The organism is Nitratireductor arenosus (assembly GCF_009742725.1).
Taxonomy (GTDB): Bacteria; Pseudomonadota; Alphaproteobacteria; order Rhizobiales; family Rhizobiaceae; genus Mangrovimarina; species Mangrovimarina arenosa.
In genome coordinates, this window is sequence record NZ_WPHG01000003.1 from 223,966 (window position 1) to 279,997 (window position 56,032).

The following is a 56,032-nucleotide window of genomic DNA, read 5'->3' on the forward strand; positions in this document are numbered from 1 at the left end:
GTCTGCCAAGGCGGTGTTGCGGTTTTACGCCGCCGCGTCCTCGCCGTCGAAAATCCGCAACGGCCGCGTCGCCGGCAATTCCGAACAGCGCATAGCGACGCTGTTCTACCCGGTCAATGTCGTTTGCCAGGCGCACTGAGTGCGGTCGGCACCGCCGCCCGCCTTTCGGCTTGCTGTTTGCGTCAGCGCAACGAGCCTTGCCGCGCGCCATGGTCTGCTGCCTCCTGGGAAACCGTTCGCCGCGCGGCGACGGCTTTGGCAATCAACGGACGTGCACAATGGCAAGGACCCCGCATATCGATCCCGACATGAGCGTCGACGAGATCATGCGCCGCTGGCCGCCAACGATCGCCGTGATGATCCGCCACGGCATGTTGTGCGTGGGCTGCCCGATCGGCGGCTTTCACACCGTCACCGACGCCTGCCGCGAACACGACGTCGAGGAAGACCGTTTCGTGCGCGAGCTGGAGGCCGTCATGGGCGCCTGAGGCGCGGCACTGACCACGGGTGCGCGCCTTCGATCTCAGTCCCGGCGCCGGTGCTCGGCCACCAGCATCAGCCCGTGCGCGTCGGTCACCACCACTTTCTGGCGCCCGCTGCGCACCAGGCCGCGCTGCTCCCATGCGCTCAGGAGACGGCTCACCGTATGCAGCGTGGTGCCGGTCATCTCGGCGATGTCCTGGCGGGTGATCGGAAAGTCGATCTCGATCCCGTCCGCCGCCTTGCGCCCGGCCTGTTTGACCAGCCGCAACAGCGCGTGGGCGATGCGCTGCTCGACCTGTTCGGTCGACATCTCCATCACCTGCGCCTGGGTTTCCTGCAGCCGCGCGCCGATCGTTTGGTAGGCGCTGGCGCCGAAGGCGGGAAACAGCGTCTGCAGCTCCGCCCATTCGCGGTTCGGCCACGCCAGCGCCACGCAGTCGACCGCGGCAACCGCGCTGGCGGGAAAGGTGGTGCGCCCCATGGCGACGGCGATGCCGAACAGTTCGCCCTCGTTGATGTAGCGCGCGATCACCTGGTGGCCTTCCGGCGAGGTGCGCACCACGCGGATATGGCCCGACAGGAGAAGATAGAAGTTCTCCGCCTCGGCCCCTTGCGAAAAGATCTCGCTGCCCTTGGCGTGGCGGGCCGAGCGGGCATATGCAAGGACGCGGTCGAGCGCCTGGTCCGAAAGCCCGCGAAAGGTCTCAAGCCCCGCAATCAGTGTCCTGTCGAGTCCCGTCATGCCGACCTCATCTGTCCCGCGGCTTTTCTAGCGCGTGTTTGTCAAAGCGCAAACTCGCCTTGCGTCGGTTGTCGTATCTGCTTGGCAACGGTCGCGACAGACCGTCCACCTCCCAGGAAGAAAGGAAAGACGATGAAAAAGCGGATTGTGATCATGGCCCTGGGCGCCGTCATCGCCATCGCCGGCGCGGCCGGCGCGGCCGAATACGAGGTCAAGATGCTCAACAAGGGCGAAAAGGGCGCCATGGTGTTCGAGCCCGATTTCATACGCGCCGCGCCCGGCGATACGGTACGCTTCGTGCCGGCCGACAAGGGCCACAACGTCGAAACGGTCAAGGGCATGCTGCCTGAGGGGGCCGAGGCGTTCAAGGGCAAGTTCAACGAGGAAGTCGTGGTCACGCTCGACAAGCAAGGTGTCTACGGCGTCAAATGCGCGCCGCACTACGCCATGGGCATGGTCGCGCTGATTGAGGTCGGCGAGCCGGCCAATCTCGACAAGGCCGGGGCGGTCAAGCATCCCGGCAAGGCCAAGAGCGTGTTCGCCGAGCTGTTCGGCCTCGCCGTCGCGGCGAATTAAGACATGATCCCGAAAAGTGGCTGCCGGTTTTCGGCGGGCGCCATCGTTCGAACAAGTGCCCGCGATGCCGTCGTGGGGCCGCTTGAAAGCGTCGCGCCATAGCGGTGGCGGAGGGGTGGCTTCCCGCGATCCGCCGGAAGTCGGGGGTGGGCAAGCGTCGCGGCGGGGCGCATGCCCGCCTTTTGCGTGCCGCGCGGCGGGCGGTGCGAGCCGCGATCGTCTACTCCATGTGGGCCGATCCCGGCAGTGGCGGATGCCAGGCGTGGGCAATGCGGTCAAGCGCGCCGAACGCGTCATCGTCCGCGCGGCCCTGCAGTTCCGGCGGCACCTTCCAGCCCGGATCGACGCCCCTCATGTCCGGCAACTCGTGGGCGATGCCCTTGTGGCAGTCGATGCAGGTCGCATCGCCCGATAAGAGGTAGCGCGTATGGATCCCGGCCGCCCGTTCTGTCTGGCGCGACAGATCCATCGCGACCTCGGAATGGCAATTGCGGCATTCCAGGCTGTCATTGGCCTTTAGGCGGGCCCATTCGCGCTGGGCGAGATCCAATCGCTTGTCGAGAAATTTGCGCCGCGTGTTGATGGTGCCGAAAATCTTGCCCCACACTTCCTTCGAGGCCTGCATCTTGCGGGCGATCTTGTCGGTCCACTCGTGCGGCACGTGACAATCGGGACAGGATGCACGTACGCCGGAGCGGTTGGAGAAATGGACGGTCCGCGACAGCTCCTCGTAGACGTTGTTTTCCATTTCGTGACAGGAGATGCAGAATTCTTCCGTGTTGGTCAGTTCCAGCGCAGTGTTGAACGCACCCCAGAACATTACTCCGCCGACGAAGCCGCCAAGGGTGAGAAAGCCGAGACTGAGCGATCCGGCGGGTGAGGAAATGATATGCCAGGCATGCAGCACCAGCGCCTTAAACCGGCCCACCACCTTATTCGTCTCCCGCGTGTTCGACGCCGAGATCGATCATGTCGACGAAGTCACTGTCGACGAGCGGGGCGACATCGGCCTGGGGCACATGGCAGGCGGTGCAGAAATAGCGCCGCGGCGACACGTCGGCCAGCATCTGGCCCTCGCGCGTCATATAGTGCGTGACGCTGATCATCGGCGCGCCGGAGCCCTGCGTGAACTCGCGCTTGTGGCAGGACAGGCACCGATTGGCGTTGACCGAGAGCTGGTAGCCTTCGATCGAGTGCGGGATGATCGGCGGCTGTTCGGGATAGGCGCGCATCTTGCGTACATCGTCGACGATCCACTTCGGCAGCGGCTCGGCCGGCACCACCGCCATCGGCGGCTGCGGACCGGTCAATGCCGGCACCATCTGGGCGATCGCCGTCGTTGCTGTTGCGAGCACGACCAACGCGGCCGCGATGGAAAGCCCGTGCCGGCGCGTCAGGCGACGGATACGATCTTGACGGCGCATTTCTTGAAATCCGTTTGCTTGGAGATGGGATCGGTGGCGTCGAGGGTGACCTTATTGATAAGCTGGCTGGCGTCGAACCACGGCACGAAGATCACGCCCGCCGGCATGCGGTTGCGGCCGCGTGTCTCTACCCGCGAGCGGATTTCTCCGCGCCGCGAGATGATGCGGACCTCCGCGCCCTGGTTCAGGCCCCGCTCGCGTGCGTCGGCGGCGTTCATGAAGCAGCGCGCGCCCGGAAACGCCTTGTAGAGTTCGGGCACCCGCATCGTCATGGAGCCGGAATGCCAGTGTTCGAGCACCCGGCCGGTGACCAGCCAGATGTCGAATTCCTCGTCCGGCGCCTCGGCCGGCGGTTCATAAGGCACGGCCAGAACCACCGCCCGGCCGTCGGGACGACCATAGAATTTCACGCCCTCGCCGGGCCCGACATAGGGGTCGTAACCCTCGCGGTAGCGCCATAGCGTTTCCTTGCCGTCGACCACCGGCCAGCGCAGGCCACGTTCCTGATGGTAGCGGTCGTAATCGGCCAGGTCGTGTCCGTGGCCACGACCGAAGGCGGCATATTCCTCGAACAGCCCCTTCTGGATGTAGAACCCGAAATCGCGCGCTTCGTGGTTTTCGTAGGCCGGATCGAGCGCGTCGAGCGCAAAACGGTCGACATTGCCGTTTTGAAACAGCACCTCGAACAGCGTCTTGCCGCGATAGGCCGGATTGTCGGCCAGGATGTCGGCGGGCCAGACCTCGTCGGTGGTGAAGCGCTTGGCGAACTCGGCCAGTTGCCACAAATCCGAGCGGGCCTCTCCGGGCGCCTGCACGAGTTCGTGCCACACATGGGTACGGCGCTCCGCATTGCCGTAGGCGCCTTCCTTCTCCACCCACATCGCGGCCGGCAGGATCAGGTCGGCGGCCAATGCCGTGACGGTCGGATAGGCGTCCGACACCACGATGAAATTGTCCGGATTGCGATAGCCTGGATAGGTTTCCTGGCTGTTGTTCGGTGCGGCCTGCAGGTTGTTGTTCACCTGGATCCAGTAGAAATTGAGCTTGCCGTCCTTGAGCATGCGGTCCTGGAGCACGGCATGATAGCCGGGCTTGGCGGGAAGCAGACCGGACGGCAGCCTCCATATCTCCTCAGCCCGCGCGCGATGCTCGTCATTGGTCACTACCAGGTCCGCCGGCAGGCGGTGCGCGAAGGTGCCGACCTCGCGGGCGGTTCCGCAGGCCGAGGGCTGGCCGGTGAGCGAGAACGGGCTGTTGCCGGGTTCGGCGATTTTTCCGGTCAAGAGATGGATGTTGTAGACCATGTGATTGGCCCACACGCCGCGTACGTGCTGGTTGAAGCCCATCGTCCACAGCGACATCACCTTCCTGTCGGGATCGGCATAGAGCTCGGCCAGTTCCTGCAGGAAATCCGGCTCCGCGCCGGAGAGTTCCGATACCATGTCGAGCGTGTATTCCGATACCAGTGCCTTGAAGGCGTCGAAATCGACCGGCTCCATCCTTCCCGGATCGTCCGCGCCGGTCGCAGCCTGCTCCAGGGGATGCTCGGGCCGCAATCCGTAGCCGATATCGGTCGCTCCGCGCATGAAGGTGACATGATCGCGGACAAAGGCCTCGTTGACGCGTCCGCTCTGGATGATGTGGTTGGCGATGTAGTTGAGGATCGCCAGGTCGGTGCCGGGCTTGAACACGATCGGGATGTCGGCCAGATCCATCGTCCGGTGCGTGAATGTCGACAAGACCGCGCAGCGCACATGCGGGTGGCCCAGGCGGCGGTCGGCGAGCCGCGTCCACAGGATCGGGTGCATCTCCGCCATGTTCGAGCCCCACACCACGAAGGCGTCGGCATGCTCGAAATCGTCGTAGCAGCCCATCGGCTCGTCCATGCCGAAGGCGCGCATGAAGGCCACCGCCGCCGACGCCATGCAATGGCGGGCGTTCGGGTCGAGATTGTTGGACAGGAAACCGGCCCGCATCAGCTTGGAGGCGGCATAACCCTCGAAGATCGTCCACTGGCCCGAGCCGAACATGCCGACCGCCGTCGGGCCCTTCTCGCGCAGCACGGTCTTGAGCCGCTCGGCCATGACGTCGAAGGCTTCGTCCCAGGAAACCGGCTCGAATTCGCCCTCCTTGTCATAGACGCCGTCGCGCTTGCGCAGGAGCGGCGTCGTCAGCCGGTCGGCGCCGTACATGATCTTGGACAGGAAGTAGCCCTTGACGCAGTTGAGGCCGCGATTGACCTCGGCCTGCATGTCGCCATGGGTGGCGACGACCTTGTTGTCCTTCACGCCCACCATCACGCCGCAGCCGGTACCGCAGAAGCGACAGGGCGCCTTGGACCAAGTGATCTGGAGCGCATCGACGCCGCCGGGCACCGGCTGCGCCGCGGCCGGCAGGGCGATGCCTGCGGTCGACGCCGCGATGGCCGCCGCCTGGGCCTTGAGAAGGTCGCGCCGGTTCAATGTGCTGGTCATGTTTCGACGACTTCCTCTTTCTCGATATGCTCGAAGACAAGATTGGCGCTGACCACGCCGTCGAGCGCGGCGATGTTCGTCAGCCGGTCGCCCAGTTCGCGCGCACCGGCTCCTTCCAGGATCACGACAATGCGGTGGTCTTGATGCGCCGGTATCTCGGTGCCGTCCATGTTTGCGATCGCTGCCATGACCGAGGTCGCCCAGCCGGGCAGAACCGTCACGACGGCGCTCGAAATGTGATGGTAGTCGTGCCGTTCAGCCATGGCCGGCCTCCGCGATGCCGATCGCGCCGACCGGACACAGGGCGACGCAGGCTCCGCATCGCGTGCAGGCATCCTGGTCGATTGTGGGGCGGAACGGGCCGCCGTGCTGCGGGGTGAAGCGGATGACGTCGTCGTCGCAGGCGTCGCGGCAACTCATGCAGGCGATCCCGGCCAGGGTCAGACAGTCCGGGCCGATAGTCAAGCGAGCCGCCGTATCCCGCGATCCGGTCGCGGTCAAAAAGGCCCTGCGCGACAGATATGCCGGTGCCATACTGATTCAGCCCCCTGGCGGGCCGGGCGGCCCGAACACGATTTGCCACATCCACACGAGGAAGCCGTAGCCGCCCACGACGCCGACGGCGACGCCCGGCCAGATACCGAAAGCCAGCACGAGAAAGGCCAACAGCTCCTTGCGGCGGTTCGCGGTCGGATTGGCCGCGGAGGCGATGTCGTTGGTCGGTTTGTCCGGGTTCATGATCCCCTCATGTGCCGTGGACGTGTGAGGCCGTGTGAAGGACCCCCTCGAGACAGGTTAGCGTTTGCGAACGCGCGGGCACAACCGGGTTTCTCCCGGATAGTTGAAAATTCATGTCAACCCTTGCGTGCCCGGCACAGGATCGGGCCATAACGGGCCGCAAACAGCAGGAAGGCCAGGCTCCAGAGCGCGCCGCCGGCCGTCAACAGCGCCAGGTAGTGGGTGTCGGAGAACGGGGCGGCCACGCGCAGCAGCGCACCGGCGCTGACGGCGGCGTAGATGGCCAGCGTCCAGCCGTCGGCCTCGATCGCGCGCCCGGTATGGCCGAGGCTGGCGCGCGTCATCACGGCGAGCGTCATCGTGCCGACCGCGCCGGCCGTCAGCGCGTGGATCGCCGCGCCCGCCGGCAGGCCGGGGACAAGGATCGACGTCCCGAGGAGAAGCACCGCCGCCGCCAGCCAGCCGTAACCCAGATGGAGCACCAGCACGATCGGCTCGCGCGCGGCGAGGTCGCCGCGCCAGCGCAACAGTCGCGCGGCGAGCAGCAGGCCGGCAAGCAGCAGCAAGCCGCCGGTCGCCTGAAGATCGGGCACCGCGACCCAGGCCGCGACGGCCGCGACGGTTGCTGCCAGCGCCGCCTTGTCGACGATCCCGAACGAGGCCGGCAGCCGCCTGTCGCCGTTCCTGGCCAGCCAGTTGCGGGTGAAGCTCGGTACGATCCGTCCGCCGATCAGTGCAATCAGCACGGTCGCGACACCGAGCGCCAGCCGCAGGCCGGGCGCGGCTGCCGAGATTTCGAAAGTGCCGGTGTGGTGCAGCCCGTTGGCGAGCGCGAACAACGAAAGCATCGTCGCCACGGGTGCGTTGCGCCAGTTTTTCCCTGCCGCCACCTCGCGCCAGACCGCCGCCGCCAGCGCGACGGGAAAAGTGAGATCGGCCGCCATGGCAATCAGCGGGTCGTCTATGGTCAGATTGGCGGCGCGTCCGAGAAACCACAGCCCGACCAGGCCGGCAAGCGGCCCGCCGCTCAGCGGCAGGCGGCCGGTCCAGTTGGGCACCGCCGTCAGCACGAAACCGGCTATCACCGCGCCCAGATAGCCGAACAGCATTTCGTGCACGTGCCAGTCGAGCGCGGCAAACGGTCCGGCCGGCGACCATCCCGTGCGGAACATCCAAAGCCATGCCGGAATGGCCAGGCCGGCATGCAGCGCCGCCAGCAGGAAAAACGGTCGGAAACCGTAATGCAGCAGCGGCAGCGTGGAGGGGATGCGTCCGCGCCCGTCGCGTCCGTCCTCGCCGCTGCTGCGCCGGCGCCGCAGCACCGATCGGTCGGTCGGCCCGTGCTGTTCCAAAACCGTCATTGCGTCAGTCCCGGTTTTGAACGGAACCGGCGCCGCGCGCACAGGCGCGCGGCCGCCGCGCCATGGGCGGCGAAGTCACCGATATCGTCGAACAGGTCTCCGATCTCGGAAAAAGCCGTCCGGTCCGGCTCGTCCGGCTGCAGGGAATTGAGCTCGTCGAGCAAGGTCGTCACCAGCACGATTGCGTCGCGCATCTTGCGTGCGTCGCTCAGCGCCGCGGCACGGGTGGCGACGTCGTCCTCGGCGCAGATGCGCGCCAGGATCGCGTCGGCGCGGGCGCGGCAGCGGCAGTCGAGCTCGGCTTCCCGGAGCCCTTGCCGCAGGCGTTCGATGGCGGAGCGTTCGCCCGCCAGCGCCTCTGGCGCGACGGGCGGTGTTTGCATCGGGCGTTTCGGCGTGACCATGGCAGCCTCCTTACGGGGTGGCCGGACGGCAAAACTGCCGTCGCGACGGTGTGCTGCGCCGGCGGTTCGTCAACGCACCAGCGCCTTCAGGCGGGCAAACCAGCCCGGCGTGTCGTCGCGCACCAACCGAAAGCCCAGATTGTCGGGCGGCGCGCCGACGGCGCAACCGCCGCTTTTGCCGTCCCGCACGAAATCGGACATGTAGGTCCGGTGCCGGCCTTCGGCGACGTGGACGCCGCAATTCTCGGTCGTGCGTTCGACCGTCGCAAGGTCCGTGTCGAGCGTCACGCGCGTGTAGCATGTCGACGTCCATTCCCAGACATTGCCAGCCATGTCCCGCACGCCGTGCGCGTTGGGGCCGTAATGGCCGCGCGGCTTGGGCTGCGGGTCGGGTTCGCGCCGCGCCGCGGCTTCCTCCTCGTAGCGGCGGATCCAGGCCATTGCGGGATTTTTGGGATCGTCGGCGACCGCGAACGGATCGCCGGCGAACCGCTCGCCTGCCGCGAACGCCCATTCGGCCGCGCTCGGCAGGCGCCAGGTCTCACCGGTGACCTGGGAATACCAGGCGGCATAGGCCGCGGCGTCGAGATAGCTGACACCCGTTACCGGAATTTCGGCCGCGTGCGCGGAAGGCGCACCGTCGGCGGGGCGGCACGCGCCTGCCGCCACGCATTCATCGTAGGCGGCGAGGCTGACTTGGTTGGCCATGATGTGCAAGGTACGGTCGAAGCGAACCGTCTTGCTCGGAGCCGCGGCTGGCCGGCCGGCTGCGAGGAATTCGCCGGGCAGGGGAAAGTCGATCGCGCCGGGAGCGATCGCCACCGTCTCCACCGCGGCCGGCGCCGGACCTGACGTCGATCCGGCCCAGTCGACCAGACCGATTGCTGCCGGCACGGCCACCGCTGCGACGGCTCCGATGATGGCTTCGGCGACATGGTGCGGCATGGCGTCTTCTCCCGAAAGCCATGGCCCGGCGCCTGTGCCGGGCCATGGCGACTGGCTTTTTTTTGCGCAGCGTCAGGTCAGTTGGTCGGGATCGGTCCCGGGGCTTCGACCTGCTTCATCAGATCGTCGTTCCACTCGCCATCGACCACGAAATGGGCGGTGGCGCCGAGTTCGACGGCTTCGATCAGGTTGTGGTTCACATAGGCGTAGACGCCCGGCTGCAGGAAGGTGTAGAGCGCCGCGCCCGCCGATCCGCCGCGGATGAACCAGGTTTCCAGATTCTTGGCCGGCGGATTGTCGAACTTACCCTCTTCCCAGACGAAGTCGCCATGGCCGCCGATCAGGTGTGGCCTTGTGTCCCGGTTGGCCTGGGAGTGGACGATCATCACGGTCTCGCCGACCTTCGAGCGCATGGCGTTGTCGCCGGTGAGCGCTCCCTTTGCGCCGTTGAAGACCACATGGGTGGGCACCAGCCCGCGCATCACCTCGACCGTGTCGGCATAGGATTCGCCGGGGCTATCGTAGCTCTTATAGGCCCCGGTTTCGTCGCGCGGCACGTAGAAGTCGTTTTCGCCGACATAGTAGAGCTTGTCGTAGGTGACGCGCTCGCCCTTCTCGTTCTTCAGCCCGTCGCGCGGCAGCACCATGATCGTGCCGCTCATGCCTGAGACCACGTGCCAGGGGATCATCGCGCCCTCGGGGGCGCAATGGTAGACGAAGGTGCCCGACCGGGTCGCCTTGAAGCGCAGCTTGACCTGCTCGCCGGGCATGATCAGCGTCAATGCCCCGCCGCCGAGCGCGCCCGTGGCGGCGTGGAAATCGATATTGTGCGGCAGGGAATTGCTGGCCGCGTTGATCAGCGTGAGCTCGACATAGTCGCCCTCATGCACCACCATCATCGGTCCGGGAATGGAGCCGTTGAAGGTCATGCCCTGAAGGGTCGTGCCCTCGTCGTCGATGACGACCGGCTTTTCCTCGATCGGCAGCACGAACTCGACCACCTTGGGTCCGCTTGTGGCGACCTGCTCGTGCGCATGCACGAATGGCGGCGCGACCAGCGTGACCTTTTCGCGCGGCAAGGTGGCAATGTCGGCGCCGCTGGTGCTGGCGACCGCCGTCAGCGGGGGCATCGCGGTCAGCGCCGCCGTGGCGGCCGCGCCCATCAGTGCCTGGCGTCGCGTGAACATTTTTCAATCTCCTTATGGAACTTCGGTGTTGATGACGAAAACATACCGGGGCCGGCACTCGCGCTCTTTGTTCCCGCGCAAACAAGTGCGAGAAAGGCTCATTCCCGTCGGAATCGCCGATGCGGGAATGGTGTTTTTCCATTTTGGAAAAAGTCTTTGATGCCTATGACGAATTGACGCCTTCCGGCACGAGGTGTTGAACGCGTTGACTTTCGCGCGCGCCGCGCCGCGTGGGGACCGTAACGGAGAAGGCTGATGAGCGACCGCATCGAAATCGAGGGACTGAAGATTGCCGGGGTGCTGCACGACTTCGTGGCCCGCGAGGCCCTGCCGGGTACCGGTGTGGAGGCCGGCCATTTCTGGTCGGCGCTGTCCAAGATTGTGCACGAGTTGGCGCCGAAGAACCGGGCGCTTCTGGAAAAGCGCGATCGTCTGCAGGCCAAGATCGACAACTGGCACCGCCAAAACGGTGCGCCGGCCGATCTCGGCGTCTACAAGACCTTTCTGGAGGAAATCGGGTATCTCCTGCCGGAGGGCGGCGAGTTTTCGATCACCACCGCCAATGTTGATGCCGAGATCGCCACGATCGCCGGCCCGCAATTGGTGGTGCCAGTCACCAATGCGCGCTACGCGCTCAACGCTGCCAATGCGCGCTGGGGTTCGCTCTACGACGCGCTATACGGCACTGATGTGATCCCCGAGACCGACGGGGCGGAAAAGGGCGAGGGCTACAATCCCGGCCGTGGCGCCAGGGTCGTAGCTTGGGCGCGCGACTTTCTCGACGAAAGCGCGCCGCTTGCGGGCGCGCGCTGGGCCGACATGACCGGACTTGCGGTTGAGGACGGAGAGCTGAAGGCGGGCGATGCCGTGCTGGCCGATCCGGCCCAGTTCGCGGGCTATCGCGGCGATCCGGCAGCGCCCTCGACCGTGCTGTTGCGCAAGAACGGCCTGCATATCGAGATTTCGGTCGACCGCTACCATCCGATCGGCAAGGACGATCCGGCCGGCATCTGCGATGTGGTGCTGGAATCGGCCGTCACCACCATCATGGATTGTGAGGATTCCGTCGCTACTGTCGACGCCGAAGACAAGGTGCTCGCCTACCGCAACTGGCTCGGCCTTATGAAGGGCGATCTGGCCGAGGAGGTGACCAAGGGCAAGACCTTCGTGCGCCGCCTGAAGGGCGACCGCGACTACACCGCGCCGGACGGCAGCAAGCTGACGCTCCCCGGGCGCGCGCTGATGCTTGTCAGGAATGTCGGCCACCTGATGACCAATCCCGCGATCCTTGACCGCGATGGCGCCGAGATTCCCGAAGGCATCATGGATGCCATGATGACGGGCATGATTGCGCTGCACGATGTCGGGCCGGATGGGCGCCGAGCCAATTCGCGCGCCGGCTCGGTCTATATCGTCAAGCCGAAGATGCACGGGCCGGAGGAGGTCGCGTTTGCCGTCGAACTGTTCTCGCGTGTCGAGGATGTGCTCGGCATGGCGAAAAACACGCTCAAAATGGGTATCATGGACGAGGAGCGCCGCACCACGGTCAACCTCAGGGAAGCAATCCGCGCCGCGTCCGAACGCGTCGTGTTCATCAATACCGGTTTTCTCGACCGTACCGGGGACGAAATCCACACTTCGATGGAGGCCGGGCCGATGATCCGCAAGGGCGACATGAAGCAGGCCGCCTGGATTTCCGCCTACGAGGCCTGGAATGTCGATATCGGGCTCGAATGCGGACTGGCCGGCCACGCCCAGATCGGCAAGGGCATGTGGGCGATGCCCGACCGCATGGCGGAAATGCTGGAGCAGAAGATCGGCCATCCGAGAGCCGGCGCCAACACGGCCTGGGTGCCGTCACCGACGGCGGCTACCCTGCATGCCACCCACTATCACAAGGTCGATGTCGCCGCGGTGCAGAAGGAATTGAAGAACCGTCCGCGCGCCAATATCGACGACATCCTGTCTGTTCCGGTCGCGACCCGGCCGAATTGGTCCGATGAAGACAGGCGCCAGGAATTGCGCAACAACGCCCAGGGCATTCTGGGTTACGTGGTGCGCTGGATCGACCAGGGCGTCGGCTGCTCCAAGGTGCCCGACATCAACGATGTCGGCCTGATGGAAGATCGGGCGACCTTGCGCATTTCGTCTCAGCATATGGCCAACTGGCTGCATCACGGCGTGGTCGGCAAAGACGAGGTGATGGCGGTGATGAAGGAAATGGCCGCGATCGTAGACCGTCAGAACGCCGACGATCCGCTCTATCGGCCGATGGCGCCGGATTTCGACAGGTCGATCGCCTTCCAGGCCGCGTGCGAGCTCGTCTTCCACGGCCGCGAACAGCCCAGCGGCTACACCGAGCCGGTGCTTCACCGGCGCCGTCTGGAACTGAAGGCGCGCGGAGCCGCCGGCTGAGGCGGCCATTAGGTCCGGATCGCGTTTCGGATCAGCACGCCACGCCGCGCTTGTTTGCCGGCCCGGTTTTGCCTATGCGGTAACCGCATGAAGGTCCTGGCCATCGACACCGCCGCCGAACTCTGCGCGGCCTGCGTCTTCGACGCGGGCGCAGGCCGGGAACTCGGCCGTTCGGTGCGCGATATCGGCAAGGGTCATGCCGAGGCGCTTGTCCCGGTGATGGCCGGCGCGCTTGCCGATGCCGGCTGTGACTATCCCGATCTTGGCGCCATCGCGGTGGCGACCGGCCCCGGTTCCTTTACGGGCGTCAGGATCGGTGTCGCCGCCGCGCGCGGATTGGCACTGGCGCTCGACATTCCCGCCGCGGGGGTGACCACGCTCGCCGCCATGGCCCGCGACGCCCGAAGCGTCTTTCCCGCTCGCATCTGCCTGTCGGTTCTCGACGCCAAACGCGGCGAGCTTTACGTCGCCATCCATGACGCCGAGGGCGGCGTGATCGAAGCGCCGATGATCACCGATGCCGCGCGCGCTGCGACACTCGCGCGCGATCACCGGGCCGTCTTGACTGGGTCCGGCGCTGGCCTCGTCGCCGAGGTCGGAGGCGGTGATCTATTCCAGTTCGCTGGCGAGGGCCGCACGGGAGACATCGCCGCCTACGCGGCCTGCGCCGTCGCCTCGGGATTTTCGCGGCAAAAGCCGAAACCGGTCTATTTGCGCGGTGCCGACGCGCGGCCGCATTCCGGTTTCGCGTTGCCGCGCCGGGAGGGATGATGCGCACGCTGTTTTCTCTGCGCGGCCGCCGGCGCGAATTCCTGGCGGAACGCCTGCTGTCCGCCGACGCGGCCGCGTTGTCGAGCCTGCACGCGGACGGTTTTGCGCGGCCATGGAGCGACGGTGAGTTCGCCGCCCTTCTGGATCAGGAGACGGTTTTCGGTTTCGCCGCGCGCGAAGTCGGGCGTCCTGGCGCAGCGCCGGGCGGTTTCGTTCTGGCCAGGCAGGCTGCGGGCGAGGGCGAGATTCTGACCTTGGTGGTCGCGCCCGCGCTCAGGCGCTGTGGCCTCGGCTGGCTGCTCATGGACGCCGTCCTGCGCGAACTCTATGCCCAGCGCGCGGAAGCGCTGTTTTTGGAAGTTGACGAGACCAATCGGGCGGCGGTCGCTCTTTATCGAAAACTGGGCTTCAGCCAGGTCGGCGCTCGCCCGGCCTATTATGCGCAAAAGACCGCGCCGCGTACGGCGGCGCTTGTCATGCGCCGCGATCTTGTTTAGCGCGTCGGGCGGCGGGGAAAGGGAAGCACCGCAACCATGATGGCCTCGATCCGGGCGGCAATCGTGCTAGCCGTCCTGCTGCCGGTGACATTGGTCGCCATAGGCGTCCAGATGATCGCCTTGCGTATTGGCGTTCCCGATCCCGGCATGGTGCCGACCCTGTGGCACGGGCTGGCGCTGCGCCTGCTCGGCATCCGCGTCCGCGTCCACGGCGCCGCCGATCCGCGTCGCCCGCTGCTGATCGCATCCAATCACATATCCTGGACCGACATTCCCGTGCTCGGCGCGATCATGCCGCTTGGCTTCGTCGCCAAGGCCGACATGGCCGGCTGGCCCGTCTTCGGCCTGCTCGCCAAGCTGCAGCGCACCGTGTTCGTCGAGCGCGACCGCGCCCGGACCTCGGCGATCCAGGCGGGCGCACTGGGCGCGCGGCTCGCCACCGGTGATGTGATGGTGCTTTTCGCCGAGGGGACCACGTCCGACGGGAATTTCGTCGCGCCGTTCAAAAGCACCCTGTTCGCCGCCGCGCAGGCCGCGCTCGACGCGCATGCGGATGATGGCCAGGACGGTGTCCCGAACGTGACGATCCAGCCCGTTGCGATCGCCTATACCCGTCTGCACGGCATGCCGATGGGCAGGTTCCATCGCCGGCACGCCTCGTGGATCGGCGATGCCGACCTGATACCGCATCTCGGGGCCTTGATCCGCGAGGGCGGCATGGATGTGGAAGTGCATTTCGGAGTGCCGGTTCGATTCGAGCCCGGCAGCGACCGCAAGCAGGTGGCGCGCCGCGTGGAGGCCGAAATCCGCGGGCTGATGGTTCAGGCGCTGCGCAGGCCGGGCGCTTCGTCGCGCTGAACGATATCTCGGCCGGTGAGGCGGCGAAAGGCATCGATATCGGCCGGGCGGCCGGTAAAATAGCCCTGCACGAGGTCGCAGCCCTCGGCGATCAGGAAGTCGAGTTGCTCCTGGCTTTCCACGCCCTCCGCGGCGACTTCCAGCCCGAGCGCGTGACCGAGGCCGACGACCGAGCGGATGATGGCCGCCGATTGCTCGACCCGGCCCAGATTTTCGGTGAAGGAGCGGTCGATCTTGAGTGTGCTGAGCGGGAAAGCCTGCAGGTATGACAGCGACGAATAGCCGGTCCCGAAATCATCGAGCGCGATGCGCACGCCGACATCGCGCAGCTTGCGCAGCATCGACATCGCCTGCTCGAAATCCTGGACCATGACGCCTTCGGTGATCTCGAGCTCGAGCCGGTCCGGCGCCAGGCCGGTCTCCTCCAGGATCGCCTGAACGGTACCTGGCAGGTTGCCGCTGCGGAAATGGAGCGGCGACAGATTGACCGCCACGCGCAGCGGATTTTCCCAGGACGCGGCCTCGCGACAGGCGCCGCGCAGGATCCATTCCGACATCTTGACGATCGTATCGTCTTCTTCCGCCAGCGGGATGAAATCAACCGGTCCGATCATGCCGCGCGTCGGGTGGTTCCATCGCACCAGCGCCTCGAACGCAACGGCCGTGCCGTCGGCGGCGAGTTGCGGCTGGAAATGCAGGATAAGCGCGCCGTTGCCGATCGCGGCGCGCAGTTCGCTTTTCAGGAACTGGCGGTCGCGCGCGGCGAGATCCTCGTTGGGGTCGAAGAACACCAGCGGATCCTCGCTCGTCCGCCGGGCACGTATCAGCGCCCCCGCTGCGTTCGCGAGCAGGGTCGAGGCATCCCGTCCGTCGGTGGGAAAGAGCGCGCATCCGATCGCGATCGTCGAGCCGGTCTCGCGCGCGCCGACGCCAGCGGTTCCAGCCGAGCAAAGGTTCGCGGCGAAGCGGCGCAGGCCGTCGCGGCCGGCCGGCTTGCTCAGCACGAGGGCGAAAGTGTCGGAAGCGATATGAAACAGAGGTGTTTTGCCGACGGCCTTTTTCAGGCGCAGGGCGATGGCCCGCAGGGCTTCGTCGCCGGTCGCATGGCCATACATGTCGCTGATATGGGTGTGGCCGAGCACGTTGATGCGCAGCACGGCGAAGGGCGCGTCGCCGCCGGCGCGCTTGGCGATAAGCTGACCTAGCATAGTGTGGAACGAGGTCCGATTGGGCAGGTCGGTCAGTGCGTCGTGGGACGCCAGATGGGCTGCTTCCTTCTCGGCGCGCTTGCGCGCGCTGATGTCGAGAAGAACGTTTACGGCCCCCACGATACTGCCGGACGGTCCCGGGATGGGCGTCGGGAACGGCGCAAACGGAATCCGTGTTCCGTCGGGCCGTTCGGCAATCGCCTCGGCGCCGCGCACGGCCCGATTTTCCCGGATCGCCAGCGCCATCGGACAGTCCTCGTGCGCCAGCGGCGAGCCGTCCGGATTGTAGAGCCGCTCCGTGATGCACCAGCGATCGACCCCCAGCACGGGCCTGCGGCCGGCGAAGGTTTCGGCCGCCTGGTTGAAATAGGTGATGAAACCGTCCGTGTCGGTGGCGTAGACCGGCGCCGGCAGAGCATCGAGCATCGAGCGAACCCACAGTTGATCCGCGTCATCCAGCGGCAGGCCCTGAACTCTGCGCTTGCGCTGGGGCGCCGCCGCATGTGTCACGATGCGCGAGAGCGCGGTGGCGATCTGCTCCGACGTGATTCCCAGCCCGCCGAGCGATAGCGGCGGTCCGGCCGGAGCCGTATCGGTTGGTGGAGGAAATTGGCTATTCACGAGCGCCCCATACCGGTGGCGCCATCGGGCTGGCCCGGTCCGGTTGCGGATGTAGCCGTTTTCACGGCGCATTTTCGGTTTCGTCGAACCTGTAATCGCACGCCACGCGTCTCCGCATGTTCTGTCCGTCGGCACCGCTATCGACAGCCGACCATCCGTTTGCCTGCCGATATTAGGTCCAGAAGCTGAATCAATCTCTACCGCCGCATCCTGAAATTTCGGGGTAGGACGATCCGCACTGCAACCGGGGGCCGTGTGATGCCGGAGTTGGGGCCGATTAACGCTAAATTCACCTGCCGCGTTATAACAGTTCGCGGGCAAACAGCCGCCGGGACGAAGCCGGCCAGCCTGCCGAAGGCGGAAGTGGGGTGCCGCGCTTCGGGCTCAAGCACGTCCGGCGGATGTGCTTGCGACTCCCAGGATCGAATCGGCTGGTATATGCGGCATTTTCGGTCGGGGACGAACCATCCATGAAAAATCTGGCAATATCGAAGAAACTGGGACTGGCCTTTCTGGCGGTGATTTCCATCATCGTGGCGATGAGCGGCGCGGCGCTGTGGAACCTTTCGGCGATCGAACGCGCGGATGCGGCCGCCGAACGGTCCAAGAGCGCGGCCGGCGCAGCGATGAACGCGCGCATGGCGCTGGCTCGCGTCGAAAATTCCTATCGCGGCTATCTGCTGTCGATGGACAAATATTATCTCGAACGCGTTGACAGCCACGAGGCCAACCTGCGCGGACAGTTGGCCGGCCTGAGGGCGTTGAAACAGGCGTCGCCGGAACTGGTCGCGCGGATCGACGCGATCGCGGCCGATGTTGGTACCTACCGCGCGCAGGTGATCGAGGCGGGCAAGAAGCTCGCGGCCGATCCGATATTCAGGTTCAAGGCGATCGAGATGGTTGGCCCCACCGGGACTGCCGACGGGCTGATCGAGCCGATCGAAAACGGTATCGACGCCTTCATCGCCGAGGAGGTCGAGACCAACGCCAGGAATTCGGCCGCGGTCACGACGGCGGTCGCGGATGCCAACACCGCGCTCTATGGCGGCCTGGCCGTCGCGGTGCTTCTGGCCGCCGCTCTCGGCTACCTGCTCAGCCGCTCGATCGCGACGCCGATCCGCGGACTGACCTCGGTCATGGGGCGGCTTGCCGAGGGTGACAATCAGATCGAGGTCCCGGCGACCGGACGCGGCGACGAGGTCGGGCGGATGGCGCAGGCCGTACGGATATTCAAGGATGCTGCGATCGAGAAATTGCGCGTCGAGGCCCAGGCCGTGGAACTGCGTGAGACCGGCGAGGCCGAACGCAACCGTACCGAAGCGGAAAAGGCGCGCGAGGCCGCGGAAGACCACGTCGCCGTTTCCGCCTTGGCGGAGGGGCTGGCTTGCTTGGCGCGCGGTGACCTGACGCATCGCATCGGAATTGATTTCGCGCCCAAAACGCAGCAACTGAAGGACGATTTCAACGATGCCATGGCCCGGCTGCAGGAGACGATGACCACCGTCACCGGCGCGATTGGCGCGATGAAGACCGGCACCGGCGAGATCTGCCAGGCGGCCGATGATTTGTCACGGCGCACCGAGCAGCAAGCGGCGAGCCTCGAGGAGACGGCCGCGGCGCTCGACCAGGTGACGCGCACCGTCAGGCAGACCGCCGAGGACGCGCTGCAGGCGTCCCGGGTTTCGGACGAGGCGCGTGACGGCGCCGAAAAATCGGGTGCGGTCGTGCGCGATGCGGTCGGCGCGATGGCGCAGATCGAAAAATCGTCCGAGCAGATCGGCCAGATCATTGGCGTGATCGACGAGATCGCCTTCCAGACCAACCTCTTGGCGCTCAATGCCGGGGTCGAGGCGGCGCGCGCCGGCGACGCCGGCAAGGGCTTCGCGGTCGTCGCCCAGGAGGTGCGCGCGCTCGCCCAGCGTTCGGCCGAGGCCGCCAAGGAGATCAAGGCGCTCATTTCCACTTCGAGCGGCCAGGTCAACCAGGGCGTAGGCCTGGTCGCACAGACCGGCGAGGTGTTGGAACTGATCGTCGGCCAGGTAAGCGAGATGTCGGATCTGGTCAAAAAAATCGCCGATGCCGCGCAGGAACAGTCGACCGGTCTCGGCCAGGTCAATGTCGCGGTCAATCAGATGGACCAGGTGACCCAGCAGAACGCGGCGATGGTGGAGCAGTCGACGGCGGCCAGCCATTCGCTGGCCAAGGAGGCCGACGACCTGACCAGGCTGGTCGCGCGCTTCGACGTCGGCGGCGGCAGGTCGGTGGCGGGGCGCGAAACCGCAACCCGCTCCGCGGCTCCGGTAGCCCAGCTCAGGACGGCGGGCGGCCGGCAGGCCGTGGCCACGATGCCCGAAGCGGACGGCTGGGAGGAATTCTGAGCCCGCCGCCGGCAGCCACGACATTTGTCGCAAGAACGAGCCGCGTCCCTCCGGGCGCGGCTCTTTGGCGTCCCGGTTACTGCCGGCTGCCGATCACCATGCGATTGCCTTCGCTGTCGCGGAATTCGGCGATGATCCGCCCCGGTTGCCATGGCGCCTCTTGTGGCTCGGTGATGATCTCGACGCCGCCCGCCCTCAATCTCTCGACAATCGCTGCGATATCGTCGGCGACCAGAACCATAACCGGGTCGGAGGACGGCGTTTCGTCGCTGCGCCGGACAAAATGGAGCGTCGTTTCGGCACCGGTGAACCGCAGTTCGATCCAGCGCCAGCCGTCCGGCCCCATCGGCGCGTCGGCAGCGACCTCGCAGTTGAGTTTTTCGAGATAGAATGTCCTGGCGCGTTCCTGGTCGAAGACAGGCAGTTCGGCGAATTGGATATGCATGGCCGTTGCTCCGCTTAGTTGAGGTGAGATTGGCGTCTGGTTTGGTTTCGTCCGAACGCCGCGTGTAGAATTTCGGCGAAGGCGCCGGCGTGCGGACCGTAGCCGCCGTGGTCGCCGGGGAAGGCGACGGGTTCGATGCCGAGCCTGGCCGCGAGGGCGCGGCCGGGACCAGCGGCATCCTCGTTGGACGCCTCGCCGATGCCAACCAGGACAGGCGTTTCGGCTCCGCGCAACCGGTTGATCTCGGGTCGGTAAAGCGACAGCGGCGTCAGCCCGTGGGCGATGAAATATTCCATGTTTGCGTTGATCCGGGTGAAGGTTTCCAGGACCTCTGGCGGCAGGTGGGGCGGCGCGTCGGCAGGTCCGCCGGCATCGTCCAGCCCCGCCATCTCCATGAATTCCTTGACGGCGGCCTCAAGACCGTCGCGCCGGTAGGTGTCTTGGATCGCCCGGTCCTTGGCGATGACCGCCGAGGGATCGTCCAGCATCAGCACACACGGCGGTTCGTGCGCGACGAGGGCCCGCACGTGTCGGGGATGGCGGACCGCGAGATTCAGCCCGATCTGCGCACCGCCGCTGGTGCCGAAGATGTCGGCCGGGGCGCCGTCGCCGAGCGCCGCGATCAGCCGGGCCGCGTCGTCGGCGTGGACGTCCACATCCAGATCGGCGGGTGCATCGTCGAGCGGACTGCGCGAATTGCCGCGCGGATCGTAGGTAACGACGGTGTAGCGGTTGGCCAGATGCTGTGCGAGGCCGGTAAATACGCCAGCGTCGGTCGGCCCGCCAGCGATCATCAAGAGCAGCGGTCCCTGGCCGTGGACTTCGTAATAAAGCCGCGCGCCGGGAACCTTGAGCATTGACGTTTCGGTTGGGTGAGGCATGGCGAATTCTCCCGTTGCGCGCGGCCGCGTGTCGTCGTCAGCCAAGGCGGTTCCCATCACGGCGCTCGTCGCCAGGGCCAGCACGGTTCGGCATTGACGCTTCTCCTGGCGAGATGTGCGATCACAAGAAAAACTGGACGGTCCAGTTCTCCATTTGCAAAAAACTAGACTGTCCAGTACTGTCATGTCAACCGGGAATCGAAACGGGAAAAGCAGCATGACCAGGCCTGCATCGGCGCGACCACCGGACGACGCCACCAGCACATCGCGCTCGGCGCAAAAGCGTCGTGCCATTCTCGACGCCGCCACGGAGGTCTTTCTCAAGTGCGGCTATCCCGGCGCCAGCATGGACGAGATCGCCGCCATGTCCTCGGTTTCCAAGCAGACCGTCTACAAGCATTTCGAAAGCAAGGAGGCGCTGTTCGTCGATATCGTTACCGGCATGACCGACGCGGCTGGCGATATGGTTCACGACCGGACGCCCGTCTTCGACGGCGATGACGGCCTCGCAGCGTATTTGCAGGATTACGCCCATCGCCAGCTCACTGTTGTGCTGACGCCGCGCATCATGCAATTGCGCCGATTGGTGATCGCCGAAGTGAGCCGTTTTCCCGATCTGGCGCGGGTGCTCTACCAGCGTGGCCCCGCCCGGGCGCTGGCCGAGCTTGCCGCATTGTTCGAACGCTTGGCCGCGCGCGGCCTTCTAACGCTCGACGATCCCGCCATGGCCGCGTCGCATTTCAATTGGTTGGTGATGTCCGAACCGCTCAATCGGGCCATGCTTCTGGGCGACGCCGCGATACCCGGCCGGCAGGAGCTGCGCCGCTACGCGGTCGAGGGCGTGCGTGTCTTTCTCGCCGCCTACGGCACCGATCGACGCGGGTGAGCGTCGTCACGCGTGAGACCCGGCCGAACGGTCCGAAGACCGTCGAACGCAACCGCTTCCATCCAGCGGTGAAACGGTTTAGAAGCCCGGCCATGATCCAAACCGACATTGCGGACATCGACAAAGCGGGCGAACGCCCAGACGGTGAAGGCGGGCCGAAGAAGGTTTTCGTCAAGACCTATGGCTGCCAGATGAATGTCTACGATTCCCAGCGCATGTCCGATGCGCTGGCGGCCGACGGCTACGTGCCGACCCAGACGCTGGAGGAGGCCGATCTCGTCCTGCTCAACACCTGCCATATTCGCGAGAAGGCGGCCGAAAAGGTCTATTCCGAGCTCGGCCGCATCCGCAAGCTCAAGGACGAGCGCGCCCGCGACGGGCATGAGACCGTGATCGGCGTCGCCGGCTGCGTGGCCCAGGCCGAGGGCGAGGAGATCATCGCGCGCGCGCCCGTCGTCGACATCGTCATCGGGCCGCAAACCTATCACCGCCTGCCGGAGGCCGTGCGCAAGGTGCGCGCCGGCGGCAAGGTCGTGGACACCGACTATGCGCTGGAGGACAAGTTCGAGCGCCTGCCGCAGCTCCACAAGGGCGAGGTCAAGCGGCGCGGCGTCACCGCTTTCCTGACCGTCCAGGAGGGATGCGACAAATTCTGCACCTTCTGCGTGGTACCCTATACGCGCGGCGCCGAGGTGTCGCGTCCGGTGAGCCAGATCGTGGCCGAGGCCGAAAGGCTGGCGGAAGCCGGCGTACGCGAAATTACCCTTCTGGGGCAGAATGTGAATGCTTGGCACGGCGAGGGCCCCGACGGCCGGCAGTGGGGGCTGGGTGAGTTGCTGTTCCGGCTGGCCGGCGTTCCCGGCATCGCGCGCCTGCGTTATACCACCAGCCATCCGCGTGACATGGACGATGCGCTGATTGCGGCCCATCGCGACCTCGACGCGCTGATGCCGTATCTGCACCTGCCGGTCCAGACGGGCTCGGACAATATTCTCAAGGCGATGAACCGTCGTCATAGCGCCGCCGACTATTTGCGCCTGGTCGACAAGATCCGGGCGGCCAGGCCCGACATCGCCCTGTCCGGAGATTTCATCGTCGGTTTTCCCGGCGAAACGGCTGCCGATTTCGAGGCGACGATGAAGATCGTGCGGGATGTCACATTCGTGCAGGCTTACTCGTTCAAATATTCGCCTCGGCCCGGCACCCCGGGCGCCGATATGGGCGATCAGGTCGCCGAAGCGGTGAAGGATGAACGATTGCAGCGCCTGCAGGCACTGCTCACCACCCAGCAGCGCGCCTTCGCTGGCTCGCTGGTCGGGCGCGGGACCGACGTGCTGATCGAAAAACCGGGGCGTTCGCCGGGCCAGTGGGCCGGTCGTTCGCCGTGGCTGATACCGGTGATTCTTGATGAAAAGCCTGGCGAAATCGGCGACATTGTCGATGTGCGAATCACGCGCACGGGCGCCAACAGCCTGTTTGCCGTGACCGCTTGACCGTAGGCACGGGGCAAGCCAGGGAGACGCGTTTGAACGCCGGCACCACTTTGAAAGCGAGCCCGTCCGGGGCCTCCGACATAGCCCATATCGTCCTCACCTTCGACAACAACAAACATGCCAGCGCGCTTTATGGCCAGTTCGACGAGAACCTGGCCCGGCTGGAGAAGCAGCTTTCCGTCGACATCCGCTCGAAGGGCAATCAACTCTCGATCCACGGCGAGGCCTCGGCCGCCGAGCAGGCGCGCCGCGCCCTCGATTATCTTTACGACCTGGCGCAGAAGGGTGTCGACCTGTCGGCGTCCGAAGTCGACGGGGCGGTGCGCATGGCAGTCGCGGCCGATGACCAACTGACGCTGCCGACCCTGGAAAAGAAGGGCAAGATGGCCGCCGCCCAGATCACGACCCGCAAGCGCACGATCTACGCCCGCACGCCCAACCAGGACGCCTATATGCGCGCCCTCGACCGCGCCGAACTCGTCTTCGGCGTCGGCCCGGCCGGCACCGGCAAGACCTATCTCGCCGTGGCGCACGCCGCCATGCTGCTCGAACGCGGGCTTGTCGAGCGCGTCATCCTGTCGCGGCCGGCGGTCGAGGCGGGCGAGCGGCTGGGCTTCCTGCCCGGCGACATGAAGGAGAAGGTCGACCCCTATCTGCGTCCGCTCTACGATGCGCTCTACGACATGATGCCGGCCGACAAGGTCGAGCGCGCGCTTGCCGCCGGGGTGATCGAGATCGCCCCGCTTGCCTTCATGCGCGGGCGCACGCTCGCCCATTCGGCGATCATCCTCGACGAGGCGCAGAACACGACGACCATGCAGATGAAGATGTTCCTGACCCGCCTGGGCGAAGGCGGGCGCATGATCGTCACCGGCGATCCGACCCAGATCGACCTGCCGCACAACGCCAAGTCCGGTCTGGTCGAGGCCCTGCATGTGCTCGACGAGGTGCCGGGCATCGTCACGGTGCGGTTCGAGGACAAGGACGTCGTGCGCCATCCGCTCGTCGCCGAGATCGTGCGCGCCTATGACCGCCACAGCGTCGGGCGCGACCATCGCGGGGGCGACGTGTGAGCAATCAGGTACCGGGCCGGGCCGGGAACGGCCCGCTCGCGGTGGACGTAATGATTGCCGTCGAGGCGGGGGCATGGGAGCCGCAGGAAAAGCTGGAGACCCGGGTCGCGGGCGCGGTCGGGGCGGTGATCGCGGAATTGGATCTGCGTTCCGGCGCGAGCGAGCTTGGCGTGACCTTCACCGACGACAGGTCCATGCGCGCGCTCAACCGGCAATGGCGCGGCAAGGACAAGCCCACTAACGTGCTCTCCTTTCCCGCCTTTCCCGATCCGAGTCCGAGCCGTATTCCGCCTATGCTGGGCGACATCGTGATCGCATTCGAGACGGTGCGCCGCGAGGCGACACTGGACGCAAAGCCTTTCGATCACCATCTCACCCATCTCTTGGTTCATGGTCTGTTGCATCTTTTGGGGTATGATCATGAAACCGACGACGACGCGGACCATATGGAAGCGACCGAAAGGCGCGTTCTGGCGCGGCTTGCCATCGCCGATCCCTATACCGCAACTGACCGGAGCGAATGACCGACTGCGATGAACCAGCGTGAACAAGCCGTCGCCGCGCCCGAGGCGGGCGACGATGCGGGCTCGGGCGAACCGCCCGAGGAAAGCTCGAGTACCGGGGCGCCGCCCCAAAATGGTGGTCGGGGCCTATTTCAGAGATTTATGAGCCTATTTCGCGGGCGCAACGGGTCGACCCTGCGCGAGGATCTGGCCGATGCGCTCGCAGACGGCCAGCACGACAGCGCACCGTTTTCGCCGGGCGAACGCGCCATGCTGCACAACATTCTGCGCCTGCGCGAGGTGCGGGTGGAGGACGTCATGGTGCCACGCGCTGACATCGAGGCGGTCGAGCTTTCGACCACACTCGGCGAGTTGCTAAAAATGTTCGAGGAATCGGGGCATTCGCGCATGCCCGTCTATGCCGAATCGCTGGATGATCCGCGCGGCATGGTTCACATTCGCGACGCCGTCACCCAACTGACGCGCTCGGCCCGGGCGAAAAAACCGCGCGGCGCCAAGCGCGCGGCCGCAAAGACCGCCGATCTCGACCTTGGTCAGGTCGATCTGACGCGCACGATCGGCGACCTGAGCCTGACGCGGCCGGTGCTGTTCGTGCCGCCCTCCATGCTCGCCTCCGATCTGATGAACCGGATGCGGGCCGCCCGTACCCAGATGGCGCTGGTCATTGACGAATATGGCGGCACGGACGGCCTGGCCTCGCTGGAGGACATCGTCGAGATGGTGGTCGGCGACATCGAGGACGAGCACGACGACGAGGAGCCGATGATCACCAAGGCCGGCGACGGCGTCTTCGTCGTCGACGCCCGCGCCGAGATCGACGACGTCGCCGAGGCCATCGGCGACGGCTTCGCCGCTGAGGAGCACAGCGAGGACGTCGACACGATCGGTGGCATCATCTTCAACACGCTCGGCCGGGTGCCGGCACGTGGCGAGGTTGTCCAGGCTATTCCCGGCTTCGAATTCCACGTGCTCGACGCCGATCCGCGCCGCGTCAAACGCGTGCGTATCGTGCAGTTGCGCATGCCCGGGCGCAGAGCGCGTTCCCTGAGGGATCATCCCGCCGACGAGGCCTGAAGTCGGATCCCCCGCAGGCGGGTCCGTTCGCCGGCGACGGTTTCGGGCAAGCCGCGTTTGGCAGGCTTTGGCCGGATTGCTAAATCTCGGGCCCCTGATTCGCTGACTGGAAAGCCGGATGACCGACCTTGCCGCGCGCGTGATCTTGCAGTGGGGATGGCGGCGGGTGGCCATCGCCGTCCTGGCGGGCGCGTGCGCCGTGCTCGCCTTGCCGCCCTACGACTTTTTTCCGGCCGGCTTCGTTTCTTTCACCGTGCTCGTCTGGCTCCTGGACGGCGTGGCGCCCGATCCCGGAGATCGCCTCGTAAGGCGGCTGCGCGGCGCGTTCGCCATCGGCTGGTGGTTTGGCTTCGGCTATTTCGTCGCCGGGCTGTGGTGGGTCGGGCGCGCCCTGTTGGTGGACGCGGACAATTTTGCCTGGGCTTTGCCGATCGCCGTGCTCGGCCTGCCCGCCCTGCTCGCCGTCTTCCACGGCCTGGCCGCCGCCCTCGCGCGCCTGGCATGGGCCGACGGCATCGGGCGCATCGTCGCGCTCGCTGCCGCCTTCGGCATTGCGGAATGGCTGCGTAGCTTCATCCTGACCGGTTTTCCCTGGAACGCGGTCGGCTACGCGGCCATGCCGGTGCCGTTGCTGATGCAGTCTGTCGGGGTCGTTGGCCTGTTCGGGATGAACGCGCTTGCGGTTCTGGTGTTCGCCATGCCGGCGCTCGCCGGTTTCCGGCGTCATCGCGGGGCGGGCATCGTCGTGGCGCTTCTTCTGATCGGCGCGCATCTCGGCTACGGCATCGTCCAGTTGCATTTCGTCCCGCCGGCCGAGGGCGGGCGCCGGCTGCAGGTCCGGGTGGTCCAGCCGTCCGTCTCCCAGAGCGGCAAATGGGAGCCGCAGGAGCGGGCCCGCATCATGAAGACGCTGCTCGATCTGTCGGCGCGGGCCGCCGCCGAAGGCCGTGAGCGGCCGGATCTGATCGTATGGCCGGAGACAGCGCTGCCTTTCGTCATCACCGAAAGGCCCGACGCGCTTGCCGCGATCGGCGCGATGCTCGGATCCGGCCAGGCTTTGTTCCTTGGCGCGGTGCGGTCCGAGACGGCCGCCTCGACCCAGGATGAGCCGCGCTACTATAACGCCGTCGTTGCCATTAACGACGATGGCGAGATCGTCGATGCCGTCGACAAGTTGCATCTGGTTCCCTTCGGCGAATATCTGCCCTTCCAGGACCTGCTCGATGGGCTCGGTTTCGAAACCGTGGCTGAAACGGTTGGCGGCTTTTCGGCGGGATCGGCGCGTCGCGTTTTGTCCGCGCCGGGTGGGGTCGGCGCGCTGCCGATGATCTGCTACGAGATCATTTTCCCGGACCTGCTGGCCGGCATGGGTGCACAGGCTGACATCATCGTTAACGTCACCAACGATGCCTGGTTTGGCGACACGGCCGGTCCCTATCAGCATTTCCGGCAGGCCCAGGTACGCGCCGTTGAGACCGGAATGCCGCTGATCAGGGCGGCGAACAACGGAATTTCGGCGATAGTCGACGAAAAGGGCCGGGTCGTCGACGCGTTCGCGCTCGATGCGGTCGGGACCCTCGATGTCGCACTATTCGTTCCTGATCGCCAAAGCCGGCGCATGATTGATGCCGGACGCAATGGCTTATTGATTATATTGTTCTTTGCAACCCTGGCTTGTGGTATGAATATCAGTCAGAGGCTACGTTCCAAGTGAGGTGCGAAAGTCGCTAAAGGCAGGCATGGATTGCCAAATCGCCCTCTCTCTCGCCGCCCGTGATTCTGGGGCCATGGGCATTTGGCGGGAACTCGTTGGAGCCAATTGAAAAGCCCGTGATAAACGGCGAGGACATTATGCCTGACAACAAGAAGAAGCCGAACCCGATCGATATCCATGTCGGGAGCCGCGTTCGTCTGCGGCGAAACATGCTGGGAATGAGCCAGGAGAAGCTTGGCGAAAGTCTCGGCGTGACGTTTCAGCAGATCCAGAAATACGAAAAAGGAACCAACCGGGTCGGCGCCAGCCGACTTCAAGCGATCGCATCGATCCTGAACGTTCCGGTGGCCTTCTTTTTCGAGGATGCGCCGGTCGATCACCTTCCGGGAAACAAGGGTTTTTCCGAAGATCGTTCGACCAGCTACGTTGTCGATTTTCTCAGCAGCGCGGAAGGGCTTCAGCTCAACCGCTCTTTCGTGAAGATCTCCGACGCCCGCGTGCGCCGCAAGGTGATCGATTTGGTCAAGGCGCTGGCTTCCGAAGACGAGGCCTGACCACGGGGCAAGCCGGCTTGAAAGGGGGGCGACCGCGTCGGGACGGCGCGGCGGGCGTTGTTCATTTTTTCAGGTTCGAGCCGGCCGTTGCGATTGGTTTCTTGACGATGACGCGCTCATTTCGCTAACAGATGCCCCCGCGAAGTAGGCAATCCTGCTCTTCGTGTTCATTCCAGAGGGGACACCCGTGGCACGCCAGAACTATCTCTTCACCAGCGAATCCGTTTCCGAAGGTCACCCGGACAAAGTCTGTGACCGCATCTCCGATGAAATTGTCGATCTCGTCTACCGCGAAGCCAAAAAAGCCGGCATGGACCCGTGGAAGGTCCGCGTGGCCTGCGAAACCCTGGCCACGACCAACCGGGTCGTGATTGCCGGCGAGGTTCGCGTGCCCGAAACCCTGATCAAGAAGGACAAGGCCGGCAACGTCGTGATGGACGGCTCCGGCAACCCGGCCGTCAACCCGTCCAAATTCCGTTCGGCCGCGCGCCGTGCGATTCGTTCGATCGGCTATGAGCAGGACGGCTTCCACTGGAAGACCGCCAAGGTCGACGTTCTGCTGCATGCTCAGTCCCCCGACATCGGCCAGGGCGTCGACAACTCTTCCGACCGACAGGGCGAGGAAGGCGCCGGCGACCAGGGCATCATGTTCGGCTACGCCTGCCGCGAAACGCCCGATCTCATGCCGGCGCCGATCTATTATTCGCACAAGATCCTCGAACTGCTCGCCGAAGCGCGCAAGTCCGGCGAGGGCGACGCGGCCAAGCTCGGTCCGGACGCCAAGAGCCAGGTCACGGTCCGCTACATTGACGGCCGTCCGGCCGAGGTCACGCAGATCGTGCTGTCGACCCAGCACCTCGACCCGTCCTGGGACAACGTGAAGGTACGCCAGGTCGTCGAGCCCTATATCCGCCAGGCGCTGTCCATTGGCGACCTGTCGATCGCCGCCGACTGCAACTGGTACATCAATCCGACCGGCAAGTTCGTCATCGGCGGTCCCGACGGCGACGCCGGCCTGACCGGCCGCAAGATCATCGTCGACACCTATGGCGGCGCGGCCGCGCATGGCGGCGGCGCCTTTTCCGGCAAGGACACCACCAAGGTCGACCGTTCGGCGGCCTACGCGGCACGCTACCTCGCCAAGAACGTGGTTGCCGCCAAGCTCGCCGAGCGTTGCTCGATCCAGCTTTCATACGCCATCGGCGTGGCGCAGCCTTTGTCGGTCTATGTCGACATGCAGGGCACCGGAAAAGCGCCGGAGGAAGTCGTCGAAAAGGCGATTCGCGAGGTGATGGACTTGTCGCCGGGCGGCATCCGCCGTCACCTCGACCTGAACAAGCCGATCTACGCCAAGACCGCCGCCTACGGCCATTTCGGCCGCAAGGCGGGTCGCGACGGCTCCTTCTCCTGGGAGAAGACCGATCTCGTCAAGGCGCTGAAGGACGCGGTCGCCGACGAGGAACGCAAAGCCAAGATCGCCGCCTGAGGCGATGTTCCGGTGACGGAGGACGCACGCGGCAGCCGGGCCACCGAGGCCTTTTTCGGCCGGCGTCGCGGCAAGACCCTTCGTCCGCGGCAGGAGGCGCTCGTTGACCGCCTGCTGCCGCGTCTGGCCCTCGACCTTACTGCCGGGGCGCCGCCGCTGGCGACGCTGTTCGACCCCGAAGTCACCGATTTCAGGCTTGAGATCGGCTTCGGCGGCGGCGAGCAGCTCCTGCATGAAAGCGGGCGCCATCCGAAAACGGGCTTCATCGGCGTCGAGCCCTTCGTCAACGGCATGGCCAAGTTACTGTCGGCGCTCGATGAGAACCCGCGGCGCAATGTCCGCCTGCATGACGACGATGCGACCGAATTGCTGGACTGGCTGCCACCGGCGAGCCTCACCGGCATAGACCTGCTTTATCCCGACCCTTGGCCGAAGCGTCGCCATTGGAAACGCCGCTTCGTTAGCCGCTCTAATCTCGGCCGCTTCGCGCGCGTGCTGCGGCCGGGCGGGCGCTTCCGCTTCGCCTCTGACATCGACAGCTATGTCAACTGGACGCTTCTACACTGTAGAGGCCACCCCGCCTTTGCCTGGGAGGCGGCCTCGGCGGCGGATTGGCGCACGCCCTATGAGGGCTGGCCGGGCACCCGCTACGAGGCCAAGGCGCTGCGCGAGGGCCGCGTTCCTGCCTATCTGACCTTCACGCGACGTTGAGAAACGCTAAAGGCGCGCCTTCGTCGAGCGCGGGGTCGCGAGCAGCAGGCTGGTCTCGCTGCCGGTGATGCCGGGTATCAGCCGGATGCGCCGCAGCACGGCGTCGAACTCGGTCAGCGAGGCGGTGCCGAGCTCGACCACCAAGTCCCAGCGCCCATTGGTGGTGTGAACCGTGGCGACTTCCGCAAACCCGCCCAGCGTCCGGATTACCCGGTCGGCGGCGTGGCCCTCGATTTCGATCATCATGATGCCGCGAATGCGCTGGTCGACCGCGTCGGCGCGCAGGATCACCGTATAGCCGAGAATTTCGCCGCTCCTCTCCAGGCGTTCCATATGGGCCCGCACGGTCGCGCGCGAGGCGCCGAGCTCAATGGCGAGATCGGAGATGCTGCGCCGGGCATCGTGCCGCAGCAGGGTGATCAGATTTTGATCCAACGTATCCAAGTTTCTGGCCAAAATGAAAACTTAGTCCACCGAAACGGTAAAACATCCTTCAGGATTTGCCAAATCATCGTGTTCACTGTGCCGGATGATTGGGTTTCACTGATGGAGTGACGCTTTGCGGGAGTTTGGACGATGCGATGCAGGATCGTGGGCGCGCCGGTTGAGGACGGTGCCGGCCGCATGGGATGCGAGATGGGGCCGAGCGCCCTGCGCACGGCCGGCCTGGTCGCGGCTCTTCGCGCGCTCGGTCACGAGGTGGTCGACATGGGCCCCGCGCGGCGGGCGCGTCTGAGGGCACTGCGCCACGCCAATGCCGCGCTCAAGGCCCTGCCCGAGGTCGCGGCCTGGACCGAGGCGCTCCGCGAGGCCGCCTACCAGGCCAGCGCGGACGCGATGCCAATTTTTCTCGGCGGCGATCATTCGATCTCGGCCGGCACCTTGTCCGGCGTGGCGCGCCGGGCGGCCGAGAACGGGCGCCCGCTGTTTGTGCTTTGGCTCGACGCCCACCCCGATTTTCACACGCTCGACACCACCGTGAGCGGCAATCTGCACGGCGTCCCGCTCGCCTATGCCAGCGGTCAGCCCGGTTTTGAGGGTTATTTTCCCGACCTGCCGGCGCGGGTCGAACCGACGCGAATCTGTACCTTCGGTCTACGCAGCGTCGATCCGGCCGAACGCAGCGCGCTGACGGCCGCCGGCGTCACCGTGCACGACATGCGTGCTATCGACGAGCACGGCGCCGCGCCGCTGATGCGCGATTTCATTGCCCGCGTTGCCGCCGCCGACGGTCTTTTGCATGTCAGTCTCGACGTCGACTTCCTCGATCCCGGCATCGCACCGGCGGTCGGTACGATGGTGCCGGGCGGCGCGACCTTCCGCGAGGCGCATCTGGTGATGGAGATGTTGAGCGACAGCGGTCTTGTCACCAGCCTAGACCTGGTCGAACTCAACCCTTTCCTCGACGAACGCGGTCGCACCGCCACCTTGCTGGTCGACTTGACCGCCAGCCTGCTCGGCCGCCGGATCATGGACCGCCCTACACGGAGTTTTTGACCATGGGATACGCCCCTTCCGAACTCGCTCTGGTGCCCTTTGTCAGTGTCGAAAACATGATGCGCATCGTCCACGCGACCGGCATCGAGCGCTTCCTGGCCGAGCTCGCCCGCTACATCGAGGAGGACTTCCGCCGCTGGGAGCTGTTCGACAAGACCCCGCGCGTCGCCTCGCATTCGCGCGAGGGCGTGATCGAGCTGATGCCGACGAGCGACGGCGAGGCCTACGGCTTCAAATATGTCAACGGCCATCCCAAGAACACCAGGGAAGGCCGCCAGACCGTGACGGCGTTCGGCGTCATGGCCGAGGTCGACACCGGCTATCCCGTGCTGATCACCGAAATGACCATCCTCACCGCGCTGCGCACGGCGGCGATGTCGGCGCTGGCCGCGCGCCATTTGGCGCCCGACGGCGCCAGGACCATGGCGCTGATCGGCAATGGCGCGCAGTCGGAATTCCAGGCGTTGGCCTTCAAGGCGCTGGTCGGCGTCGACCGGCTGCGGCTTTACGATATCGACCGCGCCGCCAGCCGCCGCTGCGCGCGCAACCTCGCCGGCCGCGGTTTGGACATCACGCTGTGCGGCGGGCCGCAGGAGGCGGTCGAGGGCGCCGACATCATCACCACGGTCACCGCCGACAAGCAATACGCCACCATCCTGACCGACAACATGGTCGGTCCCGGCATCCACATCAACGCGGTCGGCGGCGACTGCCCAGGCAAGACGGAGCTGCACCGCGACATCCTGATGCGATCCTCGATCTTCGTCGAATACCCGCCGCAGACCCGGGTCGAGGGCGAAATCCAGCAGCTTGCCGCCGATCATCCCGTCACCGAGTTATGGCGAGTGATAACCGGCGGGACGCCCGGCCGGAGCGCGCGCGACGAGATCACCCTGTTCGATTCGGTCGGCTTCGCGGTCGAGGATTTTTCCGCCCTGCGCTACATGCGCGCCCTTCTGTCCGGATTGCCCTATTTCGACAAGCTGGATCTGCTTGCCGATCCCGACGATCCGCGCGACCTGTTCGGCATGCTGATGCGGGCGCAGCCGCAAGCCGCCTGAGCCGCAGACCGGGACGAGGTGATCCGGCGCTTGCCCTTGCATTTTGCCCCGGTCGGGACTATATCAGTTTCAAATTCTTGGTCGCGATGACGAAGAGTGGGTCCCGCCGGTCCCGCTCTTTTTTGTTACCTGCGACCCGTCGGAGACCTCATGACCCACGAAGAAAGCGCCGCGACACAGGACGATGACCGCCTGATCCGCGAAAGCGGCGTCGAGGCGCGTATCGCCGCGCTGATCTGGCCGCTGCTGCGCTCGATGGGTTTTCGCCTCGTGCGGGTTCGGCTTTCCGGCCAGAACGGGCTGACGCTGCAGATCATGGCCGAGCGCGAGGACGGCACCATGACGGTGGCCGATTGCGAGGAGCTGAGCCGCGCGGTTTCGCCGGCGCTCGATGTCGAAGACCTGATCGACAAGGCCTACCATCTGGAAGTCTCCTCGCCGGGTATCGACCGGCCCCTGGTCAGGACGGCGGACTTTGCGGCCTGGCAGGGCCATCTCGCCAAGCTAGAGACCGCCGTGATGGTCGCCGAGCGCAAGCGTTTCCGCGGTCGCATCGCCGAGGCCGGCGCGGACGGGATCGTGCTGGAGCGCGACCAGGCCAGTTACGGCGACGAGCCCAGGGTGGAGATCCCCTACGACACGATCGCCGATGCCCGGCTGATCCTGACCGACGATTTGATCCGCGATGCGCTGGCCAAGGACAAGCAGGCGCGCCAGGCGGCCAAAAAGCTGCGCGGCGACCAGGCCGACGGCGACAATGACAACGACAACGAACCGCAGACATGACCAAAACGGATCGGCACAACGGCCGGTCCGCGTAAAGGGAGACTGAAATGGCAGTCAGTGCAAACCGTCTCGAACTGCTGCAGATCGCGGACGCGGTGGCGCGCGAGAAATCGATCGAAAAGGAGATCGTGCTCAACGCGATGGCCGACGCGATCCAGAAGGCCGCGCGCTCGCGCTACGGCCAGGAGACCAATATTCGCGCCGACATCAATCCGCAGACCGGCGAGATGAAGCTGCAGCGGCTGATGGAGGTCGTCGAGGACGTCGAGGAATCCGCTCGCGAGATCTCCATCCAGGACGCGCGCGCTCGCAATCCCGATGCCCAGGTCGGCGACTTCATCGCCGAGCAGCTGCCGCCGATGGATTTCGGCCGCATCGCCGCGCAGTCGGCCAAGCAGGTCATCGTGCAGAAGGTGCGCGAGGCCGAGCGCGACCGCCAGTACGACGAATACAAGGACCGCATCGGCGAAATCGTCAACGGATCGGTCAAGCGCGTCGAATATGGCAACGTCATCGTCGATCTCGGCCGCGGCGAGGCAATCATCCGGCGTGATGAGCTCATTCCGCGCGAACTGTTCAAATATGGCGACCGTGTGCGCGCCTATGTCTACGATGTGCGCCGCGAACAGCGCGGACCGCAGATTTTCCTGTCGCGCACCCATCCGCAATTCATGGCGAAACTGTTCAACATGGAAGTGCCGGAGATCTATGACGGCATCATCGAGATCAAATCGGTGGCCCGCGATCCCGGTTCGCGTGCCAAGATCGCGGTGATCTCGCGCGACTCCTCCATCGATCCGGTCGGCGCCTGCGTGGGCATGCGCGGCAGCCGGGTGCAGGCGGTCGTCGGGGAACTGCAGGGCGAAAAGATCGACATCATCCCCTGGTCGCCCGACGCGGCCTCCTTCATCGTCAATGCGCTGCAGCCGGCCGAGGTCGCCAAGGTGGTTCTCGACGAGGACGCCGAGCGCATCGAAGTCGTGGTGCCCGACGAGCAATTGTCCTTGGCCATCGGTCGGCGTGGACAGAATGTACGCCTCGCCTCGCAGCTCACTGGCTGGGACATCGACATCCTGACCGAGGAAGAGGAATCGCAGCGCCGGCAGAAGGAGTTCGTCGAGCGCTCCAACCTGTTCATGGACGCGCTCAACGTCGACGAGATGGTCGGTCAGGTTCTGGCTTCGGAAGGCTTCACCTCGGTCGAGGAAGTCGCTTATGTCGAAGCGGACGAGATCTCCTCGATCGACGGCTTCGACGACGACACCGCCAGCGAGATCCAGACCCGGGCGCGCGAATATCTGGAGCGCATTGAAGCCGAGAACGACGCCCGGCGTCAGGAATTGGGCGTTGCCGACGATCTGCGCGAAATCCCCGGCGTCACCACCGCGATGATGGTCGCCTTCGGCGAGGACGGCGTCCAGAGCCTCGAGGATTTCGCCGGCTACGCGGTCGACGACCTGGTTGGCTGGAAAGAGCGCAAGGACGGCGAGACCAAGGTCTATCCGGGCATTCTCGGCAATTTCGAGGTCTCCCGCGAGGAGGCCGAGCAAATGGTGGTTGTGGCCCGCATGAAGATGGGCTGGATCACCGAGGAAGACCTCGCGCCGCCGGCCGAGGATGCCGAAGAGGTCGGCCAGGACGGCGAAACGGAAGCCGCCGGCGCATGACGCGCCGTGCCGCCACTGTGACGGGATTGCTTTTTGGACACGATGGGCGAGCGGACATGCATTGTGACGCGGCGCGCGGCGGAACCGGAGGATTTGATCCGGTTTGTCGCCGGGCCGGACATGTCCGTCGTTCCCGACCTGAAGCGCAACCTTCCCGGACGCGGTTGTTGGGTCAGTGCGGCGCGCGCGCGGGTTGACGAGGCGGCCAGGAAGAATATCTTCCGCAGGGCGCTGAAGGCGCCCGTCAATGCCGATCCAGATCTTGGTGCGCAGGTTGACGGGCTGCTCGCGAAATCCGCGCTCGGCGCGCTTGGGCTTGCGCGCAAGGCCGGGACCGTGGCATTGGGTGCGGCAAAGGTCGATGCCGCGATCCGCAGCGGGCGGGCGCTGTTTGCGCTTCACGCAACCGACGCGTCGGAAGACGGCATACGCAAACTGAATCAGGCCCGGCGCGCGGTATTGCTGGCCGGCGGTCCCGAAATACCGGCGTTCAGACTCTTTTCGGAAGCAGAAATGAGTTTGGCATTCGGGGGGGCAAATGTGATACATGCTGCCGTGCTCGGTGCGGAAACGAGCAAGGCGGCACAAAGGCGCGTTGTTGCGCTGGGTCGGTACCGGGGCGGGCACCCGGAAAGCCGCGAGACAGTTGACGGCGCGTCCGAGAGGACGGCGTCCCACAAGGATACGGAATGACGGATACGAAATCGGGCGACGACAAGACGCTGAGCATGAATACCAAGAAGACCCTGACGCTGAAGCGGCCGGGAGTCGAGCAGGGGACGGTGCGCCAGAATTTCTCGCATGGGCGCACCAAGTCCGTGGTCGTCGAAACCAAGAAGCGCAAATTCTCCGTCCCCGGCGAGAAGCACGAGCCGGTGGCGCCGGTCGCGCTCGCGCCGCGCCCCCAGCCCCAGCCTGCATCCAAACCCGCGCCGGCGCCGGTCGTGAAGGAACAGCCCAAGCCGGCCGCCCCCGAAGGGCGTTCCGGTCTCGTCCTCAACGAGCTGTCGACCGAGGAGATGGAGGCGCGCCGCCGCGCTCTCGAGGGCTCCAAGGTCCGTGAGGTCGAGGAACGCAAACGCGCTCAGGAAGATGCCGCGCGCCGCGCCGAGGAAGATGATCGCCGCCGCCAGGAGCGCGAGGAATCCGCTCGTCGTCAGGCCGAGGAGGAAATGCGTCTGAAGGCGGAAGCCGAGGCGCGCAGCCGGGCTGAGGAAGAAGCGAGCCGCAGGGCACCCGAGCCCGGGCCGATGCCCGAAGCCGTCGACGACGACCGCGATGCCAAGCGCAAGGCCAAGCCGTCGATTCCGCCGAAGCGCATCGCGACGCCCGAACCCGCACGTCCCACCCGCCCGCGCGTCGGCGAGGATCGCCGCCGTGGCAAGCTGACGCTCAACAGCGCGCTCGCCGGCGACGAGGCGCGTGGCCGTTCGCTGTCGGCGATGCGCCGCCGCCAGGAAAAGTTCAAACGTGCCCAGCACCAGGAAGCCCGCGAGAAGATTGCGCGTGAGGTGATCTTGCCCGAGACGATCACCATCCAGGAACTGGCCGGCCGTATGGCCGAGCGTGCCGTGGATGTGATCAAGTTCTTCATGAAACAGGGCCAGATCCTCAAGCCGGGCGACGTCATCGACGCCGACACGGCGGAACTGGTTGCGGTCGAATTTGGTCACACGGTCAAGCGCGTTGCCGAATCCGACGTCGAGGAGGGGCTGTTCAACATTCCCGACAAGCCGGAAAACCGGGAGTCGCGTCCGCCGGTCGTCACCATCATGGGCCATGTCGATCACGGCAAGACGTCGCTGCTCGATGCGATCCGCCATGCCAATGTCGTCTCCGGCGAGGCCGGCGGCATCACCCAGCACATCGGTGCCTACCAGGTCGAGCAGAACGGGCAGAAGATCACCTTCATCGACACGCCCGGCCACGCCGCCTTCACCCAGATGCGCGCGCGTGGCGCGCAGGCGACCGACATCGCTGTGCTGGTCGTCGCTGCCGATGACAGCGTGATGCCGCAGACGATCGAATCGATCAATCATGCAAAGGCGGCGGGCGTTCCGATCATCGTGGCGATCAACAAGATCGACAAGCCGGAGGCCGACGCGCAAAAGGTTCGCACTGAACTGCTTCAGCACGAGGTGTTCGTGGAATCTATGGGCGGCGAGGTGCTCGACGTCGAGGTTTCCGCGGTCAAGGGCACCAACCTCGACAAGCTGCTTGAGGCGATCCTGCTGCAGTCCGAACTGCTTGACCTGAAGGCCGATCCGGAGCGTACCTCGGAGGGCGTCGTCATCGAGGCTAAGCTCGACAAGGGACGCGGCCCGGTCGCAACCGTTCTGGTGCAGACTGGCAAGCTCTTGCCGGGCGACATCATTGTTGCCGGCAATGAATGGGGCAAGGTGCGCGCGCTCGTCAACGATCGCGGCGAGCAGTTGCCCGACGCGGGTCCGTCCATGCCGGTCGAGGTCCTCGGCCTGCAGGGCACGCCCCAGGCCGGCGACCGGTTCGCCACCGTCGAGAACGAGGCCCGCGCCCGCGAGATTTCGGAATACCGCCAGCGCAAGGCCCGCGAGATGGCGGTCGCCAAGCATGCCGGCCAGCGCGGCTCGCTCGAGCAGATGATGTCGCAATTGCAGTCGAGCGGGCTGAAGGAATTCCCGCTGCTGATCAAGGGTGACGTCCAAGGCTCGATCGAGGCGATCGTCGCCGCGCTCGACAAGCTCGGCACCGACGAGGTGCGCGCCCGCATCGTGCATTCGGGCGCCGGCGGCATCACCGAGAGCGACATCTCGCTCGCCGAGACCTCGAACGCGGCCATCATTGGCTTCAACGTGCGCGCCAACAAGCAGGCGCGCGAGGCCGCCGAGCAGGCTGGTATCGAGATCCGCTACTACAACATCATCTATAACCTCGTGGACGATGTGAAGGCGGCGATGTCGGGCCTGTTGTCACCGGAGCGTCGCGAGACCTTCCTGGGCAATGCCGAGATTCTCGAGGTCTTCAACATCACCAAGGTCGGCAAGGTCGCCGGCTGCCGTGTCAGCGAAGGCAAGGTCGAGCGCGGTGCGGGCGTGCGCCTGATCCGCGACAACGTCGTCATCCACGAAGGCAAGCTGAAGACGCTCAAGCGCTTCAAGGACGAGGTGCCGGAGGTGCCCGCCGGGCAGGAATGCGGCATGGCCTTCGAGAATTACGAGGACATCCGCGCCGGCGACGTGATCGAGTGCTTCCGCGTGGAAGAAGTGGCGCGCACGCTTTAACGTCGTTCCGACGCGAAGCTGCCCAGCGGCGCGGCCTGAACGGGCCGTCGCCGCCTGGATCCTCTGCTGGAGCCTGCCATGCTTGCATCACACATGCCGGATGATGGCGGGGTCGAAATCCGCTACGAGCTGACCGAGCAGGACTATCTTGCCATGATGGAGGCAAGGACGCGCTGGCGTACCGGGCGGATCGGCCGGATGGTGTTGTGGGCCGCGGTGGTTCTCAATGTCGGTGTCGGAGCTTGGCTGCTGCTGGGCGCGCTTGTGACCGCGACGCCGCTTGCCGTCGAGCATTTTCTCAACCTCGGCCTGGCTACGCTGATCGTCGCCTGGTTGGCCCTTTATCTGCCATGGCTGCGCCGCAGGAACTTTCGCCGCATGAAGCTTGCCGACAAGCCTGTCCATCTGGTTGCCGACCGCGAGGCCGTAAAGCTGCGGATCGGTGACGATGACAGTCGCACCGCGTGGCGCGAGTTCGAGCGCGGCCATCGCACGGCGGAGCATTTCTTCTTCTGGCTCAATCCCGCCATCGCGCTGATCGTGCCGCTGCGCGCCTTCCCCGATGAGGCGCTGTGCGAGCGGTTCTGGCGCCTCGCCCAGGAAGGAGTTCCCACCACAAATGGCTGAAAAACTGCCCTCCCAGCGCCAGCTTCGCGTCGGCGAGCAGGTGCGCCATGCGCTTTCCGACGTGCTGCTGCGCGGCGAAGTGCGCGACGAACTGATTGAAAACACTGTGATTTCGATTTCGGAAGTGCGCATGTCGCCGGATCTGAAGATCGCCACGGCATTTATCTCGCCGCTCGGCGTGAAGGACAATCAGGCGGTCGTCAAGGCACTGGCACGCAACGCGAAATTCATACGAGGCCGCGTTTCGGGCGCTCTCAAACAGATGAAATACATGCCCCAGTTCCGCTTTCGGCTCGATACCAGCTTCGACAATATGGCCAAGATCGACGAGTTGCTGCGCTCGCCCGAGGTTTCCCGCGATCTTGGTGATGACGGGGAGGGGGACGAATGAGGCTGGCGGCTTCGCGGGGGTTTCCGTTTTCGTTGGGGGCGGCGTAGCAAATGGCGCGGCGCGGCAAGAAGAAGGGACGTCCGGTCTCCGGCTGGCTCGTTTTTGACAAGCCCGTCGGCATGGGCTCGACCGAGGCGGTGTCGAAGATCAAATGGCTGTTTAAGGCCGACAAGGCCGGACATGCCGGCACGCTCGATCCGCTCGCCTCCGGCATGCTGCCGATCGCGCTCGGCGAGGCGACCAAGACCGTGCCTTACGTGATGGACGGCGCCAAGATCTACCGCTTCACCATCGCCTGGGGCGAGGCGCGTTCGACCGACGATCTGGAGGGGCATGTGACGGCCACCTCGGACCGGCGTCCGAGCGAGGCCGACATCCGCGCCCTGTTGCCCGACTATACCGGCCTCATCATGCAGGTGCCGCCGCAGTTCTCGGCCGTCAAGATCGCCGGCGAACGCGCCTACGACATCGCCCGGGAGGGCGAGATCGTCGATATTCCCGCCCGCGAGGTCGAGATCGGTCGGCTCGACCTCCTCGACTGCCCGGATGAAAACAGCGCGGTCTTCGAGATCGAATGCGGCAAGGGCACCTATGTGCGCTCGCTCGCGCGCGATATGGGACGCGACCTGGGCTGTCATGGCCACATTGCCGTCCTGCGCCGGGTCGAGGTCGATCCTTTCGTGGCCGACGACCTGGTGACGCTGGAAGCCCTCGAGGCCGCCGCCGCCGAGGCCCGCCCGCAAGGCGAGCCGGGAGAGGACGGCCGCATCGTCGACACGCGTCCCGACAAGGAACGCTTCGCCGCGCTCGACGCGCTTGTGGTCGACACCGGCGCCGCGCTCGACTGTCTTCCCGAAGTCGCCGTCAGCGATGATGCCGCCCAGCGTATCCGGCTCGGCAATCCGGTCATCATCCGTGGCCGCGACGCGCCGGTCGAGGCGTCCGAGGCCTATGCCACGGCGCGCGGCCGTCTGGTTGCGATCGGCGCCGTGGAGGCGGGCATGTTCAAGCCGAAGCGGGTCTTCACCGGTCGCTGAGGCCGCCTCCGCCGCGCGTCAGCCGGCTGTCGGCGTATTTGCCCTTGCGACGGCGGCGATTTTTGCGCCTACTTGCCGCATGAGCGGGAAAACCAAGGGCAAGACGAAATTCGTTTCGCGGCATCGCGCCCCCGTTGGCGCGCCGCCCGGCACGCTGGTGCATGACGAGCGCGCCTCGCCGACCGGCATCCGCCTGACCATCATTTCCAACGACCATGTCGAAGAAATCGCCGAGGCTTCGCTGGCGGCGATCGAAAAGGCCATGAAGTCGGGCAAGCGGCTGTGGGTCGACGTGACCGGACTGGCCGACCTTCAGCTTCTTGGCGCGATCGGCGCATTGTTTTCGATCGAGGAACTGGCGCTCGAGGACATCGCCAACACCAGTCAGCGCCCCAAGGTCGACACCTACGAGGCGCACGCCCTGATCGTCGTGCATATGTTCGACGGCAAGAGCGTGGATTCCAAGGAACAGTTCGCGATCCTGTTCGACGGGCGCCATGTGGTGACCTTCCAGGAGCGTCCCGGCGATTGCCTCGAGCCGGTCCGCAAGCGGCTGCGCCAGCCGGCTGGGCGGATCCGCACGCGCGGGGCGGCCTATTTTGTCTACGCCATCCTCGACACGATCCTCGACGCCTATTTTCCGATGCTCGAGACGATCGGCGACGAGCTGGAGGACCTGGAGGACAAGATCACCAAGGACCCGCATCCGCGCGATGTCGGGCGCCTGCACCAGCTCAAGCGCGAACTGCTCGTCATCAAGCGCGCGCTGTGGCCGGCGCGCGAGATGCTGTCGGCGATGAGCCGTGAGGAACTCGGCCTTATCCCCAGCGAGGTGGGCTATTTCCTGCGCGATACCTACGATCATGCCATCCAGCTGATCGACATCGTGGAAACCTATCGCGAGCTCGCGACCGGGTTGCTGGACCTTTATCTGTCGAGCGTCTCGACCAAGATGAACGAGGTGATGAAGGTGCTCACCATCATCTCCACCATCTTCATTCCGTTGTCTTTCCTGGCCGGTATCTGGGGCATGAATTTCGCACCCGATTCCACCTGGAACATGCCGGAGCTTCGCTGGCGCTATGGCTATCCGGTCGCGCTGACGATCATGGTCGTGATCGCGGTCGGGCTGTTATATCTGTTCCGGCGCAAGCGCTGGCTGTGAGGAGCCGGCGAAAAAAAACCAAGGGGAACCCCATGCGACATACGATCGTCTTCGGCTTCGCGACCCTGTTTTCCGTGCTTGCCGCCGGCGCGGCACTTGCCTGCGGCGGTCCGCCGGTCTGCACCGTGGTCGACCCTACGGGCACGCCGCTCAACGTGCGCGAGGGGCCGAATGGCCCCATCCTGTCGACGCTGAAAAAGGGTACCAAGGTGGAAATCGTCGCCCACCGCGACCATGACGGCTCGCGCTGGGCCTTGGTCGGCAAATATGCGGAAGCCTGGGGCTGGGTTTTCGGCGCCTATCTCGATTGCACGGGCGAGGACGGGATCGGGCGCGTGTGTGTCGTGGCCGATCCGACCGGCACGCCGCTCAACATCCGCGAAGAGCCGAACGGCGCGATCCTCGGCACCTGGGCGAACGGCGTGCGCGTGCGGCCCTATGAGGAGCGGCTGCATAACGGCAAGACCTGGTACGCGGTCGAACGGCTCGCCGAAGACAACGCCGTCGGCTGGGTCTACGACCCCTATCTGCAATGTGAGGAGGACGAGGCGCATTGAATTTCGCGTCGTGATCCGGTCTCCGGGTGTGCCGGGTCCCGTGCTTGACAGGCTCCGGCCGCGGGCCGAAGATTTATCTGGGCAAGCATGAGACGACGAAGATCGTCCGGCAGGGGAAGCGATCATGGCGAAAACATCGAACGTTCGCGCGCTGGCGTCAGCGGCGTTTCTCGCGGCAATGACGGCGTCCGTGCAGGCCGGACCGGTCGCGCCCCTCTCCGGGGTCGGCTCGCCCGGTCTCCCGCTCGTCTCGGTTCAGAGTTGTGGCTGGTATGTCATCCTCGGCTGCCACAACCGTCATGCCGACGCGGCGGCGTTGGTGGACGAGCTCGGCGGTCCGCTTGCCGGTGGCGGTGCGGGGCTCCATGTCCTGCACACCGACGACTATCCGAATTTCCGCGACGGCTATTTCTGCGTTGGCGACGGTCCGTATGGGTCGCATGGCGATGCCGCGAGCATCGCCTGGAACGAGGCTGTGCCGGACGCTTATGTCAAGAACGGCTGCTGACGGCCGCTAGAGCGTCGGCGTTCCCGCCTGAGCGGCGCTTGCAGCCGCCCCGGACCGGGCGTGCTTGAATTTGCGCTGGCAATCCGCGCGATTTTACACTATATGCGCCGCAGCATTGCGCTGGGCGCATGCACAAATGGCCCCCGCTGGACGACATCCCGGCCGTGGGCGACTCTTCCTGATCAAGAACAGAAAGGATGCACGATGTCGATTACCGCCGCGCGCAAGCAGGAATTGCTGACCGAATACGCGACCCAGAAGGACGATACCGGTTCTCCGGAAGTCCAGGTGGCGATCCTTTCGGAGCGCATCAAGAATCTGACCGAGCATTTCAAGACCCACGCCAAGGACAACCATTCCCGGCGCGGTTTGTTGAAACTGGTGTCGCAGCGCCGTTCTCTTCTCGACTATCTCAAGAAGAAGGACGTTGCCCGCTACCAGACCCTGATCGGAAAGCTCGGTCTGCGTCGCTAATGTTCGAACGGCGGATCCCGCATGGGGTCCGCCGTTTGAATGTTTTGGGCCGGACGTAATAGGCCCGATCGGTTTGCGCCGCCGAACCGCGGAGGCAAACCGCCCATGGGCAGGTCATGGGGCAGGATTGCAGGACGCCCGGAGGTCGAACGACCCCGACCACGGACGTCGCGCTGTCTTGCCCATGGCTCGTCCGCAATGAAGCCAGACGGAAACGGTCCGCGCAAAAGCGTCGGACATCGGCGTTTCCGCATATGAGAGACACACATGTTCAATCACCACAAAGTGGAAATCGAATGGGGCGGCCGTCCGCTCATCCTCGAAACCGGCAAGATCGCACGACAGGCCGACGGCGCCGTGCTCGCCACCTATGGCGAAACGGTCGTGCTGGCGACCATCGTATCGGCCAAGGAGCCGAAGGCCGGCTTCGACTTCTTCCCGCTGACCGTCAACTACCAGGAAAAGACCTTTGCCGCCGGCAAGATCCCGGGCGGTTTCTTCAAGCGTGAAGGCCGCCCGAGCGAGAAGGAGACGCTGACCTCGCGTCTGATCGATCGCCCGATCCGCCCGCTTTTCGTCGACGGCTACAAAAACGACACCCAGGTCGTCCTGACCGTTCTGCAGCACGATCTGGAAAATGATCCCGATATCGTTGCCATGGTCGCCGCCTCGGCCGCGCTCACCCTGTCGGGTGTGCCGTTCATGGGGCCGATCGGTGCGGCGCGCGTCGGCTATATCGGCGGCGAGTACGTGCTCAACCCGCATCTCGACGAGATGGAGGAGTCCAAGCTCGACCTGATCGTCGCCGGCACCGGCGAAGCCGTGCTGATGGTGGAATCGGAAGCCCAGGAATTGTCCGAGGACATCATGCTCGGCGCGGTCATGTTCGGCCACAAGAACTACCAGGCGGTGATCGACGCGGTCATCAAGCTGGCCGAGGTCGCCGCCAAGGAGCCGCGCGAGTTCACCCCGACCGATCTTTCCGAGCTCGAAGCCGAGATGCTGAAGATCGCCGAAACCGAGCTGCGCGCGGCCTACAAGCTGACCGACAAGCAGGAGCGCTACAACGCCGTCGACGCCGTCAAGGCCAAGGTGAAGGCGGCGCTGCTGCCGGAAGGCGAGGAAGAGCCCAAATGGACCGGCGAGCAGATCGGCACCGTCTTCAAGGGCCTGCAGGCCAAGATCGTGCGCTGGAACATTCTCGACACCGGCAACCGCATCGACGGCCGCGACCTTGAGACCGTGCGTCCGATCGTCGCCGAAGTCGGCGTCCTGCCGCGCACCCACGGTTCGGCCGTGTTCACCCGCGGCGAAACCCAGGCCCTGGTCGTCGCCACGCTCGGCACCGGCGAGGACGAGCAGTTCATCGACGCACTGACGGGAACCTACAAGGAAGCCTTCCTGCTTCACTACAATTTCCCGCCCTATTCCGTCGGCGAGACCGGCCGCATGGGCTCGCCCGGCCGTCGCGAGATCGGTCACGGCAAGCTTGCCTGGCGCGCCGTGCATCCGTTGCTGCCGGCGCCCGATCAGTTCCCCTACACGCTGCGCGTCGTCTCCGAGATCACCGAATCCAACGGGTCCTCGTCCATGGCCACCGTCTGCGGCACCTCGCTGGCGCTGATGGATGCCGGCGTGCCGCTGTCCAAGCCGGTTGCCGGCATCGCGATGGGCCTGATCAAGGAAGACGAGCGTTTCGCGGTCCTGTCCGACATTCTCGGCGATGAGGATCATCTCGGCGACATGGACTTCAAGGTCGCCGGCACCGACGAGGGCATCACCTCCCTGCAGATGGACATCAAGATCGATGGCATCACCGAGGAGATCATGAAGGTAGCGCTCGGCCAGGCCAAGGGCGGTCGCCTGCACATCCTCGGCGAGATGGCCAAGGCGCTGTCGGAAAGCCGCGGCGAACTCGGCGAATTCGCGCCGCGCATCGAGGTCGTGACCATCCCGACCGACAAGATCCGTGACGTGATCGGCGCCGGCGGCAAGGTGATCCGCGAGATCGTCGAAAAGACCGGCGCCAAGATCAACATCGACGACGACGGCACGGTCAAGATCGCCTCGTCCAATGCCAAGGAGATCGAGGCGGCGAAGAAGTGGATCCACACCATCGTCGCCGAGCCGGAAGTCGGCGAGATCTACGAGGGTACGGTCGTCAAGACCGCCGATTTCGGCGCCTTCGTCAATTTCTTCGGCCCGCGTGACGGCCTTGTGCACATCTCCCAGCTCGCCAATGAGCGCGTCGCCAAGACCACCGACGTGGTCAAGGAAGGCGACAAGGTCTTCGTGAAACTGATGGGCTTCGACGAGCGCGGCAAGGTGCGCCTGTCCATGAAGGTCGTCGACCAGGAGACCGGTAAGGAAATCGCCAAGGACAAGAAGAAGGAAGACGCCGAGGAAGCCGACGCCTGAGCGCCGGATTCCCGACGGGACGGACGGGCGCGCCTCGCAAGAGGCGCGCCCGTTTTCTTTCAAAGACCAACGGTTCCAACCGCGCGGCAAGTGGGATCATGAACGAAAACGCCACGAGAACCCTGTTTCATCCGTTCGAAAGCGGAACGCTTCCGGTTCCGGGACCTGGAGAGCGGGCGCTGTTTCTGGGGGCGGTGGCCGGCTTCCGGCTACCGGACGGCTTTGCCGCCGATCTGCGGGCGGTGCAGGAATTCCGTCCGGATTTCCTTGCCCTGGAGCGGCGCGGCGTGGCCGTGACGCCCGAACCGCAGGGGGATGGCTACGATCTGGCGCTGGTGCTGCTCGGCCGCCATCGCGGTCAGAACGAGGCTCGCATCGCCGAAGCCTATTCCCGCACCCGCACCGGCGGCCTCATCATGGTCGCCGGGGGCAAGAAGGACGGCGCCGACAGCCTGCGCAAGCGTCTCGGCAAGATGGTTTCCTTCGACGGCAGCCTGTCCAAACATCACGGTATCGTCTTCTGGTTTGTCAAGACGGCAACGGCAGCGGCCGTCATGGCGGAGCTGGCGCAAAACCGACGTGTGGTGATGGTCGATGGCCGCTTTCAGGCCGCGCCGGGCATGTTTTCGCATGACCGGATCGATCCGGCGTCACGATTGCTGGCCGGCCATCTTCCGCAAAATATCGCCGGCCGCGCCGCCGATTTCGGCGCTGGCTGGGGGTATCTGTCGACAGAGCTGTTGGCGCGAGCCGGACAAAGACTTGCCGGCCTCGACCTCTACGAGGCCGATCACGCGGCGCTGGAGGCGGCCAAAGCCAACCTTTCGACCCATGCCGATCGCCTGCCGCTCGGTTTCCATTGGCGGGATCTTTTGAGCGAAGTCGTGCCGCGCCAGTATGATGTCGTGGTGATGAACCCGCCCTTTCACCACGGCCGGGCGGCCGAACCGGCAATCGGCACGGGCATGATCCGTGCGGCGGGCGCGGCGCTCAAACCGGGCGGGCGACTTTTCCTCGTCGCCAATCGCGGCCTGCCTTACGAAGCCGACCTGAATAGGCTGTTCGCCGCGTCGGGCGAGATGCTGCGCGACGACCGTTTCAAGCTGCTTTGGGCCCGCCGCTGAAGCGCAAGAGCAGGCATGCCGCACCCTAACTCTCTCGGGGCGCTGCCGTCGGATTCAATGAACGGCGTGGCGAAGTTCGACCGCCTCGCCCGCGCGTACCACCAGAGGCTGCGGCTTGCCGAACAGATATCCCTGGAACACCTCGCAGCCGGCCGCGCGCAATAGGGTCGCCTGATCCTCGGTCTCCACGCCCTCGGCGATCGTGTCGACGCCCAGCGCGCGCGATAGCCCGACGATGGTCGACACCACGGCGCCGCCATTGTCCCGGTCGATGCGCGAGACGAAGGAACGGTCGATCTTGAGCTTCTGGAACGAAAAGTCGATCAGGTAGGACAGGTTCGAATATCCCGTTCCGAAATCGTCGACGGCCACGGTCAGGCCCATCGCGGTGAATTCCCTCAGGATTTCGGCGGCGCGCCCGCGATCCTGCATCATCGCGGTTTCGGTGACTTCGAGCTCCAGCCGCGACGGCGGCAGGCCGGTGTCGGTCAGCACCTGTCGTACCAGGCTGGCGAAATCCTTGGTCATGAACTGCACCGGCGAGATATTGACGGCGACGAAGCAGTTGTCCGGCAGGGCGTGCGCGTCCGTGCAGGCCTTGCGCAGCACCCACTCGCCGATCGGGCCGATGATTCCGGTCTCTTCGGCGATCGGAATGAATTCGGCCGGCGGAATCATGCCGCGAACGGGATGGGTCCAGCGGATCAGGGCTTCGTAGCCGACGACACGGCCCTTTATGTGATCGAATTGCGGCTGGTAGTGGAGGTCGAAGTCGCCGCGGTCGAAAGCCGTGCTCAGTTCAGCTTCGATCCACTGGCGATAGTCCGCCACCTGACCCATTTCGGGGTGGAATACCGCCCAGTTGCCGAGGCCGCCGGCACGCGCGTGCTGCAGCGCCAGATTGGAGCGGCGCAAAAGCACGATCGGGTCGTCGCCGTCCTTGGGGATCGCCACGACGCCGACCGACAGATTGAGCGACTGGAGGTGCGAGGGGAGCTGGTAAGGTTCCACCATCTTGTCGATCAGCTTGTCGATCATCGTGCCGATCTCGCCGCCTATCAGGCGGTCGGGAACCAGCGCGGCGAACTCCCCGGCGCCGATCCGTCCGATTTCCGAGCCGTCCGGGAGGCAGGTTTTCAGACGGTGCGCGAAGGCCCGGATAACCTGGTCGCCCTGGCTGTAGCCTATGGCGTCGTTGATCTGCTTGAACCGGTCGATGTCGAGATCGATCAGGAAAACGGGTTCGCCCAGCCTCGTGCTGGCCGCCACAGCCTCGGCGGTTTTGCCGATCAGCGCGTTGCGGGCATGAAAGCCGGTGAGTTTGTCGATCTGCGTTTCCCGAAACACATAGCCGGCCGATTCGTCGACGCCGGCGAAAAACGACAGCGCCGCTCCTGCCGCGGCCAGTGCGCACAACGCTGCAACGATCGCGCCGACGATTTCCGGCGGCAGACCGGCCAAGTTCCCACCCAGCCCCGACCGCAGCGCCCACAGGCCGATAATGAAGCTGCCCAGACCCGAGCTCGCTATCGTTATCATCCTGAATATCGGCGACCGGTTCGGATCCGGCGTATCACGCATGGCAAGGTTCCTCACTTGCCATACACAAAAGCACAGCCGAATTAAGGTTTGCTGCGCGGCTTTATTCGAATTTTAGCTGAATCGCGCCGCGTGCCGCCTCATTCGGACTTCTTGAGTTCCTCGAGGCTCGGCATGGACACGATATGATAGCCGGAATCGACATAATGGACTTCGCCCGTCACGCCGGAGGAGAGATCGGACAACAGGTAGAGCGCCGAATTTCCGACCTGGTCGATGTCGACGCTGCGCCGCAGCGGGGAATTGCGCTGTTGAAAGGCGAACATATGACGGGCGTCGGCGACGCCTGCGCCGGCCAGCGTCCGCACCGGTCCTGCCGACAGGGCGTTGACGCGGATGCCGCGCGGCCCGAAATCGCTGGCCAGATAACGCACGCTCGCTTCCAACGCCGCCTTGGCCACGCCCATGACGTTGTAGTTGGGCATGACGCGCATCGAGCCCGCATAGGTAAGGGTCAGCATCGCGCCGTCATCCTCCATCATCGCCGCGGCACGCCGGGCGATCTCGGTGAAGGAAAAGCACGATATCAGCATGGTCCGGCTGAAATTGGCGCGTGTCGTATCGGCGTAGAGGCCCTTGAGTTCGTTCTTGTCGGAAAAGCCGATCGCGTGCACGATGAAATCGAGCTTGCCCCATTCCGATTTCAGCGTGTCGAACACCGCGTCGACCGAGCTTTCGTCCTCGACGTCGCAGGGAAGAACCAGTTTCACGCCGGCCTGTTCGGCGAGCGGCTTGACCCGCCGCCCGAACGCCTCTCCCTGATAGGTGAACGCCATCTCGGCGCCGTGCTCGAACGCCTTCTTGGCGATGCCCCAAGCGATCGAGTGATCGTTGGCCACGCCCATGACAAGGCCGCGCTTGCCCTTCATCAGCCCCTCCATAAGCGCGCTCCTACCGGGAATGCCGCTGGAAGACGAGGGTGGCGTTGGTGCCGCCGAAGCCGAAGGAGTTCGAAAGCACGGTATCGATCCTGGCGTCGTCGATGCGCTCGCGCACGATCGGCGCGCCCTCGAACTCTGGGTCGAGCGTCTCGATATGCGCGCTCTTGCCGATGAAACCAGCCTGCATCATCAGGATCGAATAGATCGATTCCTGAACGCCGGCCGCGCCCAGCGAATGACCGGTGAGCGATTTGGTCGACGCGATATGCGGCATTTTCTCACCAAATACCTCGCGGATCGCGGCGATCTCGCGCGAATCGCCGACCGGCGTCGAGGTGCCGTGCGTGTTGACGTAGTCGACGTCGCCCTCGACCGTCGCCAGCGCCTGGCGCATGCAGCGTACTGCGCCCTCGCCTGAGGGGGCGACCATGTCGAACCCGTCCGATGTCGCGCCGTAACCCACGATCTCGGCATAGATCTTGGCACCGCGCGCCTTGGCGTGCTCCAGCTCTTCGAGAACCAGCACGCCGGCGCCGCCGGCGATCACGAAACCGTCGCGGGTGGCGTCGTAGGCGCGTGAGGCCGTGGCGGCCTGGTCGTTGAACTTGGACGACATCGCGCCCATGGCGTCGAACAGGTTCGACATCGTCCAGTCGAGATCCTCGTGCCCGCCCGCGAAGACGATGTCCTGCTTGCCCCACTGGATAAGCTCGGCCGCGTTGCCGATGCAGTGCGCCGAGGTCGAGCAGGCCGAGGAGATCGAGTAGTTCACGCCGTGGATCTTGAACCAGGTCGCGAGCGTCGCGGACGCGGTCGAAGACATGGCCTTCGGCACCGCGAACGGGCCGATGCGCTTGGGACTGTTGTTCTTTTCCGTTATCGCCGCTGCTTCAACGATGGTGCGCGTCGAGGGGCCGCCGGAGCCCATGATGATGCCGGTGCGTTCGTTGGTGATGTCGGTCTCGGCAAGGCCGGAATCGGCGATCGCCTGTTGCATGGCGACGTGGTTCCAGGCTCCGCCTTTCGACAGAAAGCGCATCGCGCGGCGATCGACCAGTTCCGTGGGGTCGAGCGTCGGCGCTCCCCAGACCTGGCAGCGAAAGCCGTGCTCGGCGAATTCGTCCGAAAAACTGATCCCCGATCGCGCATCGCGCAGCGAGGCTTCGACCTCGCCGGCATTGTTACCGATCGACGAGACGATACCGAGTCCGGTTACGACGACACGTTTCATGTCGTTCTCCCTGGGCTTGTTCAACGGGCCGTGTCCGGCCGGGCTTAAGTTAGGCTTCCTGCTTGGCCAGGCCGACCTTCAGGTCGGAGGCCGTGTAGATCGTTTCGCCGTCCGCCTTCAGCCAGCCGTCGGCGATGCCCAGCACCAGCCGGCCGCGCATGACGCGTTTGAAGTCGACGCCGAATTCGACCAGTTTGACGTCCGGTGTCACCATGCCCTTGAATTTGACCTCGCCGGTGGACAACGCCATGCCCTTGCCCGGCTCGCCGAGCCAGCCGAGGAAAAACCCCGTCATCTGCCACATTGCATCCAGGCCGAGGCAGCCCGGCATCACCGGATTGCCGATGAAGTGGCACGGGAAGAACCAGAGGTCGGGCTTGATGTCCAGTTCAGCGCGTATATTGCCCTTGCCGTATTCGCCGCCGGTCTCGCTGATCTCGGTGATCCGGTCGAACATCAGCATGGGCGGCGCCGGAAGCTGGGCGTTGCCCGGTCCGAAAAGCTCACCCCGCGCGCATGCCAGGAGCTCTTCGTAGCCATAGCTGGATTTGCGCTCTGCCATACATCCCTTCCCGCTTTGAAAATACGGGCGGCCTCATTTGCCTGCCCGTTCCCGCGCTTGGCCAAACCGGCCAGCCGCAAGAAACCCATGCCTGCGCTTATCGCGATGTGCAGCACGGGTCAATGTGCCGCTATTGATCTGGATTTGCCGAGAAGTTATATCCTGAAATGTGAATTTGACGCCGGAGCCGGTGTGCCGGAGGCGTGAGCGGGCTTGACGCCCCGAAACGAGGTGAGATGCTGGACACATTGTCTCTGGCGAAGAGGAAGGTGCGTACGGCCGGTTTGCGGCCGACGCGGCAGCGTGTCGCGCTCGCCGATCTCCTGTTCGCCAAGGGCGACCGGCACCTGTCGGCTGAGGAGCTGCACGAGGAAGCGGTCGATGCCGGCGTTCCCGTGTCGCTGGCGACCGTCTACAACACGCTGCACCAGTTCACCGAGGCAGGCATGCTTCGTATCCTGGCCGTCGAGGGCGCGAAGACCTATTTCGACACAAACACGTCCGACCACCATCATTATTTCATCGAGGGCGAAAGCCGCGTCGTTGACATCCCCTCCGGACCGGTCACCGTCCACAACCTGCCCGAGCCGCCCGAGGGCATGGAGATCGTCAATGTAGATATCGTCGTGCGGCTGCGGCCCAGGCACGGCGGCTGAACCGGGCGCTTTTCGACAGTTCTGGAACAACATCATCGCGTCGATGCGTGTCGGGTCCGGCCAGAAAAAGCTGACCGAGCCGCCCGCTGCCGGTTGCGCTCGACAAGACGATATCGCGCTACTGGGTGCCGCGGCCGCCGGAGACGTTGGGTGCCGAAATCGGCGGCCCGCCGTCCAGCTCAATCCTCGATGGTTTCTCCGGGATAGGCGCCCCAGACCTGCTGCTGGCGCACCCAGCCTGTGTGCCCGCCGAAGTCCATCCTGCACCATGTACCGTTGCAGGTGCGGATTTCACCGACGGTGCCCGGTTCCACCAGCGCGATCGTCCGCGCGTCGTCATAGGGTTCCTTGCGTAGGGCGATTTCCGCCGTCTTGCCGCGTTGCCACGGGGCGGCGATCCCGGTGCGTCGGCCTGAAAGCAGCGAGCCGCTGATCCAGCCCTCCACGCCTTCCGAATCGCGCACCCGGCGCCAATTGTCGTACTCTTGGATGATCTCCATTGGTAGGCCGCTGCGCAAATAGAGCCAGTCGACGGCGTAGCTGCGACCGGGCCCGATCCGCAGATTGACCCGGCTCGCCTTGAGGCTGACGAAGCGCGGCAGCGGCAGGCCGCTCGGCCCGCGGGCCACGGGTTGCGAGGCGCCCGCCGACCATGCGGGCGTGTAAGGGACGGTCGATGCGGTTGCCGTTGCCAGGAGAGCAGCCCCAACGGCCAGGCCAAGCGACACGAAACGCGACACGGTCATTCCCTGAATTTCTACCCTGTTACGGCTGCGGAGCGGGCCGGCAAGGTCCGGTTTTTCTTTGTCTTCATCGGGCCCAGTTGTTACACAGGGGCTGGGCCGATCACGCTGGCGAGTATCGCCCGTCTTGGTTAAAGAGGTCTCAACAGGACCCGGAACGAGGAAACGATGGCGGGCAGGAAAAAGCCTCTCGTGGTGATCACGCGCAAGCTGCCGGATCCCGTGGAAACACGCATGCGCGAACTGTTCGATGCGCGGCTGATCGTCGAGGACAGGCCGATGACGCAACCCGAACTGGTCGCGGCGGTGCGTGAGGCCGACGTTTTGGTGCCGACGATCACCGATCGCATCGACGCGGCGCTGATCGCCCAGGCCGGCGAGCGGCTGAAGCTGATCGCCAATTTCGGCAATGGCGTCGACCATATCGATGTCGAAGCCGCGGCGCAAAGGCAGATCACCGTCACCAATACGCCCAATGTGCTGACCGAGGATACGGCCGACATGACCATGGGCCTGATCCTGACCGTGCCGCGACGGCTGGTCGAGGGGGCTGGCGTCCTGAAGGGGGAAGGCAAATGGGGCGGCTGGTCGCCGACCTGGATGCTCGGACACCGCATCTGGGGCAAGCGGCTCGGCATTATCGGCATGGGGCGGATAGGTACGGCCGTGGCACGACGCGCCAAGGCGTTTGGGCTTTCGATCCACTACCACAACCGCAGCCGGGTCGCGCCTGCGATCGAGGATGAATTGGAGGCGACCTATTGGGAAAGCCTCGACCAGATGCTGGCCCGTATGGACATCATCTCCGTCAATTGTCCCTCCACGCCGGCAACGTTCCACCTGCTTTCGGCCAGACGCCTGGCGCTGATGCAGCCCGGCTCCTACATCGTCAACACGGCCCGCGGCGAGATCATCGACGAGGCGGCGATGATCGACATGATCCGCGAGGGCAGGCTGGCGGGCGCCGGCCTCGACGTCTTCGAGCACGAACCGGCGGTCAACCCGAAGCTGGCCAGGCTGGCCGACAAGGGCAAGGTCGTTTTGTTGCCGCATATGGGATCGGCCACGATCGAGGGCCGCATCGACATGGGTGACAAGGTGATCATCAATATCCGGACCTTTTTCGATGGCCATCGTCCGCCCGACCGGGTGCTTCCTGGCCGGATCTGAGGACCGCGCGCCCTTTTTGCGGGTGCGCAGGGTCGTTATTGTCCGCTGCCGCCTTCCAGGATATCGAGCGTCCCGTCGCTTCCGACCTCGACCGTGCGACCGCAGAACGCGGAAAAATGCTCCGGGTCGAGCCGCACCGCGATTGGCGGTTCCCAGCCCATCTCGCGCGCCACGATCAGGCCCAGAAGCAGGATTGCGTCGGGCTCGCCGATGATGAGTGCCGCCGGTGCGACGCCGCCCCTGACAAGTTCCAGAAGCACTGACGAGGCGGACGACGATCCGATCGTTGCCGGCACGAACAGCACCTTCATGGCCACGGCTGCGCCATATTGGGGATGGCGCCCGTCGATGATCCTGCCGTCGCGCGGATCCACCCCGCCCCAAAAGCTGATCGGTGCCTGCAGGACGAGCGCGGGGCCGCGGCCGGGCATGCCGGCAACCAGGACATCGCCTTTCGCCGACACGGTCAACAGAGCGGCTCCGACAGTACCGGACGTCCGCTGACGGCGCTTTCCACGCAGTCCGAAAGCGAGCCGTACAGCGTTGCATAGCCGGTATTGCCCGGCGCGTAATGGGCGAATTTCCCGGAATTGGTCATCAAAACACCCCCCTTTATCTCCGCCAGGATCGGCGTGACCACGACGCAGGTATCCACCACGATCGTCACGCCCGCGGCCTCCAGCGGTGCCCGCCGCCGCTCGCGCTCGAGTGCCTCCAGAACGTGCCGCCCCGTGCAGGCGAACAGCGGTACGCGCAGCCGGCGCCCGGCAAGATGGCGTTCGAGCCGGCCGAATTCGGCCAGCGACAGATGCGGGCTGCCGATCGCGACCGCGTCGATCCGGTCGGCGCGCTCGGCGGTCGAAAGCCGCCGGCGGCTGTCCGCCACCATGGCGGGCGTGATGACGATGCGCGTGTCTGGCATCAGGCCGCCGGTCGCGGTAGCGAGATCGGGCGCCTCCGGCGTGATGCCGGCGATGTGAAACAGCCCGACCGCCCCGGACGAAGCGGCCGCGGCGCCGAAGGCCTTGAGCGCGTCCTCGTCGGGCTTGGCCGCGACACCCGCCACAACGCCGACCGCGTTGCCGACCAGCCGGCCGTAGAGGCTGCCGAGAACGGGCCAGGCTGTGTCGTCGTCGAAAAACCGGCCCGGCAGTCCCGACACGTCGACGACGATCCGGGCGATGCGGTTGTCGGGCTGGTGCAGGCCGCAATCGGGCGCCCGCCCGGCCACCGCGCAGGCGATGTCGAGGAAGTCGCCATACCGGTTGGTCCGCGCTCCCAGTACAGAATTGCAGAATACGACCGCGTTCGATTCGCCCCAGGCGACGTCCTGGCCGCGCGCGGGGCGGTGACCGGCCTGATAGGGCGCGCAGGTCCAGCTCGGTTCACAGCCGAGCGCGACATAGGCGCGCATCATCCGCCGTGCCATGTCGCGTTGCGGTTTGTTCAACCGCACCATGCAGCCGCCGGAAAGATCGAGCGAACCGACATTCAGCGTCGACCGCACCGCGACCCGCGCACCGCCGGCAACGAATTTTTCCGCAAACAGCGTGCCGGAATCTCCGTGATAAAGCGCGCCGTCAATATGGGCCGAGGCGATCGGCAGCAACCGGGTCGCGCCGAGCAGACGCGCGCTTTCGGCCACGATGCGCATCGCCATCGCATTGCCGTCCTGTCCCGCCGCGAGCGCACGTTCGTCGGCCGCCAACAACACGCTCATGCCTGGCTCCGGCCGTATTTCATGGTCTCGAACCGGGCGCCGAGCCCGTCATACAACAGCAGTCTGCCGACCAGCGGCTCGCCGATCCCGGTGACCAGCTTGATCACCTCCATCGCCTGCAATGTGCCGATCACGCCGGTCAGCGCCCCCACAATGCCGGCCTCCGCGCAGGACGGCACCATGTCGGCCGGCGGCGGTTCGGGGAAGAGATCGCGATAGGAGGGCAGGCGCGCGCCGTCCTCGCCCCTCTCATACGGCTTGAGTACGGTCAGCGAACCGTCGAAGCGCCCAACGGCGCCCGTGACGAGCGGTTTGCCCGCCGCCGCGCAGGCGTCCGCCATCGCGTAGCGCGTCTCGAAATTGTCGGACCCGTCGGTGACGATGTCGTAGCGGGCGACAAGGTCCGCTGCGCTGGCGGCGGTTAGGCGCAACCTGTGCCTTTCCACCGCCACATGGGGGTTGATCGACGCGATCGCGTCGGCGGCGCTGTCCACCTTGGCCTTGTCGAGCGCGTCGGTACGGTGGATGATCTGCCGTTGCAGGTTGGACAAAGACACGATGTCGTCGTCGACGATGCCGATCGTGCCGACGCCAGCGGCGGCGAGATAGCTGAGCGCCGGCGCGCCGAGCCCGCCGGCGCCGATGACGAGCACCCGCGCGCGTTTCAGCCTTTGCTGCCCGGCGCCGCCGATCTCCGGCAGGACGATGTGGCGCGCATAGCGCTCGAGTTCGCTGTCGCTTAGGGGCCGTACCGGGGCTTGGTCCATGCCTTTCTGCCTTTCAAAGCGTATTGTTTGCCGTTTCCGCAGCGTGCATCGCGACGCTGGCCGATGCCGTAACGCTACGCCAACATGAGCGCGATTGCGACCGGGGTCTGATACCGTCAGACCGGGGTGTGTGCGGTAAGCGTTCCACCCGAAACCGATACGAACTGCGCGCGGTCCGCGATCGCCGAAAACAGCTCCGGTTCCGTAC

The 56,032-nt window shown here is 65.4% G+C and carries 58 protein-coding genes (2 of these 58 running past the window's edge); 34 read left to right on the forward strand and 24 right to left on the reverse strand.

Translation table 11 applies throughout. The features are described 5' to 3' along the window. Positions 1–139 carry the end of a hypothetical protein gene (locus tag GN330_RS13095; protein ID WP_156713145.1) on the forward strand. The gene continues 473 nt to the left of window position 1, outside the view, so only the last 139 of its 612 coding nucleotides appear in the window; its start codon lies beyond the left edge, outside the window; its stop codon occupies positions 137–139. 139 nt (positions 140–278) lie between these two features. Further along, positions 279–488, forward strand: coding sequence for a DUF1858 domain-containing protein (locus tag GN330_RS13100; protein ID WP_156713146.1), 210 nt, complete (start codon positions 279–281; stop codon positions 486–488). A gap of 35 nt (positions 489–523) precedes the next feature. On the opposite strand, the gene GN330_RS13105 is transcribed toward GN330_RS13100, so the two are convergent. Then, on the reverse strand, positions 524–1,225 hold the full coding sequence (locus GN330_RS13105) for a Crp/Fnr family transcriptional regulator (RefSeq protein WP_156713147.1): 702 nt from the start codon (positions 1,223–1,225) through the stop codon (positions 524–526). Positions 1,226–1,357: 132 nt separating this feature from the next. Here GN330_RS13105 and GN330_RS13110 point away from each other — a divergent pair, with 132 nt between their 5' ends. Further along, entirely contained in the window at positions 1,358–1,801 is a 444-nt protein-coding gene (locus GN330_RS13110) for a pseudoazurin (protein WP_156713148.1), read from the forward strand. A gap of 220 nt (positions 1,802–2,021) precedes the next feature. Here the strand turns inward: GN330_RS13110 and GN330_RS13115 are convergent, their stop codons facing one another. The 10 genes from GN330_RS13115 to nirK form a co-directional block, all read right to left on the reverse strand. Continuing rightward, on the reverse strand, positions 2,022–2,729 hold the full coding sequence (locus GN330_RS13115; RefSeq protein WP_343040776.1) for a NapC/NirT family cytochrome c: 708 nt from the start codon (positions 2,727–2,729) through the stop codon (positions 2,022–2,024). Between the two features lie 4 nt (positions 2,730–2,733). Beyond that, complete coding sequence (locus GN330_RS13120; RefSeq protein WP_156713149.1) at positions 2,734–3,225, reverse strand: nitrate reductase cytochrome c-type subunit; 492 nt, start codon at positions 3,223–3,225, stop codon at positions 2,734–2,736. Continuing rightward, a complete protein-coding gene (gene napA / locus GN330_RS13125; protein ID WP_156713150.1) occupies positions 3,195–5,699 on the reverse strand; it encodes a periplasmic nitrate reductase subunit alpha in 2,505 nt (834 codons plus the stop codon). The genes GN330_RS13120 and napA overlap by 31 nt, the downstream gene beginning before the upstream one ends. Continuing rightward, on the reverse strand, positions 5,696–5,962 hold the full coding sequence (locus GN330_RS13130) for a chaperone NapD (protein WP_156713151.1): 267 nt from the start codon (positions 5,960–5,962) through the stop codon (positions 5,696–5,698). The genes napA and GN330_RS13130 overlap by 4 nt, the downstream gene beginning before the upstream one ends. Beyond that, positions 5,955–6,164, reverse strand: coding sequence for a 4Fe-4S binding protein (locus tag GN330_RS13135; protein WP_246188680.1), 210 nt, complete (start codon positions 6,162–6,164; stop codon positions 5,955–5,957). Before GN330_RS13135 ends, GN330_RS13130 begins: the two co-directional genes overlap by 8 nt. Positions 6,165–6,239: 75 nt before the next feature. Next, positions 6,240–6,437, reverse strand: a complete 198-nt coding sequence (gene napE, locus GN330_RS13140; RefSeq protein WP_156713153.1) for a periplasmic nitrate reductase, NapE protein — start codon at positions 6,435–6,437, stop codon at positions 6,240–6,242. A 116-nt stretch (positions 6,438–6,553) separates the two neighbouring features. Then, on the reverse strand, positions 6,554–7,798 hold the full coding sequence (locus GN330_RS13145; protein ID WP_156713154.1) for an NnrS family protein: 1,245 nt from the start codon (positions 7,796–7,798) through the stop codon (positions 6,554–6,556). Continuing rightward, on the reverse strand, positions 7,795–8,202 hold the full coding sequence (locus GN330_RS13150) for a hypothetical protein (protein ID WP_156713155.1): 408 nt from the start codon (positions 8,200–8,202) through the stop codon (positions 7,795–7,797). The genes GN330_RS13145 and GN330_RS13150 overlap by 4 nt, the downstream gene beginning before the upstream one ends. 69 nt (positions 8,203–8,271) lie before the next feature. Then, positions 8,272–9,147 carry an SUMF1/EgtB/PvdO family nonheme iron enzyme gene (locus GN330_RS13155; RefSeq protein WP_156713156.1) on the reverse strand — a complete coding sequence of 292 codons (876 nt, stop codon included), beginning with the start codon at positions 9,145–9,147 and terminating at the stop codon, positions 8,272–8,274. A 77-nt stretch (positions 9,148–9,224) separates the two neighbouring features. Continuing rightward, on the reverse strand, positions 9,225–10,334 hold the full coding sequence (gene nirK, locus GN330_RS13160) for a copper-containing nitrite reductase (RefSeq protein ID WP_156713157.1): 1,110 nt from the start codon (positions 10,332–10,334) through the stop codon (positions 9,225–9,227). A gap of 255 nt (positions 10,335–10,589) precedes the next feature. Here nirK and GN330_RS13165 point away from each other — a divergent pair, with 255 nt between their 5' ends. The 4 genes from GN330_RS13165 (at position 10,590) to olsA (ending at position 14,875) form a co-directional block, all read left to right on the forward strand. Next, positions 10,590–12,749, forward strand: coding sequence for a malate synthase G (locus tag GN330_RS13165; protein WP_156713158.1), 2,160 nt, complete (start codon positions 10,590–10,592; stop codon positions 12,747–12,749). Between the two features lie 87 nt (positions 12,750–12,836). After that, positions 12,837–13,520, forward strand: a complete 684-nt coding sequence (gene tsaB, locus GN330_RS13170) for a tRNA (adenosine(37)-N6)-threonylcarbamoyltransferase complex dimerization subunit type 1 TsaB (protein WP_156713159.1) — start codon at positions 12,837–12,839, stop codon at positions 13,518–13,520. Next, positions 13,520–14,017, forward strand: coding sequence for a GNAT family N-acetyltransferase (locus GN330_RS13175; protein WP_156713160.1), 498 nt, complete (start codon positions 13,520–13,522; stop codon positions 14,015–14,017). Before tsaB ends, GN330_RS13175 begins: the two co-directional genes overlap by 1 nt. A 36-nt stretch (positions 14,018–14,053) precedes the next feature. Next, positions 14,054–14,875 (forward strand): lyso-ornithine lipid O-acyltransferase, encoded by an 822-nt coding sequence (gene olsA / locus GN330_RS13180; protein WP_156713161.1) that lies wholly within the window; start codon positions 14,054–14,056, stop codon positions 14,873–14,875. Here olsA and GN330_RS13185 read toward each other — a convergent pair. Then, on the reverse strand, positions 14,839–16,704 hold the full coding sequence (locus GN330_RS13185; protein ID WP_210252321.1) for a putative bifunctional diguanylate cyclase/phosphodiesterase: 1,866 nt from the start codon (positions 16,702–16,704) through the stop codon (positions 14,839–14,841). The two genes, olsA and GN330_RS13185, sit on opposite strands and share 37 nt — an antisense overlap. Before the next feature lie 470 nt (positions 16,705–17,174). Here GN330_RS13185 and GN330_RS13190 point away from each other — a divergent pair, with 470 nt between their 5' ends. After that, positions 17,175–19,082 (forward strand): methyl-accepting chemotaxis protein, encoded by a 1,908-nt coding sequence (locus tag GN330_RS13190; RefSeq protein ID WP_156713163.1) that lies wholly within the window; start codon positions 17,175–17,177, stop codon positions 19,080–19,082. Positions 19,083–19,158: 76 nt separating this feature from the next. Here the strand turns inward: GN330_RS13190 and GN330_RS13195 are convergent, their stop codons facing one another. Both GN330_RS13195 and GN330_RS13200 read right to left on the reverse strand, forming a co-directional pair. Then, the gene (locus GN330_RS13195; protein WP_156713164.1) at positions 19,159–19,527 is read right to left on the reverse strand and encodes a VOC family protein; all 369 of its coding nucleotides are present in this window, start codon (positions 19,525–19,527) and stop codon (positions 19,159–19,161) included. A gap of 14 nt (positions 19,528–19,541) precedes the next feature. Continuing rightward, entirely contained in the window at positions 19,542–20,408 is an 867-nt protein-coding gene (locus GN330_RS13200) for an alpha/beta fold hydrolase (protein ID WP_156713165.1), read from the reverse strand. A 217-nt stretch (positions 20,409–20,625) separates the two neighbouring features. Here GN330_RS13200 and GN330_RS13205 point away from each other — a divergent pair, with 217 nt between their 5' ends. The 9 genes from GN330_RS13205 (at position 20,626) to trmB (ending at position 29,923) form a co-directional block, all read left to right on the forward strand. Further along, positions 20,626–21,294, forward strand: a complete 669-nt coding sequence (locus GN330_RS13205) for a TetR/AcrR family transcriptional regulator (RefSeq protein WP_156713166.1) — start codon at positions 20,626–20,628, stop codon at positions 21,292–21,294. Positions 21,295–21,386: 92 nt separating this feature from the next. Beyond that, complete coding sequence (miaB, locus tag GN330_RS13210; protein ID WP_156713167.1) at positions 21,387–22,787, forward strand: tRNA (N6-isopentenyl adenosine(37)-C2)-methylthiotransferase MiaB; 1,401 nt, start codon at positions 21,387–21,389, stop codon at positions 22,785–22,787. 32 nt (positions 22,788–22,819) lie between these two features. After that, positions 22,820–23,860, forward strand: coding sequence for a PhoH family protein (locus GN330_RS13215; protein ID WP_156713168.1), 1,041 nt, complete (start codon positions 22,820–22,822; stop codon positions 23,858–23,860). Positions 23,861–23,910: 50 nt separating this feature from the next. Then, positions 23,911–24,384, forward strand: coding sequence for an rRNA maturation RNase YbeY (ybeY, locus tag GN330_RS13220; protein WP_156713746.1), 474 nt, complete (start codon positions 23,911–23,913; stop codon positions 24,382–24,384). Between the two features lie 9 nt (positions 24,385–24,393). Continuing rightward, positions 24,394–25,458, forward strand: coding sequence for a hemolysin family protein (locus GN330_RS13225; RefSeq protein WP_156713169.1), 1,065 nt, complete (start codon positions 24,394–24,396; stop codon positions 25,456–25,458). Between the two features lie 118 nt (positions 25,459–25,576). Beyond that, a complete protein-coding gene (gene lnt, locus GN330_RS13230) occupies positions 25,577–27,172 on the forward strand; it encodes an apolipoprotein N-acyltransferase (protein ID WP_156713170.1) in 1,596 nt (531 codons plus the stop codon). Positions 27,173–27,309: 137 nt separating this feature from the next. Then, positions 27,310–27,726: a helix-turn-helix domain-containing protein gene (locus tag GN330_RS13235; protein ID WP_156713747.1), complete on the forward strand. Its 417-nt coding sequence runs from the start codon at positions 27,310–27,312 to the stop codon at positions 27,724–27,726. 187 nt (positions 27,727–27,913) lie between these two features. Beyond that, positions 27,914–29,212 (forward strand): methionine adenosyltransferase, encoded by a 1,299-nt coding sequence (gene metK, locus GN330_RS13240; RefSeq protein ID WP_343040646.1) that lies wholly within the window; start codon positions 27,914–27,916, stop codon positions 29,210–29,212. 12 nt (positions 29,213–29,224) lie between these two features. After that, a complete protein-coding gene (trmB, locus tag GN330_RS13245) occupies positions 29,225–29,923 on the forward strand; it encodes a tRNA (guanine(46)-N(7))-methyltransferase TrmB (RefSeq protein WP_343040648.1) in 699 nt (232 codons plus the stop codon). 6 nt (positions 29,924–29,929) lie between these two features. Here the strand turns inward: trmB and GN330_RS13250 are convergent, their stop codons facing one another. Continuing rightward, the gene (locus GN330_RS13250) at positions 29,930–30,367 is read right to left on the reverse strand and encodes an Lrp/AsnC family transcriptional regulator (RefSeq protein ID WP_156713172.1); all 438 of its coding nucleotides are present in this window, start codon (positions 30,365–30,367) and stop codon (positions 29,930–29,932) included. Positions 30,368–30,499: 132 nt separating this feature from the next. On the opposite strand from GN330_RS13250, the gene rocF reads away from it, so the two are divergent. The 15 genes from rocF (at position 30,500) to GN330_RS13325 (ending at position 46,495) form a co-directional block, all read left to right on the forward strand. Beyond that, the gene (gene rocF, locus GN330_RS13255) at positions 30,500–31,420 is read left to right on the forward strand and encodes an arginase (protein WP_156713173.1); all 921 of its coding nucleotides are present in this window, start codon (positions 30,500–30,502) and stop codon (positions 31,418–31,420) included. Between the two features lie 2 nt (positions 31,421–31,422). Then, entirely contained in the window at positions 31,423–32,481 is a 1,059-nt protein-coding gene (locus GN330_RS13260; protein WP_156713174.1) for an ornithine cyclodeaminase, read from the forward strand. Between the two features lie 150 nt (positions 32,482–32,631). Beyond that, the gene (rimP, locus tag GN330_RS13265; protein ID WP_156713175.1) at positions 32,632–33,267 is read left to right on the forward strand and encodes a ribosome maturation factor RimP; all 636 of its coding nucleotides are present in this window, start codon (positions 32,632–32,634) and stop codon (positions 33,265–33,267) included. Positions 33,268–33,314: 47 nt separating this feature from the next. Next, on the forward strand, positions 33,315–34,934 hold the full coding sequence (gene nusA, locus GN330_RS13270; RefSeq protein WP_156713176.1) for a transcription termination factor NusA: 1,620 nt from the start codon (positions 33,315–33,317) through the stop codon (positions 34,932–34,934). 42 nt (positions 34,935–34,976) lie between these two features. Continuing rightward, entirely contained in the window at positions 34,977–35,627 is a 651-nt protein-coding gene (locus GN330_RS13275) for an RNA-binding protein (protein ID WP_156713748.1), read from the forward strand. Then, positions 35,624–38,194, forward strand: coding sequence for a translation initiation factor IF-2 (infB, locus tag GN330_RS13280; protein ID WP_156713177.1), 2,571 nt, complete (start codon positions 35,624–35,626; stop codon positions 38,192–38,194). Before GN330_RS13275 ends, infB begins: the two co-directional genes overlap by 4 nt. A gap of 78 nt (positions 38,195–38,272) precedes the next feature. Further along, a complete protein-coding gene (locus GN330_RS13285) occupies positions 38,273–38,821 on the forward strand; it encodes a YcxB family protein (RefSeq protein WP_156713178.1) in 549 nt (182 codons plus the stop codon). Next, positions 38,814–39,212, forward strand: a complete 399-nt coding sequence (rbfA, locus tag GN330_RS13290; protein WP_156713179.1) for a 30S ribosome-binding factor RbfA — start codon at positions 38,814–38,816, stop codon at positions 39,210–39,212. Before GN330_RS13285 ends, rbfA begins: the two co-directional genes overlap by 8 nt. Before the next feature lie 50 nt (positions 39,213–39,262). Continuing rightward, positions 39,263–40,249 carry a tRNA pseudouridine(55) synthase TruB gene (truB, locus tag GN330_RS13295; protein ID WP_156713180.1) on the forward strand — a complete coding sequence of 329 codons (987 nt, stop codon included), beginning with the start codon at positions 39,263–39,265 and terminating at the stop codon, positions 40,247–40,249. 79 nt (positions 40,250–40,328) lie between these two features. Then, positions 40,329–41,414 carry a magnesium/cobalt transporter CorA gene (corA, locus tag GN330_RS13300; protein ID WP_197435155.1) on the forward strand — a complete coding sequence of 362 codons (1,086 nt, stop codon included), beginning with the start codon at positions 40,329–40,331 and terminating at the stop codon, positions 41,412–41,414. Positions 41,415–41,446: 32 nt separating this feature from the next. After that, positions 41,447–41,971 carry an SH3 domain-containing protein gene (locus GN330_RS13305; RefSeq protein WP_156713182.1) on the forward strand — a complete coding sequence of 175 codons (525 nt, stop codon included), beginning with the start codon at positions 41,447–41,449 and terminating at the stop codon, positions 41,969–41,971. Positions 41,972–42,095: 124 nt separating this feature from the next. Further along, a complete protein-coding gene (locus tag GN330_RS13310) occupies positions 42,096–42,479 on the forward strand; it encodes a hypothetical protein (protein WP_156713183.1) in 384 nt (127 codons plus the stop codon). A 102-nt stretch (positions 42,480–42,581) separates the two neighbouring features. Beyond that, complete coding sequence (gene rpsO, locus GN330_RS13315) at positions 42,582–42,953, forward strand: 30S ribosomal protein S15 (RefSeq protein ID WP_281349424.1); 372 nt, start codon at positions 42,582–42,584, stop codon at positions 42,951–42,953. Positions 42,954–43,220: 267 nt separating this feature from the next. Continuing rightward, on the forward strand, positions 43,221–45,371 hold the full coding sequence (pnp, locus tag GN330_RS13320; protein WP_156713184.1) for a polyribonucleotide nucleotidyltransferase: 2,151 nt from the start codon (positions 43,221–43,223) through the stop codon (positions 45,369–45,371). Positions 45,372–45,469: 98 nt separating this feature from the next. Beyond that, positions 45,470–46,495 (forward strand): class I SAM-dependent methyltransferase, encoded by a 1,026-nt coding sequence (locus GN330_RS13325; RefSeq protein ID WP_156713185.1) that lies wholly within the window; start codon positions 45,470–45,472, stop codon positions 46,493–46,495. Positions 46,496–46,549: 54 nt separating this feature from the next. Here GN330_RS13325 and GN330_RS13330 read toward each other — a convergent pair whose 3' ends face one another. From GN330_RS13330 to fabA, 4 genes are all read right to left on the reverse strand, one after another. Continuing rightward, positions 46,550–48,076 carry a putative bifunctional diguanylate cyclase/phosphodiesterase gene (locus GN330_RS13330; RefSeq protein WP_156713186.1) on the reverse strand — a complete coding sequence of 509 codons (1,527 nt, stop codon included), beginning with the start codon at positions 48,074–48,076 and terminating at the stop codon, positions 46,550–46,552. A 98-nt stretch (positions 48,077–48,174) separates the two neighbouring features. After that, positions 48,175–48,975: an enoyl-ACP reductase FabI gene (fabI, locus tag GN330_RS13335; RefSeq protein ID WP_156713187.1), complete on the reverse strand. Its 801-nt coding sequence runs from the start codon at positions 48,973–48,975 to the stop codon at positions 48,175–48,177. Between the two features lie 10 nt (positions 48,976–48,985). Continuing rightward, positions 48,986–50,206, reverse strand: a complete 1,221-nt coding sequence (gene fabB, locus GN330_RS13340; RefSeq protein WP_156713188.1) for a beta-ketoacyl-ACP synthase I — start codon at positions 50,204–50,206, stop codon at positions 48,986–48,988. Positions 50,207–50,255: 49 nt separating this feature from the next. Then, positions 50,256–50,768 carry a 3-hydroxyacyl-[acyl-carrier-protein] dehydratase FabA gene (gene fabA / locus GN330_RS13345; protein WP_156713189.1) on the reverse strand — a complete coding sequence of 171 codons (513 nt, stop codon included), beginning with the start codon at positions 50,766–50,768 and terminating at the stop codon, positions 50,256–50,258. Positions 50,769–51,004: 236 nt separating this feature from the next. Between fabA and irrA the strand changes: the two genes are divergently transcribed. Then, positions 51,005–51,424 (forward strand): iron response transcriptional regulator IrrA, encoded by a 420-nt coding sequence (gene irrA, locus GN330_RS13350; protein WP_156713190.1) that lies wholly within the window; start codon positions 51,005–51,007, stop codon positions 51,422–51,424. Positions 51,425–51,603: 179 nt separating this feature from the next. On the opposite strand, the gene GN330_RS13355 is transcribed toward irrA, so the two are convergent. Further along, complete coding sequence (locus GN330_RS13355; RefSeq protein ID WP_156713191.1) at positions 51,604–52,170, reverse strand: SH3 domain-containing protein; 567 nt, start codon at positions 52,168–52,170, stop codon at positions 51,604–51,606. Positions 52,171–52,335: 165 nt separating this feature from the next. Between GN330_RS13355 and GN330_RS13360 the strand changes: the two genes are divergently transcribed. Further along, positions 52,336–53,337: a 2-hydroxyacid dehydrogenase gene (locus GN330_RS13360; RefSeq protein WP_156713192.1), complete on the forward strand. Its 1,002-nt coding sequence runs from the start codon at positions 52,336–52,338 to the stop codon at positions 53,335–53,337. Between the two features lie 35 nt (positions 53,338–53,372). Here GN330_RS13360 and GN330_RS13365 read toward each other — a convergent pair whose 3' ends face one another. From GN330_RS13365 to recF, 4 genes are all read right to left on the reverse strand, one after another. Then, positions 53,373–53,801, reverse strand: coding sequence for an aconitase X swivel domain-containing protein (locus tag GN330_RS13365; protein ID WP_425487173.1), 429 nt, complete (start codon positions 53,799–53,801; stop codon positions 53,373–53,375). Between the two features lie 2 nt (positions 53,802–53,803). After that, entirely contained in the window at positions 53,804–55,057 is a 1,254-nt protein-coding gene (locus GN330_RS13370; RefSeq protein WP_156713193.1) for an aconitase X, read from the reverse strand. Then, positions 55,054–55,824, reverse strand: coding sequence for a molybdopterin-synthase adenylyltransferase MoeB (locus GN330_RS13375; protein ID WP_156713194.1), 771 nt, complete (start codon positions 55,822–55,824; stop codon positions 55,054–55,056). The genes GN330_RS13370 and GN330_RS13375 overlap by 4 nt, the downstream gene beginning before the upstream one ends. Positions 55,825–55,940: 116 nt before the next feature. Continuing rightward, positions 55,941–56,032 carry the 3' portion of a DNA replication/repair protein RecF gene (gene recF / locus GN330_RS13380; RefSeq protein WP_343040652.1) on the reverse strand. 1,066 nt of this gene lie beyond the right edge of the window, so 92 of the gene's 1,158 nt are visible here — the last part of the coding sequence; its start codon lies off the right edge, out of view — the gene reads right to left on this strand; it ends in the stop codon at positions 55,941–55,943.

Coding starts and splice junctions, on each gene's coding strand:
- GN330_RS13200 (WP_156713165.1), bottom strand. CDS start 20,408: ATGCCTCACCCAACCGAAACGTCAATGCTCAAGGTTCCCGGCGCGCGG.
- GN330_RS13260 (WP_156713174.1), top strand. CDS start 31,423: ATGGGATACGCCCCTTCCGAACTCGCTCTGGTGCCCTTTGTCAGTGTC.
- rpsO (WP_281349424.1), top strand. CDS start 42,582: ATGCGCCGCAGCATTGCGCTGGGCGCATGCACAAATGGCCCCCGCTGG.
- GN330_RS13150 (WP_156713155.1), bottom strand. CDS start 8,202: ATGGTCACGCCGAAACGCCCGATGCAAACACCGCCCGTCGCGCCAGAG.
- ybeY (WP_156713746.1), top strand. CDS start 23,911: ATGATTGCCGTCGAGGCGGGGGCATGGGAGCCGCAGGAAAAGCTGGAG.
- fabA (WP_156713189.1), bottom strand. CDS start 50,768: ATGGCAGAGCGCAAATCCAGCTATGGCTACGAAGAGCTCCTGGCATGC.
- napA (WP_156713150.1), bottom strand. CDS start 5,699: ATGACCAGCACATTGAACCGGCGCGACCTTCTCAAGGCCCAGGCGGCG.
- GN330_RS13130 (WP_156713151.1), bottom strand. CDS start 5,962: ATGGCTGAACGGCACGACTACCATCACATTTCGAGCGCCGTCGTGACG.
- GN330_RS13205 (WP_156713166.1), top strand. CDS start 20,626: ATGACCAGGCCTGCATCGGCGCGACCACCGGACGACGCCACCAGCACA.
- GN330_RS13305 (WP_156713182.1), top strand. CDS start 41,447: ATGCGACATACGATCGTCTTCGGCTTCGCGACCCTGTTTTCCGTGCTT.
- GN330_RS13165 (WP_156713158.1), top strand. CDS start 10,590: ATGAGCGACCGCATCGAAATCGAGGGACTGAAGATTGCCGGGGTGCTG.
- olsA (WP_156713161.1), top strand. CDS start 14,054: ATGATGGCCTCGATCCGGGCGGCAATCGTGCTAGCCGTCCTGCTGCCG.
- pnp (WP_156713184.1), top strand. CDS start 43,221: ATGTTCAATCACCACAAAGTGGAAATCGAATGGGGCGGCCGTCCGCTC.
- GN330_RS13105 (WP_156713147.1), bottom strand. CDS start 1,225: ATGACGGGACTCGACAGGACACTGATTGCGGGGCTTGAGACCTTTCGC.
- GN330_RS13190 (WP_156713163.1), top strand. CDS start 17,175: ATGAAAAATCTGGCAATATCGAAGAAACTGGGACTGGCCTTTCTGGCG.
- lnt (WP_156713170.1), top strand. CDS start 25,577: ATGACCGACCTTGCCGCGCGCGTGATCTTGCAGTGGGGATGGCGGCGG.
- GN330_RS13145 (WP_156713154.1), bottom strand. CDS start 7,798: ATGACGGTTTTGGAACAGCACGGGCCGACCGACCGATCGGTGCTGCGG.
- GN330_RS13110 (WP_156713148.1), top strand. CDS start 1,358: ATGAAAAAGCGGATTGTGATCATGGCCCTGGGCGCCGTCATCGCCATC.
- infB (WP_156713177.1), top strand. CDS start 35,624: ATGACGGATACGAAATCGGGCGACGACAAGACGCTGAGCATGAATACC.
- GN330_RS13275 (WP_156713748.1), top strand. CDS start 34,977: ATGGGCGAGCGGACATGCATTGTGACGCGGCGCGCGGCGGAACCGGAG.
- GN330_RS13330 (WP_156713186.1), bottom strand. CDS start 48,076: ATGCGTGATACGCCGGATCCGAACCGGTCGCCGATATTCAGGATGATA.
- GN330_RS13175 (WP_156713160.1), top strand. CDS start 13,520: ATGCGCACGCTGTTTTCTCTGCGCGGCCGCCGGCGCGAATTCCTGGCG.
- nirK (WP_156713157.1), bottom strand. CDS start 10,334: ATGTTCACGCGACGCCAGGCACTGATGGGCGCGGCCGCCACGGCGGCG.
- GN330_RS13375 (WP_156713194.1), bottom strand. CDS start 55,824: ATGGACCAAGCCCCGGTACGGCCCCTAAGCGACAGCGAACTCGAGCGC.
- irrA (WP_156713190.1), top strand. CDS start 51,005: ATGCTGGACACATTGTCTCTGGCGAAGAGGAAGGTGCGTACGGCCGGT.
- napE (WP_156713153.1), bottom strand. CDS start 6,437: ATGAACCCGGACAAACCGACCAACGACATCGCCTCCGCGGCCAATCCG.
- rbfA (WP_156713179.1), top strand. CDS start 38,814: ATGGCTGAAAAACTGCCCTCCCAGCGCCAGCTTCGCGTCGGCGAGCAG.
- fabB (WP_156713188.1), bottom strand. CDS start 50,206: ATGAAACGTGTCGTCGTAACCGGACTCGGTATCGTCTCGTCGATCGGT.
- fabI (WP_156713187.1), bottom strand. CDS start 48,975: ATGGAGGGGCTGATGAAGGGCAAGCGCGGCCTTGTCATGGGCGTGGCC.
- GN330_RS13100 (WP_156713146.1), top strand. CDS start 279: ATGGCAAGGACCCCGCATATCGATCCCGACATGAGCGTCGACGAGATC.
- GN330_RS13355 (WP_156713191.1), bottom strand. CDS start 52,170: ATGACCGTGTCGCGTTTCGTGTCGCTTGGCCTGGCCGTTGGGGCTGCT.
- GN330_RS13360 (WP_156713192.1), top strand. CDS start 52,336: ATGGCGGGCAGGAAAAAGCCTCTCGTGGTGATCACGCGCAAGCTGCCG.
- GN330_RS13155 (WP_156713156.1), bottom strand. CDS start 9,147: ATGCCGCACCATGTCGCCGAAGCCATCATCGGAGCCGTCGCAGCGGTG.
- nusA (WP_156713176.1), top strand. CDS start 33,315: ATGGCAGTCAGTGCAAACCGTCTCGAACTGCTGCAGATCGCGGACGCG.
- GN330_RS13120 (WP_156713149.1), bottom strand. CDS start 3,225: ATGCGCCGTCAAGATCGTATCCGTCGCCTGACGCGCCGGCACGGGCTT.
- miaB (WP_156713167.1), top strand. CDS start 21,387: ATGATCCAAACCGACATTGCGGACATCGACAAAGCGGGCGAACGCCCA.
- GN330_RS13285 (WP_156713178.1), top strand. CDS start 38,273: ATGCTTGCATCACACATGCCGGATGATGGCGGGGTCGAAATCCGCTAC.
- corA (WP_197435155.1), top strand. CDS start 40,329: ATGAGCGGGAAAACCAAGGGCAAGACGAAATTCGTTTCGCGGCATCGC.
- rimP (WP_156713175.1), top strand. CDS start 32,632: ATGACCCACGAAGAAAGCGCCGCGACACAGGACGATGACCGCCTGATC.
- tsaB (WP_156713159.1), top strand. CDS start 12,837: ATGAAGGTCCTGGCCATCGACACCGCCGCCGAACTCTGCGCGGCCTGC.
- GN330_RS13370 (WP_156713193.1), bottom strand. CDS start 55,057: ATGAGCGTGTTGTTGGCGGCCGACGAACGTGCGCTCGCGGCGGGACAG.
- GN330_RS13225 (WP_156713169.1), top strand. CDS start 24,394: ATGAACCAGCGTGAACAAGCCGTCGCCGCGCCCGAGGCGGGCGACGAT.
- truB (WP_156713180.1), top strand. CDS start 39,263: ATGGCGCGGCGCGGCAAGAAGAAGGGACGTCCGGTCTCCGGCTGGCTC.
- GN330_RS13310 (WP_156713183.1), top strand. CDS start 42,096: ATGGCGAAAACATCGAACGTTCGCGCGCTGGCGTCAGCGGCGTTTCTC.
- GN330_RS13325 (WP_156713185.1), top strand. CDS start 45,470: ATGAACGAAAACGCCACGAGAACCCTGTTTCATCCGTTCGAAAGCGGA.
- GN330_RS13195 (WP_156713164.1), bottom strand. CDS start 19,527: ATGCATATCCAATTCGCCGAACTGCCTGTCTTCGACCAGGAACGCGCC.
- rocF (WP_156713173.1), top strand. CDS start 30,500: ATGCGATGCAGGATCGTGGGCGCGCCGGTTGAGGACGGTGCCGGCCGC.
- GN330_RS13235 (WP_156713747.1), top strand. CDS start 27,310: ATGCCTGACAACAAGAAGAAGCCGAACCCGATCGATATCCATGTCGGG.